The organism is Streptomyces sp. NBC_01214, assembly GCF_026340975.1.
GTDB lineage: Bacteria > Actinomycetota > Actinomycetes > Streptomycetales > Streptomycetaceae > Streptomyces.
In genome coordinates this window covers 800,866-858,536 of the sequence record NZ_JAPEOS010000003.1, presented here as the reverse complement: position 1 = coordinate 858,536, position 57,671 = coordinate 800,866, and the positions used below count along the sequence as shown (strand labels likewise).

General features: G+C 71.0%; 48 protein-coding genes and 1 pseudogene (2 of these 49 only partly in view). 28 read left to right on the top strand and 21 right to left on the bottom strand.

The features are described from left to right. Positions 1–54, bottom strand: partial view of a leucine-rich repeat domain-containing protein gene (locus OG594_RS40235; RefSeq protein WP_266607331.1) — the start only. Its footprint begins 762 nt before the window's first position; 54 of the gene's 816 nt are visible here — the first part of the coding sequence; it begins with the start codon at positions 52–54; its stop codon lies off the left edge, out of view. A gap of 173 nt (positions 55–227) precedes the next feature. After that, entirely contained in the window at positions 228–416 is a 189-nt protein-coding gene (locus OG594_RS40230; RefSeq protein WP_266607330.1) for a hypothetical protein, read from the bottom strand. 62 nt (positions 417–478) lie between these two features. Between OG594_RS40230 and OG594_RS40225 the strand changes: the two genes are divergently transcribed. Next, a protein-coding gene (locus OG594_RS40225; protein ID WP_266607329.1) for an IS5 family transposase occupies positions 479–1,287 on the top strand; the annotation gives its coding sequence in 2 pieces (ribosomal slippage) (positions 479–796 and positions 799–1,287; 807 coding nt in all). 13 nt (positions 1,288–1,300) lie between these two features. Here the strand turns inward: OG594_RS40225 and OG594_RS40220 are convergent. Together OG594_RS40220 and OG594_RS40215 are read right to left on the bottom strand one after the other, a co-directional pair. After that, complete coding sequence (locus OG594_RS40220) at positions 1,301–1,714, bottom strand: hypothetical protein (protein WP_266607328.1); 414 nt, start codon at positions 1,712–1,714, stop codon at positions 1,301–1,303. 112 nt (positions 1,715–1,826) lie between these two features. Next, positions 1,827–3,185, bottom strand: a complete 1,359-nt coding sequence (locus tag OG594_RS40215) for a hypothetical protein (protein WP_266607327.1) — start codon at positions 3,183–3,185, stop codon at positions 1,827–1,829. Positions 3,186–3,269: 84 nt separating this feature from the next. Between OG594_RS40215 and OG594_RS40210 the strand changes: the two genes are divergently transcribed. Continuing rightward, complete coding sequence (locus OG594_RS40210) at positions 3,270–8,009, top strand: caspase family protein (protein ID WP_266607326.1); 4,740 nt, start codon at positions 3,270–3,272, stop codon at positions 8,007–8,009. A gap of 53 nt (positions 8,010–8,062) precedes the next feature. Here the strand turns inward: OG594_RS40210 and OG594_RS40205 are convergent, their stop codons facing one another. Together OG594_RS40205 and OG594_RS40200 are read right to left on the bottom strand one after the other, a co-directional pair. Beyond that, positions 8,063–8,326: a hypothetical protein gene (locus OG594_RS40205; protein ID WP_266607325.1), complete on the bottom strand. Its 264-nt coding sequence runs from the start codon at positions 8,324–8,326 to the stop codon at positions 8,063–8,065. Between the two features lie 47 nt (positions 8,327–8,373). Next, positions 8,374–10,020, bottom strand: coding sequence for a hypothetical protein (locus OG594_RS40200; protein WP_266607324.1), 1,647 nt, complete (start codon positions 10,018–10,020; stop codon positions 8,374–8,376). A gap of 429 nt (positions 10,021–10,449) precedes the next feature. Here OG594_RS40200 and OG594_RS40195 point away from each other — a divergent pair, with 429 nt between their 5' ends. The 3 genes from OG594_RS40195 (at position 10,450) to OG594_RS40185 (ending at position 12,467) form a co-directional block, all read left to right on the top strand. Further along, entirely contained in the window at positions 10,450–10,998 is a 549-nt protein-coding gene (locus tag OG594_RS40195; RefSeq protein WP_266607323.1) for a TetR/AcrR family transcriptional regulator, read from the top strand. A 76-nt stretch (positions 10,999–11,074) separates the two neighbouring features. Beyond that, the gene (gene lgt, locus OG594_RS40190) at positions 11,075–11,980 is read left to right on the top strand and encodes a prolipoprotein diacylglyceryl transferase (RefSeq protein WP_266607322.1); all 906 of its coding nucleotides are present in this window, start codon (positions 11,075–11,077) and stop codon (positions 11,978–11,980) included. Continuing rightward, complete coding sequence (locus OG594_RS40185; protein WP_266607321.1) at positions 11,970–12,467, top strand: hypothetical protein; 498 nt, start codon at positions 11,970–11,972, stop codon at positions 12,465–12,467. Before lgt ends, OG594_RS40185 begins: the two co-directional genes overlap by 11 nt. Positions 12,468–12,492: 25 nt before the next feature. Here the strand turns inward: OG594_RS40185 and ppk2 are convergent, their stop codons facing one another. Further along, complete coding sequence (gene ppk2, locus OG594_RS40180; RefSeq protein WP_266607320.1) at positions 12,493–13,287, bottom strand: polyphosphate kinase 2; 795 nt, start codon at positions 13,285–13,287, stop codon at positions 12,493–12,495. Positions 13,288–13,467: 180 nt separating this feature from the next. Here ppk2 and OG594_RS40175 point away from each other — a divergent pair, with 180 nt between their 5' ends. Continuing rightward, positions 13,468–15,150 (top strand): GAF domain-containing sensor histidine kinase, encoded by a 1,683-nt coding sequence (locus OG594_RS40175; protein WP_266607319.1) that lies wholly within the window; start codon positions 13,468–13,470, stop codon positions 15,148–15,150. A 21-nt stretch (positions 15,151–15,171) separates the two neighbouring features. Here OG594_RS40175 and OG594_RS40170 read toward each other — a convergent pair whose 3' ends face one another. Together OG594_RS40170 and OG594_RS40165 are read right to left on the bottom strand one after the other, a co-directional pair. Next, entirely contained in the window at positions 15,172–15,666 is a 495-nt protein-coding gene (locus OG594_RS40170) for a pyridoxamine 5'-phosphate oxidase family protein (protein WP_266607318.1), read from the bottom strand. A gap of 10 nt (positions 15,667–15,676) precedes the next feature. Further along, complete coding sequence (locus tag OG594_RS40165; protein WP_266607317.1) at positions 15,677–16,003, bottom strand: STAS domain-containing protein; 327 nt, start codon at positions 16,001–16,003, stop codon at positions 15,677–15,679. 263 nt (positions 16,004–16,266) lie between these two features. On the opposite strand from OG594_RS40165, the gene OG594_RS40160 reads away from it, so the two are divergent. Continuing rightward, positions 16,267–16,974, top strand: a complete 708-nt coding sequence (locus OG594_RS40160) for a response regulator transcription factor (RefSeq protein ID WP_266607316.1) — start codon at positions 16,267–16,269, stop codon at positions 16,972–16,974. 161 nt (positions 16,975–17,135) lie between these two features. Here OG594_RS40160 and OG594_RS40155 read toward each other — a convergent pair whose 3' ends face one another. Then, positions 17,136–17,978, bottom strand: coding sequence for a universal stress protein (locus OG594_RS40155; protein WP_266607315.1), 843 nt, complete (start codon positions 17,976–17,978; stop codon positions 17,136–17,138). Positions 17,979–18,220: 242 nt separating this feature from the next. On the opposite strand from OG594_RS40155, the gene OG594_RS40150 reads away from it, so the two are divergent. Further along, the gene (locus tag OG594_RS40150; RefSeq protein ID WP_266607314.1) at positions 18,221–20,590 is read left to right on the top strand and encodes a phosphoketolase; all 2,370 of its coding nucleotides are present in this window, start codon (positions 18,221–18,223) and stop codon (positions 20,588–20,590) included. 133 nt (positions 20,591–20,723) lie between these two features. On the opposite strand, the gene OG594_RS40145 is transcribed toward OG594_RS40150, so the two are convergent. Beyond that, on the bottom strand, positions 20,724–21,872 hold the full coding sequence (locus OG594_RS40145) for a DUF475 domain-containing protein (RefSeq protein WP_266607313.1): 1,149 nt from the start codon (positions 21,870–21,872) through the stop codon (positions 20,724–20,726). Positions 21,873–22,166: 294 nt separating this feature from the next. Between OG594_RS40145 and OG594_RS40140 the strand changes: the two genes are divergently transcribed. Then, positions 22,167–23,153, top strand: a complete 987-nt coding sequence (locus tag OG594_RS40140) for a helix-turn-helix domain-containing protein (RefSeq protein WP_266607312.1) — start codon at positions 22,167–22,169, stop codon at positions 23,151–23,153. Here the strand turns inward: OG594_RS40140 and OG594_RS40135 are convergent. Then, positions 23,150–24,124: an AraC family transcriptional regulator gene (locus OG594_RS40135; protein ID WP_266607311.1), complete on the bottom strand. Its 975-nt coding sequence runs from the start codon at positions 24,122–24,124 to the stop codon at positions 23,150–23,152. The genes OG594_RS40140 and OG594_RS40135 overlap by 4 nt on opposite strands. A gap of 247 nt (positions 24,125–24,371) precedes the next feature. On the opposite strand from OG594_RS40135, the gene OG594_RS40130 reads away from it, so the two are divergent. From OG594_RS40130 to OG594_RS40100, 7 genes are all read left to right on the top strand, one after another. Beyond that, positions 24,372–25,340 carry an alpha/beta hydrolase gene (locus OG594_RS40130; protein ID WP_266607310.1) on the top strand — a complete coding sequence of 323 codons (969 nt, stop codon included), beginning with the start codon at positions 24,372–24,374 and terminating at the stop codon, positions 25,338–25,340. After that, positions 25,333–26,061 (top strand): acetate uptake transporter family protein, encoded by a 729-nt coding sequence (locus OG594_RS40125; protein ID WP_266607309.1) that lies wholly within the window; start codon positions 25,333–25,335, stop codon positions 26,059–26,061. Before OG594_RS40130 ends, OG594_RS40125 begins: the two co-directional genes overlap by 8 nt. 75 nt (positions 26,062–26,136) lie before the next feature. Beyond that, complete coding sequence (locus tag OG594_RS40120; protein WP_266608810.1) at positions 26,137–28,035, top strand: amidohydrolase; 1,899 nt, start codon at positions 26,137–26,139, stop codon at positions 28,033–28,035. 144 nt (positions 28,036–28,179) lie between these two features. Continuing rightward, a complete protein-coding gene (locus OG594_RS40115; RefSeq protein WP_266608809.1) occupies positions 28,180–28,779 on the top strand; it encodes a hydrolase in 600 nt (199 codons plus the stop codon). Between the two features lie 15 nt (positions 28,780–28,794). Further along, positions 28,795–29,307, top strand: coding sequence for a DoxX family protein (locus tag OG594_RS40110; protein ID WP_266607308.1), 513 nt, complete (start codon positions 28,795–28,797; stop codon positions 29,305–29,307). Between the two features lie 50 nt (positions 29,308–29,357). Continuing rightward, positions 29,358–30,203 (top strand): alpha/beta fold hydrolase, encoded by an 846-nt coding sequence (locus tag OG594_RS40105; protein ID WP_266607307.1) that lies wholly within the window; start codon positions 29,358–29,360, stop codon positions 30,201–30,203. Positions 30,204–30,230: 27 nt separating this feature from the next. Next, complete coding sequence (locus OG594_RS40100; protein WP_266607306.1) at positions 30,231–31,103, top strand: alpha/beta hydrolase; 873 nt, start codon at positions 30,231–30,233, stop codon at positions 31,101–31,103. 61 nt (positions 31,104–31,164) lie between these two features. Here the strand turns inward: OG594_RS40100 and OG594_RS40095 are convergent, their stop codons facing one another. After that, on the bottom strand, positions 31,165–31,722 hold the full coding sequence (locus OG594_RS40095; protein ID WP_266607305.1) for a TetR/AcrR family transcriptional regulator: 558 nt from the start codon (positions 31,720–31,722) through the stop codon (positions 31,165–31,167). A gap of 346 nt (positions 31,723–32,068) precedes the next feature. On the opposite strand from OG594_RS40095, the gene OG594_RS40090 reads away from it, so the two are divergent. Beyond that, entirely contained in the window at positions 32,069–33,820 is a 1,752-nt protein-coding gene (locus tag OG594_RS40090; protein WP_266607304.1) for an amidase, read from the top strand. Between the two features lie 384 nt (positions 33,821–34,204). Further along, a pseudogene (locus OG594_RS47435) lies at positions 34,205–34,318 on the top strand (hypothetical protein); the annotation flags it as partial. Here the strand turns inward: OG594_RS47435 and OG594_RS40085 are convergent. The 3 genes from OG594_RS40085 to OG594_RS40070 all read right to left on the bottom strand — a co-directional run bounded on the left by OG594_RS40085 (position 34,276) and on the right by OG594_RS40070 (position 38,960). Then, positions 34,276–35,679 (bottom strand): beta-propeller fold lactonase family protein, encoded by a 1,404-nt coding sequence (locus OG594_RS40085; protein ID WP_266607303.1) that lies wholly within the window; start codon positions 35,677–35,679, stop codon positions 34,276–34,278. The pseudogene OG594_RS47435 and the gene OG594_RS40085 overlap by 43 nt on opposite strands. A 1,134-nt stretch (positions 35,680–36,813) precedes the next feature. Beyond that, entirely contained in the window at positions 36,814–38,235 is a 1,422-nt protein-coding gene (locus OG594_RS40075; RefSeq protein ID WP_266607302.1) for a serine hydrolase, read from the bottom strand. 212 nt (positions 38,236–38,447) lie between these two features. Next, positions 38,448–38,960 (bottom strand): universal stress protein, encoded by a 513-nt coding sequence (locus OG594_RS40070; RefSeq protein ID WP_266607301.1) that lies wholly within the window; start codon positions 38,958–38,960, stop codon positions 38,448–38,450. Positions 38,961–39,242: 282 nt separating this feature from the next. On the opposite strand from OG594_RS40070, the gene OG594_RS40065 reads away from it, so the two are divergent. Then, complete coding sequence (locus OG594_RS40065) at positions 39,243–39,578, top strand: SAV_915 family protein (RefSeq protein ID WP_266607300.1); 336 nt, start codon at positions 39,243–39,245, stop codon at positions 39,576–39,578. Between the two features lie 13 nt (positions 39,579–39,591). Then, positions 39,592–40,932, top strand: coding sequence for a diaminopimelate decarboxylase (gene lysA, locus OG594_RS40060; RefSeq protein ID WP_266607299.1), 1,341 nt, complete (start codon positions 39,592–39,594; stop codon positions 40,930–40,932). A gap of 44 nt (positions 40,933–40,976) precedes the next feature. Here lysA and OG594_RS40055 read toward each other — a convergent pair whose 3' ends face one another. From OG594_RS40055 to OG594_RS40040, 4 genes are all read right to left on the bottom strand, one after another. Next, a complete protein-coding gene (locus tag OG594_RS40055; protein WP_266607298.1) occupies positions 40,977–41,150 on the bottom strand; it encodes a hypothetical protein in 174 nt (57 codons plus the stop codon). Positions 41,151–41,227: 77 nt separating this feature from the next. Continuing rightward, on the bottom strand, positions 41,228–43,165 hold the full coding sequence (locus tag OG594_RS40050; protein ID WP_266607297.1) for an amino acid transporter: 1,938 nt from the start codon (positions 43,163–43,165) through the stop codon (positions 41,228–41,230). Positions 43,166–43,322: 157 nt separating this feature from the next. Continuing rightward, positions 43,323–45,473 carry a potassium-transporting ATPase subunit KdpB gene (kdpB, locus tag OG594_RS40045; protein ID WP_266607296.1) on the bottom strand — a complete coding sequence of 717 codons (2,151 nt, stop codon included), beginning with the start codon at positions 45,471–45,473 and terminating at the stop codon, positions 43,323–43,325. Positions 45,474–45,758: 285 nt separating this feature from the next. Further along, positions 45,759–47,642: an APC family permease gene (locus OG594_RS40040; protein WP_266607295.1), complete on the bottom strand. Its 1,884-nt coding sequence runs from the start codon at positions 47,640–47,642 to the stop codon at positions 45,759–45,761. Between the two features lie 409 nt (positions 47,643–48,051). Between OG594_RS40040 and OG594_RS40035 the strand changes: the two genes are divergently transcribed. The 8 genes from OG594_RS40035 (at position 48,052) to OG594_RS40000 (ending at position 57,425) form a co-directional block, all read left to right on the top strand. Further along, positions 48,052–48,207 carry a hypothetical protein gene (locus tag OG594_RS40035; RefSeq protein ID WP_266607294.1) on the top strand — a complete coding sequence of 52 codons (156 nt, stop codon included), beginning with the start codon at positions 48,052–48,054 and terminating at the stop codon, positions 48,205–48,207. Further along, a complete protein-coding gene (gene kdpF / locus OG594_RS40030) occupies positions 48,204–48,293 on the top strand; it encodes a K(+)-transporting ATPase subunit F (RefSeq protein WP_266607293.1) in 90 nt (29 codons plus the stop codon). The genes OG594_RS40035 and kdpF overlap by 4 nt, the downstream gene beginning before the upstream one ends. A gap of 6 nt (positions 48,294–48,299) precedes the next feature. Beyond that, complete coding sequence (gene kdpA / locus OG594_RS40025) at positions 48,300–49,964, top strand: potassium-transporting ATPase subunit KdpA (RefSeq protein ID WP_266607292.1); 1,665 nt, start codon at positions 48,300–48,302, stop codon at positions 49,962–49,964. After that, positions 49,961–52,066: a potassium-transporting ATPase subunit KdpB gene (kdpB, locus tag OG594_RS40020; protein WP_266607291.1), complete on the top strand. Its 2,106-nt coding sequence runs from the start codon at positions 49,961–49,963 to the stop codon at positions 52,064–52,066. Before kdpA ends, kdpB (OG594_RS40020) begins: the two co-directional genes overlap by 4 nt. A gap of 22 nt (positions 52,067–52,088) precedes the next feature. Further along, a complete protein-coding gene (locus OG594_RS40015) occupies positions 52,089–52,805 on the top strand; it encodes a potassium-transporting ATPase subunit C (protein ID WP_266607290.1) in 717 nt (238 codons plus the stop codon). 97 nt (positions 52,806–52,902) lie between these two features. Continuing rightward, the gene (locus OG594_RS40010; protein ID WP_266607289.1) at positions 52,903–53,592 is read left to right on the top strand and encodes a response regulator; all 690 of its coding nucleotides are present in this window, start codon (positions 52,903–52,905) and stop codon (positions 53,590–53,592) included. A 38-nt stretch (positions 53,593–53,630) separates the two neighbouring features. Beyond that, positions 53,631–56,174, top strand: a complete 2,544-nt coding sequence (locus OG594_RS40005; protein WP_266607288.1) for a sensor histidine kinase KdpD — start codon at positions 53,631–53,633, stop codon at positions 56,172–56,174. Positions 56,175–57,149: 975 nt separating this feature from the next. Further along, complete coding sequence (locus OG594_RS40000) at positions 57,150–57,425, top strand: hypothetical protein (RefSeq protein WP_266607287.1); 276 nt, start codon at positions 57,150–57,152, stop codon at positions 57,423–57,425. A 93-nt stretch (positions 57,426–57,518) separates the two neighbouring features. Here OG594_RS40000 and OG594_RS39995 read toward each other — a convergent pair whose 3' ends face one another. After that, positions 57,519–57,671: the 3' portion of a DUF1648 domain-containing protein gene (locus OG594_RS39995; protein WP_266607286.1), read on the bottom strand. 810 nt of this gene lie beyond the right edge of the window; the window shows 153 of its 963 coding nt (coding positions 811–963); its start codon lies off the right edge, out of view; the stop codon is at positions 57,519–57,521.

The following is a 57,671-nucleotide window of genomic DNA, read 5'->3' as shown; positions in this document are numbered from 1 at the left end:
GACGGCGTCAGCCCAGCGGTTCGAGAACACCTGCGGATTCAATTCCTCACTCATCGGCTCACAGTAGACGTCACAGCTGAGGAGACGTGAGTGCAATATCGGGCATCGCAGTCATCTAGAACTTCGGGCAAAACATCCCGTTGCTCCCGCCTGGACGTCAGTCCGTTTCCACCGAGTCCTGAAATGCACGTTCAACGCGGCCTGTCACGCATCTGGCCCTATTGGCCTCATGCGCGGGGCGGCAGGACTTCGGTGATCTCGGCGATGCCGGCGACGGGTCGGGCTTCGTGCATGAAGATCACGTCACCGGGCTTCAGATGGCGCCACTGCTCGGGCCGCAGGGGAGCCAGGCGAACGTCGGCTGTCTCCCCGGGGCCGAGCTGCTGCTCGTACTCCACCCATAGAGCTCGTAACACGATCTTGATGAGATGTCCTGGTCAGCCGTGACCGGTGTGACGATTCAGCCGTTCGTGGTGGTGTGAGTACTCGGCCGTGGATCGTGGACGACGACTTGTGGGCACTGATCGAGCCGCTGCTGCCGCCCTGGCCGACGAGGTCACCAGGGCCGCGGCCGGTAGCTGACCGGTTGTGTCTGCAAGGCATCCTGTACGTGCTCTGCAACGACATCGCCTGGCAACTCCTACCACCTGAGCTGGGATTCGGGTCCGGGCAGACCTGCTGGCGGCGCCTGGAGCGGTGGCAGCAGGCCGGGGTCTTCGACCAGCTGCATCGGATCCTGCTCGCCGAGTTGAATGCGGCCGGCCGGCTCGACTGGTCCAGGGCCTGCGTGGACGGCTCCCACATCCGTGCGAAAAAGGGGGAGCCGACACCGGTCCGTCGCCGGTCGACCGGCGGAAGACAGGCAGCAAACACCACCTGATCTGCGACGGACGCGGCACTCCGCTCAAAGTCATCACGACTGCGGCGAACGTCAATGACGTCACCCAGACTCTCGCCCTGGTCGACGGCATCCCACCGGTGGCGGGCCGCCCCGGCCGGCCCCGCCGACGTCCCGATGCTCTGCTCGGGGACAAGGGCTACGACTCCAACGCCAACCGTGATGAGCTGCGTAAACGCCGGATCCTGCCCGTCATCTCCCGCAAGGGATCCCCGAACATCAAGGGCATGGGCAAGCTCCGCTACGTCGTGGAACAGACCTTCGCCCTGCTCCACCAGTTCAAACGACTCGCCGTCCGGTGGGAACGGCGCACCGAGCTCCACGACGCGTTTGTCTCCCTCGCTTGCAGCCTCATCTGTTGGCGACGCCTCAACAAGCCCACCTCATGATCGTGTTACGAGCTCATAGCCTTGCGATGTTGAGCTCTCGTTCTCCGTCCGTGGTGCGATTGCCGATGTCCCACATCGGCCTGAGCCGCCCGTCCCCGGAAAATGCGGTGCGACGTCCGCCCTCCTGCGGATCCATCAAACTCAAGGTGGCCCGGACAGTGCCGTGCTGGACTTCCCAGCCCCGCCACTGACACCAACGGTGACTGCGGTCGAGCATCATCTGCCGAGCGGCTTCGGCGAGGAGCTCCCAGAAGTCCACGGACACGGGATGGACGTCCCCGATCTCTTCGAGAACGCCGAGCACCATCTCCCACTCTTGGCGCCTGACGTCCTCGCGAACGTCCCCGACCGTCCGGCCGTTCTCTGCGACGGCGTCCTCGGGCAGCAGATCGACGGCCTGCCGAAGGAGTGTGAACGCATCTTCCATGCCCTGCATTGTTCCTTGCCCCCAGACGCCCCGTTCGCGGGAGCCCCAGCAGGTGGCCCGTGGCCCGCCTTGACGGCCCGGCCCCACCGGTCGCGACGGCCCGTACGCCCTCCTACTGCGGTCCCACCAGCACGATGCTGCTCACCGCGTGCACCCGGCCGGCATTGACGGGGTCGCCCACGGTCACCCGCCACGTTCCCGGGCCGGGTAGGACCAGACGCGTCCCGTAGCGTCCGCTCCCGTGGTTGCGCAGGGTCTTGGGGCCGTAGGAGCGGCCCGTCTCGACGTCCTCGACGGTGGCGGACAGCAGCAGCCGGTCCTCGGCAGCCGTCACGCCCACGGGACACTCCGACCCCTCGGCGATCTCGGGCACGTCGACGGTCAACTCCTGGGCCCCGTCCAGGAACTCACGGGGGTCGCGCGAGGTGAGCAGCGCCTCCAGCTGATTGAGGAGCGCCCGTTCGTTCTGCAGGGCCCCGTGTTTCTGGGCGAAGAAGCGCACGGTGGAGTCGTCCGTGGACTGGGCGGGGAAACAGGAGAAGCGAGGGACCGTGCCGTCACCGAGGTGGTCGGTGCCGTCGACGTCCCGCAGGCCGGCGAGGGCGACGGCGTCGACCCGCGCCGACTGCAAGGTGGGCTGGCGGTAGCCGCCGAACACGTGCAGGTCGTAGCCGCCGGCAGCGACGCGGTCCAGCTCCTCGTGCAGGTGCAGTGCGTCGGCGGCCAGTGCCTCGTTCACGCCGGGCACGCGGACCGACCCGCCCAGGGGGACGCGTCGGCCCTCCGGGTCGACCAGGCACCGCCAGGTCGGCAGGAGCTGGTGCAGCGAGGGCATGGAGCGGGCCAGCCCGGTGAACGGGGCGGACAGGCGGCCCAGGCCCGGCGCCACACCCGTGTGCAGCGAGGTGAGCGCGTTCACCGAACCCCGGTAGGGGGTACCGATGGTGACGAGGCGTCGGGCATGACGGTTGCCGCCCAGCACATCCAGGTAGTAGCGGGCCACCAGGCCGCCCATCGAGTGGGCCACGAACACCGCCCGCGCGGCGGGGTCACCGGTGCGGAGGCGCCAAGCCGCCAGGGCAGCCTCCACCCGGGCGGCGAGCCGGCGCGCGTTCAGCCGGACCGAGAGCCGCCAGTCGTACGGGAAGGGCAGGAGGTTGCCGTTCCGCTCGGACACGCCCAACCGCTTGTCCAGGAAGGCCAGGAGGGGGCCGTATCCGTCGATCGCGGAGACCCCCGGCAACACGTGCAACCCCTTGATCAGGCCGACGGCCTCGACGCCATCCCCGGGGTCGGCGTCCCCGATGTCGCTCGGCAGCGCCAGGTTCCGTAACTCTCCCAGCCTGCCCAGCGCATGCCTTCCGGCCACCGCGAGCGTGTGGTTCCAGACCTCACGCCCGTCCCGGGCCAGGACGCTGCCCATGATGCCGGGTAGGACCACCACCAGATCCGCGACCGGAATTCCCGGCACGATTACCCCCGTTGCCCGATCCGCCGTACGATGCCGCTGGTTGACGGTAGACCACATGCTACCCATCGGCCGCACCCTCGGCCCGTGGCCACGGGGCGTCGGTGCATCGGTACGCATCACCAGCACGGCGACGGGGAGCAGCACAGTGCGGCGGTGCGCGTGACGGACGGCGGCAGCAACGACGACGACAGTTTCGTCCTCATCGGCGTCGGCGACTACCAGGATGCGAGCTGGCGGCGGCTGAGCCACGTACCGGCCAGCGTGGAGCGGCTCTACCGGCTGTTCCGCTCGCTGGGGTACGTCCACGAGCTGCCTGACCTCGCGAGCAGCGGCGACTTCGCCACCATCACCCAGCGGTTACGTGCTTGGGACCGGTCCGGCACGCGGCTGGTGCTGTACTGGACGGGGCACGGCTCGGTCGACGCGGGCGAGCACTTCCTCATAGCCTCCGATTCCCCCGGTACCCGACTGGACGGGCTCAGCGCGATCACCGCGAAGGCGCTGGCCCGCTTCCTGGCGCACCGGGAGTTCGAGGAGGTCCTGATCCTCCTCGACTGCTGTGCCGGCGGAACGGCCGCGTCCCGCATCGCCACGGAGATCTGCGAGGTACTGGACCGCACCAGCAGCGCCGGACCCGAACGGCGGTTCGCGGTGATCGCGTCGACCCGCGGCTACGACAGCGCCGAGGACGGGCTCTTCGCGCAGACGTTGGAGCACGTCGTGCGGCACGGTCCCGAAGACCGGCGCTGGACGGAACACGACGAGACCATCCGCTCCGACGAACTGGCCGACGCGATCACCCGGATCCTGTCGGACCACGATGCCGCGACCGCCTTCCGCGCCCTGGGCGCGCCCGTCCCGGCCCTGCGCAACCCCCTGCACCCGTCGGCATCCGTCCCCGACGAGGACGTGGAGACCAAGCGGCTGCGCCGACTGCGGTCGGCGGACGTGGACCAGCACCTCGTGCTCTCGGCCCGGGGGATCGAGGTGGGTGAGACCGGCTGGTACTTCTGCGGCCGCGAACGGTTGCTGCGGCGTGTCTTCGGCTGGCTGGAGCACAGCGATCGAGGGCTGTTCGCGATCACCGGATCGCCCGGTACGGGCAAGTCCGCCCTGCTCGGCAGGATCGCCACCCTCTCGGTGCCCGCACTGCGTGCCATCGCCGACGACGAGGGCGGACTCAACGACACGCCCAACTCCGCCCTCCCGCCGCTGGGTTCGGTGGATCTGGCCCTGTCCTGCCGGAACAAGACCCTGGACGACTGCCTGCGCGCCGTCGCCGATGTCCTGGGTCTGCCCGTGCCCGATGACGGCCGGCTGACGGCGGCGCAAGTCGTGCGGCAGGTCGGCGAACTGGGCCGACGGGTGACGGTCGTCCTCGACGGGCTGGACGAGGCCAAACCGGCCGAGGCGGTAGCCATCGCCGCCGACCTGCTGCGCCCGCTCGCCGATCTCACCGGCGTACGGGTCCTGGTCGGCACACGGCCGCATCGAGCCGGCGGCGCGGCGGGCAGCGGCGCCGCGGCGGGCACCGGCGGCGCGGCGGGCAGCGGCGCCGCGGCGGACACCGGCGCCGCGGCGGACACCGGCGCCGCGGCGGACACCGGCGCCGCGGCGGACACCGGCGCCGCGGCGGGCAGCGGCGCCGCGGCGGACACCGGGGCGGCCGACACCGACGTCGCCGAAGGCACCGCGGCCGCCGACGGCACGGTGGACGGCAGCGGTACCGGCCCGCTCCTGCGGGCACTCGCCCCGGACGAAACGGCCGTGCTCGACCACGAGCCGGAGACCCGTGCCGACCTCACCGCCTACGCGCGGCGACGGCTGCTGGGAGCCGAGCACTCCCCCTTCCGCGGTCGGGAGGAACGGGCCGCGGCCTGGGCGTCGCGCATCGCCGACGCGAGCGGCGGCATCTTCCTGTACGCCAGGGTCGCCACCCGTGCGGTGCTGGGGGCGCTGGCGCGCTCCGGCGGCGCGGAAGGACGGGCCGATGTCGACCGGTTGCTGGCGGGTGACCTAGCGGCCGTGCTCGACGTGGAGTTCGCGCGGGTCACCGACCCGGATCGGCTACGTGACCTGCTGCGCCCCCTGGCCTGGGCGGAGGGCGCGGGGCTGCCGCGCCGGGACCTCTGGCCGGCGCTGGCCGACGCCCTGTCCGGACGCGGGGAGCCCCACTACACGGACGAGGACATCGCCTGGGTGCTGGAGAACGCCGGGTTCCACGTCGTGGAATCCGGGGAGTCGGGCCAGACCGTGTACCGCCTCTACCACCAGGCACTCATCGACCACTTCCGGGGAACGTCCCCCTGGGACGCGCACGCGCGGATCACCCGGGCGCTGCTGGCGACGTTGCCCGGCCGCGGTCCCGCCGCCTGGCAGTCCGCCCACCCCTACCTGAGCCGGCACCTCACGGCGCACGCGCTCGCGGCGGGCATGCTGCCGGAGGTCATGCGCGACCTGGGCTTCCTCGTCCACGCCGATCCCACGCGCACCGCCGCGGCCGTGCGTACCCTGCCCAAGCGGTTCACGCTGCCGGTGGCCCGCCTCTACCTGCGGGCCGCGCACCGTCTGGTGTCCCTCTCGCCCCCGGACCGGCTGCGCATCCTGCTGATGACGGCGATGTTCGAGGAGTGCGAGCTCGTCAGTTGGTTCCGCGGCCACACCCGTGTCGACGCGGTGCTCGAGGCCGCCTCGACGGCACCGGACGACTTCAGCATCGTCCTGCACGGGCACTCGGGTCCGGTACTCGCCCTGGAGGCCCTCGACTCCGGCGACGGGCGGGAGGTACTCGCTTCCGCGAGCGGTGACGGGACGGTGCGGGTCTGGGATCCGGACACCGGCGAGACACGGATGGTGCTGACCGGCCCGCGCACCACCGTGACGGCACTGACCACGCTCACCGACAAGGAGGGACGCCGGCTGCTGGTCGCGGCGGCCGGACGCGACCTCCACGTATGGGACCTGGACACCGGCGACGCGGTCGCCGTCCTCCAGGGCCACTCGGACACGGTGCTGTGCCTGGCCGCCTTCGACGGGGTCGAGAGCCCGCTCCTGGTCTCCGCGGGCGAGGACCGCTCCGTACGGCTGTGGCGCACCGAGGACTGGAGCGCGACCGTGCTGAGGGGCCATGTGGGACGGGTGACGGCGGTGGCCCCGGTGACGCTGCCCGACGGGCACCGGTACCTGCTGTCCGCGGGCGCCGACTGCACCGTACGCCGCTGGGACGTGGACGGGCCGGACGGGCCGGAGGCCGCCGGTTCCCTGCACGGCCACACCGGCACGGTCTACGCGCTCGCCGCCCTCGGTGCGTCGGGCGAGCGGACGCCGAACGGGGAGACCCCCTACGAGGGGACGTTCGCGGTGTCCGGAGGCGACGACGGCACGGTGCGCGTGTGGGACGTGGGGCGACTCGCCCTGCGGCGGGTGCTCCCCGGGAAGGTGGGCGGGGTACGTGCACTGGCCCCGCTCACCGGGGGCGGGGGCGGGGACCGCACGCTGCTCGCCGTAGCGGGCCTGGCGTCACGGATCACGCTCGTGGATCCGTACACCGGGTCCCCGCAGCGGGTGCTGACGAGCCGTATGTCCGGCCTTCCGGAGGAGGGATACCGGGCGGCCGCGGGAACCCAGGTGGTGCCCGTGGGCTGGGCGGCGCTGCCCTCGCGCGGTCGGGGCCGTCACGCCTTCCCGGCCGGGTCGTACGCGCTCACCTCCCTCCGAGCCGGCCGGGGCAGCGGCAGCGGCCTCCTCGCCTCCGCCGGGTGGGACGGCGCGGTGCGCCTGTGGACCCCCGGTGACAGCGGCTCCCACACCGCGCAGCCGGACTACGACAGCCGTCGTGCGCGCACGATCGCGGCCTTCCGCCGGACCTCGGCCGGCCGGCCCTGGGGACTGGCCGTCGCGGGGGCCGCGGGCGGCGCCTGGCTCACCGACGCGCGGGGCGACAACCTGGCCCGGTTGTTGCCCGAACGGCACCTGGTCGACCACGTCGCCCCGCAGGTACTGCCGGACGGCCGGCTGGTCATCGCCCTCGTGGAGCACCGGGAGTACCGGAAGCACCGGGTGCGCGTCGTCGACGCCGAGACCCGTGAGGAGATCACCACCGGTGGGACCGCGGCGGCACTGGAGCAGCTCCGGGGACCGATCACCTCGCTCCGGTCCGCCTCGGCGCCGGGCTGGACGGCGGCCCTGGTGGTGAACTACGAGGGCGGACCGCCCCGGACCCTGCTGTGGCTCCCGGGCGACCGGACCCACGTCGCCAGTGACCCGGAGGGACTCCCGGTCATGACGGCGGTGCCGTGCGTGCGCCCGCGGGCGGAGGCCCTCCTGGCCTCGGTCACCCCGGGCGGCCTCATCCTGCTGCACGGTGCCTCCGGCTCCTTCACGCAGAGCGTGGGCCGCACGTCGCATCCGCCCGTGCCCGGCGTTCCGCCGGTGGCCCTGAGCACGCCGTCCGGGCACTGGCAGCTCGCCGTGCCCGTGCAGGATCCGGACGGCGCGGCCGGCTCGCGCGACGCCGTGGAACTCTGGGACCTCCAGGGCGGGGAGGGTGCGGGAGCCGGCCGTGCACTTCTCCATGACGGCACACCGCTGACCCACCTGACCCGGCTCGCCCGATCCGATCAGGACCTCGTCGTCGGCGTCGGCGCGGACCGGGCCCTGCGCGTCTGGAACCCGGCCCGACCCGACCGCGAACCGCTCGCCTTGCCGCTGCCGGGCGCCGTCAGCGACCTGACGACGGCCGCCCCCGACGTGGTGTTCGTCCTGGTGGACGAACACTGGTTCGCCTTGCGGTTGACGGGGCTCGGCCCGGTCCTGTCGGGCTGACCCCCGCCCGTGCGTCGCCGCAACTGCCCGGCCCGCCCGCGGTGTCGTCCGGTTCACCCGCCTAGGGCGGCGGGGTCCGTCAGGCTTGCTGGCTGGTCGAGGCCAGGACGATCTCGCGGACGGTGACGTTGCGGGGGCCGGCCGTAGGCGTACGCGACGGCCGCGGCCACCTCGTCCGGGTCCAGCGCGCCGCCCGCCGACTCCTTCCACGCCCCGCCGCTGACCGGGCCGGGCTGCTGCACCGCCCGGGCGTGGTGCCGCACGACCCGCCCGGGTACGCCCGTGCGGCGCAACGCTACGGACGGGGGTGGGGGCACGAGGCGACCCTTGACCGCCCGTCACGCAGCGTGCTGGGCGCGCCTGATCAGGAATCGGCGCGGAACGCCCCGTGGACGCGCAGGTCGCCGTTGATCGCTACCTTCCCGTCGTTCGTGTGCATGATCCAGGCGCCTTCGTTGCGGACCGACAGGTGCGCGCCGGCGTTCACCTTCCCCTGCAAGCGCGACTCGCCTTGAACGCGCAGCATGCCGAGCGTGGTGAGGTCTCCGGTGACGGTGACCGTGCGGTCGGCGTTCACCTCGCCCTCGGCGTCCAGGCGGCCGTGGACGATCAGTCGCGGCGGGCCGTCCTGCGTCTCCAGCACGTTGTCGACGCTCAGCCCGCCCTGGAGGACGAGGCGTTCCTTGACCTTGGCCCGGTCGGTGACCACGTCGTTCAGGTCCGCCGTGGCGGCGGCGACGGTCCCCCACTGCCGGGTCCCGGAGCCCTGGAACACGTTCATCCCGGAGGCCGGGAACTCGATCCATCCGTCGGCGGCCGTGCGACCCTGCACCCACTTGGTGTTGATGCCGTTCAGGTCCGCGAGGTCAGCGGCGACGGTTCCCCAGTCCTGTTTTCCGTCCTTGCGGACGTTCACTCCCGACTGCGGGAACTCGACCCATCCCTTGCCCGCGTCCCGGTCCCCCACCCACCGGGTGTTGATTCCGTTCACGCTGATCTTGTCGGCCGTGACGGTTCCCAAGTCGCTTCCACCGCCGCGGCCGACCCGGATTCCGTCGGACGGGAACCGGATCCACCCGGCGTCGCTCTCGCGTCCCCGGACCCACTCCGCGGTGACGGTGTCGGCGTCGGCCTTGGCGGCGGAGAGGGTGCCGAGGTCGCCCGCGGCATCGCGGATCTGGGCGCCCTGCGCGGTGAAGACGATCCGGCCCTTGTCCGTCGTGCCCTGGACCCACGGGCTGTGGATTCCGGTCGTCGCGGTGACGCCCTCGAACTCGGGGCTGCGCAGGTGGACGGTGGTGGTGAGGAAGTACCCGGGCTGCTGCCCGCCCGGAGAGGTGGCGATCAGGGTGTACGTGGCGTCCCGCTTCGGCTCCTGGCCCGCCGCCGGCGACCACTGCCAGCCGCCCGTGCCCTGCGTCGGCACGACCGTCTCCGGGGGGCCGTCCGGACCTTGGATCCGGTAGGTGAGGGTGTCGGGCCCGTCCCATTGCAGGACGACGTCCTGGCCTCCGGCCACCAGGGACTGCTGCGCACGGAAGTTGCGCGGAACCTTGGGCAGCTGCTTCAGCAGGCTCAAGGTCACGGGGTTCTTCTGCACCCTGGCGCCGTTCGCCGCCCGCTCCGTCACGCGCAGCAGCACCAGTCCCGCTGCGCTGGAGACCGGGAAGCCGTCCAGGACCAGGGCCATGGAGCCGGCCTCCTGGAACAGCGTGTTCGGCCGGGCGGTCACGGTGAGGACACCCGTGTTGTCGTCCCAGGCGACGATCGGCTCCTCCCCCTGCTTCGTCGCGGTGTTCCGCTCGATCCGCGCGGTGATCGTCTTCGGATTCGCCGTCAGATCACCGTCCGCCTGGCCGCAGGGCACGCGCATCTCGATGGAGTACCAGATCACCTCGTCCATGGTCGGGTTGGAGACGACGATGTAGACCGATCCCCGGCGTTCCTCGCCCGCGACCGGCACCTGGAGCGGAGCGGGATCGGTGAGTACTTCGTAGTGCAGAGAAGCCATCGCTGAAGACCCCCTGTGTGCGCTGTCCGACGCTCGCCCCCGACGGGCGCAGCCCCTCCAGCACAGCACCCACCGGACGGTCCGGGACCCCGATCCAGCCCAACCGGCGCGAAACAGACGTGTACTGGCCGAATCGGGAATCTCCCACTTTTCGATGGCGTGGCCCACGACGCGCAGCAGCGGCGGGGGTTCGGGCTCGGGCCGGTCGGAGTCCGACATGGTCCAACCTTGACGGCCAACACCGGTAGCCATACCGTGAGGCCACGCGCGGCTAACACCGTTAGCCGCGGTGATCCGATCGGTCGCAGCGCGAGAGGGCCACAGTGAACACCGGTACAGCCGGCAGCACCCCGTTCGACAGTGACCCGACCCGCCCCCTCCGGGGTACGGGGAAGCCGCCAGTGCTCCCGTCCCCGCGGACGGCCCGCCATGGCTGACCGCGCGCGGCAGATCATGGCCGCCGCGCGGGAACTGCTCGACGCCGAAGGGCCGGATGCGTTGTCGATGCGGCGCATCGCCGAGCGCGTCGGTATCCGGGCGCCTTCCTTGTACAAGCACTTTCCCGACAAGGCCGCCGTCGAGGCCGGACTCCAGGTGCAGGGGATGACCCGGTTGGCAGAGGAGTTGGAGGCGGCTGAAGCCGAGATCGGCGTCGAACCGCCCCTGCTCGTGCTCGCCCGCGCCTACCGCCGGCATGCTCTCGCCAGCCCGCACCTCTACCGCATCACCCACGGTCGACCGCTCGCCCGCACCGCGCTCCCCGAAGGGCTCGAAGACCGTGCGGCGACGCCGCTGGGCCACGCGGTGCACGGCGACATCGACGTCGCACGCGCGTTCTGGGCGTTCGCGCACGGCATGGTCGTGCTCGAACTCGACGGCCGCTTCCCGCCCGGCGCGGACCTGGACGCCGCATGGCGCACCGGCTGCGAGGCGTTCGCCCGAACGATCCGGAACGGGACCGGGGAAGACACCGCATGACCGCCACGGCCAAGGGGCCCGCTCCCGGTACGCCGTGCCTACCCGTCCGCTTGATCGACACCTCTACGGAGTGACCATGGATCTTGCCTACCTCCCCAGTCCTTCGACCGGGGTGCTCCACCTCGGCCCGGTCCCGTTGAGGGCGTACGCCTTCTGCATCATCCTGGGCGTCTTCGTCGCCGTCTGGCTCGGCAACCGGCGCTGGGTCGCGCGGGGCGGGGAGCAGGGCGTCATCGCGGACGTCACCCTCTGGGCGGTACCGTTCGGCATCGCCGGCGGACGCCTCTACCACGTGATCACCAGCCCCGACGCGTACTTCGGCGACCACGGCGAGCCGATCCGAGCCCTGTACGTGTGGGAAGGCGGGCTCGGCATCTGGGGCGCCATCGCCCTGGGCGGTGTCGGCGCGTGGCTCGGCTGCCGCCGCCACCGCATCCCCTTCCCCGCCTACGCGGACGCCGTCGCCCCCGGCATAGCCCTGGCCCAGGCGATCGGCCGCTGGGGCAACTGGTTCAACCAGGAACTCTACGGCCGCCCCACCACGCTCCCCTGGGGCCTGGAGATCGACCGCGCACACCGTCCGTCCACCCTGCTCGACACCGCGACGTACCACCCCACCTTCCTCTACGAGTCCCTCTGGAACATCGGCGTCGCCGCACTGGTCCTCTGGGCGGCCCGCCGGTTCACGCTCGGGCAGGGCAGGACCTTCGCCCTGTACGTCGCCGCCTACACGGTGGGCCGGTTCTGGACCGAGTACCTGCGCATCGACGAGTCCCACACGTTCCTCGGCCTGCGCCTGAACGGTTGGACCTCGGTCGTGGTCTTCCTCGGCGCCCTCACCTGCCTCGTCGTATCGGCCCGCCGCCACCCGGGCATCGAGGAGGTGCCGCAGACGAAGGACGAGGTCGGCCACGAGCCGGCCGGCGAGCCCCGCCCGGGCGTCGCCGTCAAGGCAGGAGGAGCGACGCGCGATGACACGTAGTCGAGGTGCGGATCCCGTTGCACCGGAGTCGGCCGACGAATTGTCCCTGACGGCACAGGAGTACGAGGCGGTGCACGAGGCCGTCCGCACCGTGGCCGGGTCGAGGGGGACCCGGCAGCTCCAGACGCTGAACTCGTTCCTCGAGCAGTGGAACGAGTTGGTGCACGAGGTGGAGGAGGGGTACGGATGGTCGGCTCCGGAACTCTCGAACGATCTGGGATGCCGCACCGCGCTGGCCCGTCTTTGGCCCCTGCTGCCGCCACGGGTCCGTGCCGTCCGTCAGCCTGAACTCGACGAGATCGACGCAAGGTTCCGCTCCGCCACCGTGGGCTGGCCGGGGCACGATGACCAACAAGGACGATGGTGGCTGCGGCGCGTGCCACGACGCCTCGATGCGGAGACCACCCGGCGCAGCGCGCACGGTTGGCCCCTGGGGTGGGAGGTCATGGAGTTCCCGAAGCCGGAAGCGGTGGAGATCACCGACTGAGGAGGGGCGGGAGGTCTGCCGCGCTTCAGTCCTTCCCGAGCGTGGACGCATGGTCGGGAACGGCGTTCTGAAGCTCTTTGGACGGGCGCTGGTAGCCCGTCGAAGGGGGACGGGACGGCAGGGTCAGCGAAGGCAGCGCCACGTCCTCGTAGGGGAGCGAGGAGAGCAGGTGGGCGATCATGTTGAGTCTCGCGCTGCGCTTGTCGTCGCTCTCGACCACGTACCACGGGGAGTCCACCGTGTCCGTGTGGACGAGCATCTCGTCCTTGGCCCGGGAGTACGCCTCCCAGCGCGTGAGGGACTCCAGGTCCATCGGGGAGAGCTTCCACCGGCGCAGCGGGTCCTCGGTGCGGCGGCGGAAGCGTTCCTCCTGCACCGCGTCGCTGACGGAGAACCAGTACTTGCGCAGCAGGATCCCGTCTTCCACGAGCATGTGCTCGAAGACCGGGCACTGGCGCAGGAAGAGCCGGTGTTGCGCGGGCGTGCAAAAGCCCATGACGTGCTCGACCCCGGCGCGGTTGTACCAGCTGCGGTCGAACAGGACGATCTCGCCGGCGGCCGGCAGGTGCTCCACGTAGCGCTGGAAGTACCACTGGGTGCGCTCCCGTTCCGTCGGCTTCGGCAGCGCCGCGATGCGCGCAACGCGGGGGTTGAGGTGTTCCGCGACACGCTTGATCGTGCCGCCCTTGCCCGCTGCGTCGCGGCCCTCGAAGACGACGACGAGGCGAGCGCCTTCCGCACGCACCCACTCCTGAAGCTTGATCAGTTCCGTCTGGAGCCGCAGCAGCTCGTCCTCGTACACCGCCTTCTTCAGACCCATGGCGTCTCCTCCCCGTCGTCGTCCGGCACTGCGATCAAGTGAGTCACGGCGGGCATCCGTGCGCAACAACACCCATCGGGCCCAGGCGTGTCGATACGCTGACCGTGGATCGGGCAACCGAGCGAACCGCCGGAGGGAAAGCGCGTGGGTGTGGGGAATCCGTTGACCCGGGTACCGCGGATGCGACTGGACGAGTTACTGGACGAGCTCCAGGTCCGCATCGACGCGGTGCGCGGCACCCGTGACCGGGTACACAGCCTCTTGGAGGCCGTCGTGTCGGTGGGGCGGGAGCTGGACCTCGCCCAGGTGCTCCGGCGGATCGTGGAGGCCGCCGCGCTGCTCGTCGACGCCGAGTACGGGGCGCTGGGCGTGATCGGCCCCGACGGCCGCACGCTCGCCCAGTTCCTGACCGTGGGACTCACGAACCAGGAGATCGCCGGGATCGGCCCCCTGCCGGCCGGCCACGGCCTGCTCGGGGAGGTCATCCACCACCCGGAGCCCCTGCGCCTGACCGATCTCGGCGCGCACTCCTCGTCCTACGGCTTTCCGGCCCATCACCCGCCCATGCGCACGTTCCTGGGCGTGCCGATCCGGGTCCGCGACGAGGTGTTCGGCAACCTCTACCTGACCGACAAACGGGGCGGTCTCGACTTCGACACCGAGGACGAGACCGTGATCTCGACCCTCTCGGTGGCGGCGGGCGTGGCGATCGACAACGCGCGGCTCTACGAGGGCTCCCAGCGCCAGCAGCGATGGCTGAAGGCCAATGCGGAGATCACCGAGAGCCTGTTGTCCGGCAGTTCGCGCCCGGCGGTGCTGGAACTCATCGCCCGCCGCGCACAAGAGATCACCGCGGCACGCCTCGCGGACATCGCCATGCCCGTGGCCGGTATCGACGGCCTGGTCGTGGAGTTCGCGGCCGGTACGGACGCGAGCGCGCGGCAGGGCCTCGTCGTACCCTTCGCCGGCACGCTCTCGGGGGCGGCGCACCGGGCCGGCAAGCCCGTCACGGCCGTGCTGCCCTCGGCCGACGCACGCTACCCGGCCGAGGCCCAGGCGCAGGACGGATCGGGGCCCGCCGTGGCCGTCCCGTTGGGCACCGCGGGCGGCGAGAGCCGGGGCGTCCTGCTGCTCGCGCGCGCGGCGGGAGAACCGGCGTTCGGCGAGGGCGAGCTGGAGCCCCTCGTGGCCTTCGCCGGTCAGGCCGCGCTCGCCCTGGAACTGGCGGAGCGGCGCCGGGACGCCGAGCAGATAGCCCTGCTGGAGGAGCGCGACCGCATCGCCCGCGACCTGCACGACCTGGCCATCCAGCGGCTCTTCGCCACCGGCATGACCTTGCAGAGCGCCGCCCGGCTCGTCGAGCACGAAGGGGCCGCCGAGCGGGTCGGCCGGGCGGTCGACGACCTGGACGAAACCATCAAGATCATCCGGTCGACGATCTTCGGACTCCGCACCAAGGACCGCGAGAGCGAGCCCGGTCTGCGGGCGCGCGCCGCCCGGGCCGTCGGCGACGCGGCCACCACCCTGCGCCACCCGCCGCGCCTGAGCATGGAGGGCCTGCTCGACACCGACGTACCGCCGCACATAGCCGACCACGTCATGGCTGTGCTGGGTGAACTCCTCAGCAACGCCGCCCGCCACGCGCAGGCCACCCGGGTCGGCGTGACCCTCAAGGCCGGCCGGGACGAGATCATGCTGACCGTCACCGACGACGGGAAGGGCCTGCCGGCCCAGGGACGCAGAAGCGGCTTGCGCAACCTCACCGAGCGGGCGCAGGGCCTGGGCGGGTCCTTCACGCACGAGACGCCCGATGAGGGGGGCACCAGGCTCGTCTGGCGGGCGCCCCTGCGCACCGGGAGCTGAGGACCGGGGCGCCTTGCGGGGTCAGGCCCGGGCCGCCGGCACCAGCCGCGTCGGGTCCGCTTCCAGCCGAAACCCGGTGACGAGGTCGGGGCGGATCCGCAGGGCGCTGGTCATCGGGCGTGCCACCCAGGGGCGTAGCAAGTGCGCGTACCGGTCCACCTCGTCGGTGTCGACCACGGCCCTCGCGTAGCCGGTGATGACGACGCTCCAGCCGAGGTGGGTGACGGGATCGATGTCGTCCGCTTCATAGGCCACCACCACGCCGGGGGCGTCGGCGGGCGCCGCCAGGGAGGCCAGCGCCCCGCCGTCGTGGATCCGGACGATGATGTCCTCGCCCTCGACGAGGTGGTTGACCGGTCGGACGGCGGGCAGCGCGTGCTGCGTGAAGACGATGCGTCCCAGTGACACCGTCGAGAGCAGCCGCAGGGCCTCGGCCCGGTCCAGCTCCCGCATGTGCCGGGCGGCGGTCACGTCACCGATCCGACCGCCGGGTCGCGGTAAGGCTTCTTGATCCATGGTGTGCACCTCACAGGACGACGAACTGCAGGTCTCGGTCGGCAGCGAGCACCCGCATGGACTTCACCACCAGGGGCGGAACGTCGCACAGCAGGAGGCGTGTTCCCTCGGCGCAGCAGCGGCGGTGGAGACGGATGAGGAGGTCGATGCCCGCGCTGTCGCAGAAGGAGAGGCCGCACAGGTCCAGGACGATGTTGCGGTGGCCGGATCCGGCGAGCTCGCGCAGGCGCGGTGCCACTTGCCCGGCCGTGTAGAAGTCGAGCTCTCCGGCCAGGGCGATTCTCACACCGCGGTCGTCGCGGCCCACGGTCTTCAGGTCGATCAAGGCGGTCGTCATGGCTTCCTCCGCGCTGCGTGCGGCTCCGTCGAGTCGCGCCGTTCCCCGTGCGCCCTCAGTTCATCCGGTGCGGCGGGTACGCGGAAAGGCCCGGCAGGCCCTCGGGACAGGGCCGAAGGTCCCTTCTTTCGGAGGCTCCGACCTCCTTGCCTCATGCGGTACGTGGTCGATGAGGGCCGATCGGCCCTGTCCGTTCGGCCGTGGGGGAGGCAGGATTTCGGTGTTCGTGCGTCAAGGACGGACCCAGGCGAAGGAGTTGCGTCATGACCGGCAGCGGTGTCCCCTCCCCCGCGACGGAGCCCATCAGCGTCTTCCTGCTCGACGACCACGAAGTCGTACGCCGGGGAGTGCACGACCTGTTGGACGCCGAGCCCGACCTGACCGTGGTCGGTGAGGCGGGCACGGCGGAACAGGCGCTGGCCCGCGTCCCCGCGCTGCGCCCCCGGGTCGCGATCTTGGACGTACGGCTCCAGGACGGCGACGGGGTGAGCGTGTGCCGGGAGTTGCGCTCGCGGATGCCCGAGCTGGCCTGCCTGATGCTCACGTCGTTCGACGACGAGGAGGCGCTGCTGGACGCCGTGATGGCGGGGGCCTCCGGCTACGTGCTCAAGCAGATCACCGGCACCGACCTCGTGACCGCCGTCCGGACGGTGGCCGCCGGCCAGTCGATGCTCGACCCCGGGGCCACCACGCGTCTGATGGCCCGCATGCGCGGCGACGTGCCCAAGGAGGAGCGGGCCCCGGGGCTTCCCGGCTTCACGGACCGGGAGAAGGAGATCCTCCTCATGGTCAGCGAGGGTCTCACCAACCGGGAGATCGGCGGGCGGCTGTACCTCGCGGAGAAGACCGTCAAGAACATCATCTCGCGGCTCTTCATCAAGCTCGGCGTGGAGAGGCGCGTCCAGGCCGCGGTGATCGCCAGTCACGCGCTGACCCCGCCCGGCCGGCACCCGGCCCCGGCCGCCGAATAGGAGCCGTCCGCGGGAAGGGCCGGGCACGCCGTACGATCGCGTGCCCGGCTCCGCCGTCGGCCCCTCGGCCCGTCGGCCTGTCAGCCCGTCAGCCCGCCGTCGACTTCGGCCCGCCGTCGGCCCGGGGGTCAGCGGTGCGGGACGACGGCGACGGGGCAGGCCTAGTGGTGGAGCACGGCATGGGCCACCGACCCGATCCGCACGCCCACCGCCGACTCGCGGACCCGGCGGCCGACGACGACCAGCCGGGCGTCCGACGCCTCGGACAACAGCACGTGGCCGGCGCTGCCCCGCTCCACGTGCGCGACGACCTCCACCTCGGGGAACCTCAGCCTCCACGGCTCCAGCGCCTGTTCCAGCGCGACCTTCTCGAACGGCTCCAGACCGCCGAACTGTTCGGCGATCCACATCGAACCAGGGCTGTAGCCGTAGACCGGGGGCGGGCCCCAGGCCCGGACCGCGCGGAGCGGGACCTTGCGCGCTGCGGCCGCCTCGAAGGCGAAGCCCAGTACCTCGGCGGACTCCTGCACGCCGCCTTGCTGCCCGACGACGACCTCGCCCTCGTCGCCCCCGCACACCGGCTTGCCGTCGCGGGCCCGGACGGAGACGACGGGGCACTCGGCGGAGGCGATCAGCTGCTGCCCGTAGGAACCCAGCAGGAAGCCTGCCAGCGCGCCGTGCCCGCGGGTGCCGAGCACCAGCATCTCGGCGTCCTTGGCGGCGCGCAGCAGGGCCGGTACGGGAACGTCCGGCACCACTTCCGCGGAGAGCGAGAGCCGCGGGTGTCGGCGCGTGAGCCCGGCCTCCGTCTCCTCCAGGATCTCCTGGGCCCGGCGGGCCTCGGTGCCGCGGTCCTGGACGACCGGGACGGCGAGCGGCTGCCACAGCCAGGCGTGCACCACGTGCACGTGCATGTCGCGGCGCACGGCTTCCCGCGCGGCCCAGTCGGCAGCGGCCCGGCTCTCGGCGGAACCGTCCACTCCGACGACGAGGGTGCGCTTCACAGGTCTGTCCTCCGTACTGATGCGCGAAGCATCGGGGTCGCAGGCTGGAACGGGTGGCGCCGGCCGGGGAGGACCGGGCGCCACCGGAGTCCACTGTCCTCGGGCCGGGCGGGTGCGGATAAGGGCCGATCGTCCCTCGCCGAGGGACGGTCCTCCCCTGCCGGCCGTACCCCGGCAGGGTGCAGGGTGTCGGCATCGGCTCAGTCGACGAACGTCCCGGACCCTCGTACGCAGGAGCGGACATGACCGCGTTGAGCGCGCATTCGATCTCGGAACTGGACGCCCACTGGCGCGCCGCGAACTACCTGGCCGTCGGTCAGATCTACCTCATGGGCAACCCCCTGCTGGCCGAACCGCTCCGGCCGGAGCACATCAAGCCGCGGCTGCTCGGTCACTGGGGCACCTCGCCCGGCCTGAACCTGGTGCACACCCACCTCAACCGCGTCATCGGGGAACGCTCGCTGGAAGCCCTGTGCGTCTGGGGCCCGGGCCACGGCGGACCCGCCGTCCTCGCCAACTCCTGGCTGGAGGGCACGTACAGCGAGACCTACCCGGACGTGGGCCGCGATGCCGACGGCATGGCCAAGCTCTTCCGGCAGTTCTCCTTCCCCGGCGGAGTGCCGAGCCACGTGGCGCCGGAGACCCCCGGTTCCGTGCACGAGGGCGGGGAGCTGGGATACGCCCTCTCCCACGCCTACGGAGCCGCCTTCGACCACCCCGGCCTGCTGGTGGCCTGCGTCATCGGCGACGGCGAGGCGGAGACGGGACCGCTCGCCGCGTCCTGGCATTCGAACAAGTTCCTCGACCCGGTCCACGACGGGGCGGTCCTGCCGATCCTGCACCTGAACGGCTACAAGATCGCCAACCCGACGGTGCTGTCCCGGATCCCCGAGGCCGAGCTCGACGCGCTGCTGCGCGGCTACGGGCACGACCCGCTGTACGTGACCGGCAGCGACCCCGCCCAGGTGCACCGCGCCATGGCCCGCGCGCTGGACCACGCCGTGGACCGCATCGCCGCGATCCAGCAGGAGGCACGGACGGCGGGCACCGAGCCCGGAGGGGAGTACGCACGCTGGCCGGTGATCGTCCTGCGGACGCCCAAGGGCTGGACCGGTCCGGTGTCCGTCGACGGCGACCCGGTCGAGGGCACGTGGCGCGCCCACCAGGTCCCGCTCGCCGGGGTGCGCGAGAACCCGGCACACCTGCGGCAGCTGGAGGACTGGCTGCGCTCGTACCGGCCGGAGGAACTCTTCGACGCCGACGGCCACCCGACGCCGCAGGTCCTGGCCTGCGTTCCGAAGGGCGAGCGCCGCCTCGGCGCCGTGCCGTACGCGAACGGAGGCCGCCTCCTGCGGCCCCTGCCGCTGCCCACGCTCGACCAGCACGCCGTCCCCGTCGACAAGCCCGGCCGCACCCTCCACGAACCGACCCGCGTCCTCGGCCGCTTCCTCACGCAGATCATGCGGGACACGGCTGAGCGACGGGACTTCAGGGTCGTCGGTCCGGACGAGACCGCCTCCAACCGGCTGGACGACCTGTACGAAGCCACCGGCAAGGCCTGGCAGGGCATCACGGAGCCCACGGACCGCAACCTGTCCCGCGACGGCCGGGTCATGGAGATCCTCTCCGAACACGTCTGCCAGGGCTGGCTGGAGGGCTACCTCCTCACCGGCCGCCACGGCCTCTTCTCCACCTACGAGGCCTTCGCCCACATCGTCGACTCCATGGTCGGCCAGCACATCAAGTGGCTGAAGACCGCACGCGAACTGTCCTGGCGCGCTCCGATCGCCTCCCTCAACTACCTGCTCACCTCCCACGTCTGGCGCCAGGACAACAACGGCTTCTCCCACCAGGACCCCGGATTCGTCGACCACGTCCTCAACAAGAGCCCCGAAGTCGTACGGGTCTACCTGCCGCCGGACGCCAACACCCTCCTCGCCGTGGCCGACCACGCCCTGCGCAGCCGCGACCAGGTCAACGTCATCGTCGCCGGCAAACAGCCCTGCTTCAACTGGCTGCCCATCGACGAGGCCCGCACCCACGTGACGCGCGGCGCAGGCATCTGGGAGTGGGCCGGCACCGACCACGGATCCCGCGAACCGGACGTCGTACTCGCCTGCGCCGGCGACGTACCCACCATGGAGGTGCTGGCCGCCGCGGCCCTGCTCCGCGAGCACCTCCCCGCGCTGGCCGTCCGCGTCGTCAACGTCGTCGACATCGCCCGACTCATGCCCCACGAGGAACACCCCCACGGCCTGACGAACCCCGAGTACGACGCCCTCTTCACCACCGACAAGCCGGTGATCTTCGCCTACCACGGCTACCCGTGGCTCATCCACCGCCTCGCCTACCGCCGGACCGGCCACCCCCAGCTGCACGTCCGCGGCTACACGGAGTCCGGCACCACGACCACCCCCTTCGACATGGTCGTGCGCAACGACATGGACCGCTACCGACTCGTCATGGACGTCATCGACCGCGTACCCGGCCTCGCAAGCCGCACCGAGGGACTGCGCCAGGCCATGGTCGACCAGCGCATCCACCATCACGACTGGATCCGCGCACACGGCACCGACCTGCCGCACGTCGCGGACTGGTCCTGGCCGTACTGATCAGCCCGGGGCCAGTGCCCCCGCCCGGCTGCTGCACCGCTCCCCGGTGATGCTCCGCGCGGGCCGCGGATCAATGGCCGAGCACGACCCTTGCGCCTGACGGCGGTTCCGCGGCCCGCACCGGCGGCCCGGCTCAGACGCCGGAGGGGACCCCGGCCTTCTCGTCGGACCCCGCGGCCGGCGCCTCGGCCGCCGCGAGCCTGCGGTTGCGCCGGACCGAGGAGATGAAGGACCAGCCGATCAGGACGACGCCGACGAGGCCGGTGATGACCTCGTGGATCTCGTACTGGATGGTGACGAGCAGGATCACGGCGAGGGCGCCGATGGCGTAGTGCGCGCCGTGCTCCAGGTAGACGTAGTCGTCGAGGGTGCCCTGGCGGACCAGGTAGACCGTCAGCGAACGCACGTACATCGCACCGATGCCGAGGCCGAGCGACATCAGGACGATGTCGTTGGTGATGGCGAAGGCGGCGATGACGCCGTCGAAGGAGAAGGACGCGTCGAGGACTTCGAGGTAGAGGAACAGGAAGAACGCGGCCTTGCCGGCCATCACGACCGCCGGGACCTTCGTGCCGCTCGTCCTGGCCGCTTCCTCGGCCTCGTGCTCGCGCTCCTCCTCTTCCTCGAGCTTGTTCTCGAAGTAGCCGGAGAGACCGCCGACGACCAGGTAGGTGATCAGGCCGAGGACGCCGGAGATCAGGACGGTCTGCGCTTTGTCCGCGTGGACGCCGCCGTACTGGTGCGCGTGGGTGGCGAAGGTCATGGCGGAGACGAGCAGCACGATGAGCGCGATGCAGACGGAGAGCATGTCGATCTTGCCGAGCTTGGCGAGCGGGCGCTCCAGCCACGCGAGCCACTTGAAGTCGCGGTCCTCGAAGATGAAGTCAAGGAAGATCATCAGGAGGAACATGCCGCCGAAGGCGGCGATCGACGGGTGGGCGTCGGTCACCAGCTGCTGGTACTTGTCCTTGTCGTCCAGCGCGAGCCGTACCGCTTCGATCGGACCGATCTCGGCACTGACGGCGACGATGACGACGGGGAAGACCAGGCGCATGCCGAAGACCGCGATCAGGACACCGACGGTGAGGAAGATCTTCTGCCAGAAGGCGTTCATCTTCTTCAGGATCCCGGCGTTGACGACGGCGTTGTCGAAGGACACCGAGATTTCGAGGATGGACAGGATCGCCACGATCCCGAATCCGGCCCACCCCCCGTATAACACCGCCGCGATCAGACCGAGCGCGGTGACCGCGAACGACCAGCCGAACGTTTTCAGAAGCACTGACTACCCCATCGTCTTGGGCGAGGATCCCCCGCGCCGTACCTGGTTTTGCGAACCATTTACCCTGAAGTCTAGGGCGACGCCTCGCAGCGCTGACGAGTACCGGCCAACGGGGCGGGCCGGGTGAAGGCCGAGCCCGACACCGCGGAGTGCTGAAGCCCGTCGGAGAGGAGGCGGGACCGATGCCGCGCGCAACGCCCGGAGCCGCGCCTTGTCTCTGATGCCGACACCCGCTTGACTTCCCCTTCAGGCCGGCCCGTTGAGAGGCGCCAGAGGTGGAGGGGGAACCGACAGATGATGATCGACGCCGCGGTCATGGCGCCGGCAGAGCGGGCGGAGGCGATCCGCGAGGTCATCTGGAGCAGCGTGGTGCGGGTGGAGATCACGCATCAATCGGACCCCCGGCTGATTCGCACGGTGGGTGCGATCAGCGGCGTCGGGCCGCTGAAGGTCTGCTCGGTGCGCGCGAACGCAACGACCATCCGACGTACGCCCGCGCTCACCCACGACGACATGGAGCCGAGCCTGTTCGTCGGGTTGCAGGTCTCCGGGAGCAGCATGGTCGTCCAGGACGGGAGGGAGGCCGTGCTACAGCCCGGCGATCTGGCGCTGTACGACACCACCCGCCCCTACACCCTGTTCAACAAGGACGGTATCCACCAGCACTTCTTCCGCATCCCGCGCACGGAGCTCGCTCTGCCCCCGAAGCTGCTGGACCGCGTGACCGCGGTCCGCTTCGACCGGACGGACCCGCTGGCCGACCTCACCGCCACCTGCCTGCGGCGCATCGCCCGCCACCAGGCGTGCCCCGCGCCCTCCCCCGAACACGGTCTGGACGCGGCGGCCCGACCGGGCATCCAACTGTTGCGCGCCCTCGTCACGGCCCGTCTCGGCGACCAGCACCTCACTTCCGAGCCCTGGCGCGAAACCCTGCACCTGCGCATCCTGGACTACGTCCGCGCCCACTTGGGCGACGACGACCTGACCCCGGCACGCATCGCTGCGCACCACCACGTCTCACGCCGCCAGCTCTACACCACCCTGGCACGCCACGGCGTCTGCCTGAGCGAGTGGATCCGGACGCAGCGACTGGAACGCTGCCGTGACGAACTCGCGGCACCTGCCGCCCGGCACCGTTCGATCGCGGCCATCGCCCGGCACTGGGGCTTCCCGAACGCCGCCCACTTCAGTCGCACCTTCAAACAGGCCTACGACCTCACCCCCAGCGACTGGCGGGCGCTGCACGGCGACCCCGTACGCTCAGCCGGCCTCGCGGGCTAGCTCAAGGGTGGGCGGCGGAGCCGGTGGCGCCGCCACTCGCTCGGGGTGAGCCCGTAGGCAGCGCGGAAGCGCCGGGTGAAATGGCTGGGGCTGGTGAAGCCGCAACGGGTGGCCACGGCGGATACGGGCAGTGCCGCGTGGCGGGGTGAAGCCAGCAGGCGGCACGCCGCCTCCAGTCGCTCGCCGATGAGCCACTGTTCCAAACTGATCCCCGCACGACCGAGCACGACGTAGAGCTGTCTCTTGGATATGGCGTGTTCGACGGCGATGCGCTCTGGGCCGAGGTCGGGGTCGGTGAGGTGGCGGCGCGCGTAGGCCGTGATCCGGGCGACCAGGGAACTGTCCATCGCCGCCCTGACCTGCCGGTCCCGCTCGTCGTGCGCCGCCGACGTCAGGAGGGCGCGCACCAGCTCGGTGGTGGAGTTCGCGAGGGCGGCGGCTCCGGGGTCCGCTTCCAGGCGGCCCGGATCCCGCCAGAACGCTCGCAGGTGCCCCAGGAGCAGGTCGTGCAGGGGGCTGGCCCGAAGCCGGACGGAGGCCCGGACCACGGTGTCGACCGGTACTCCGAGGTACTCCGCGTCCATGGTGATGGCCTGCGAGGCCCCGTATCCGGACCAGCCGTAGGCGCGGGGCGCGAGCTCGTGGAAGACACAGATGTCCTCCGGACCCAGCGTGAACCGATCTCCGGCCCGCTCGGCTCGGTGGACGCCCCTGGTCTGGAGCGAGACCGAGACCACCGGACGGTCCCGGTGCGCGCGCACGTGCCTGGCCGTCCGCCGGACCTCGAACCCCGAGCACCGCATGTCGAAGAGGTCCAACCCGCCCACCCGCCATCCTTCGATCCGGGCGCGCATCCCCGTCTCGTGCTCCTCGTGCGCGATGTCGTTCGGCACGGAGGTGTCCGTCATCGCGTGGTGGAACGCGTCCACCCGGTCGCGCGGTGCGAAGTCCTCCAAGTCCAGCAACAACACGAACTACCCCTCCATCACGGTCGTCTGCATGCGGTGGCCCACATCCTTCCTGGCAGGCCGCCCGCCCACTTGCCCGTGCGTGCGCGTTCCTGTTCTCCGGTGCCCTCCTGTCGGAGCCCTGCGCCGAAGGTCAACTCCCCTGCACGCACAGGCGACCGCACCCCTCACCACCCGTCTAGCTTCGGACTGCGCCGCAGCTCGGTACGGCGTGGGCATACGCCCCTCGATCCGACGAGAGGTCCCCTCCATGACCGACCACACGCCCGTCACGCCCGTACTCGAGGCGGCCGCCGCCGACTTCGCGGAAGCGACCGGGACACCGCCGTTCCTGTTCCAGATCCCGCCCGCCGAGGGCCGCAAGGCCGTCGACGAGGTGCAGTCCGGCCAGGTCGCCAAACCCGACGTGGACGAGGAGTGGGTGATCGTCCCGGGCGGCCCCACCGGCGAGGTCAAGGCGCGCATCGTCCGACCGGCCGGGGTGAGCGGCGCCCTGCCGGTCGTGCTCTACATCCATGGCGCGGGCTGGGTGTTCGGCAACGCGCACACCCATGACCGGCTGGTCCGGGAACTGGCCGTCGGCGCCCGGGCCGCCGTCGTCTTCCCCGAGTACGGGCTGTCGCCCGAACACCGCTACCCCGTCGCCATCGAGCAGAACTGGACGGTGGCCCGCTGGGTCGTCACGGACGGCGCCGGCCACGGTCTGGACGGCACCCGCATCGCCGTGGCCGGCGACTCGGTCGGCGGCAACATGGCCGTGGCGCTGACCCTGATGGCCAAGGAACGCGGCGGGCTCGACCTGCGCCAGCAGGTCCTCTTCTACCCCGTCACCGACGCCGCCTTCGACACCGGCTCCTACCGGCAGTTCGCGGAGGGGTACTTCCTGCGCCGTGACGGAATGCAGTGGTTCTGGGACCAGTACACGACGGACCCGGCGCTGCGGGCGGAGATCACCGCGTCCCCGCTGCGCGCCACCACGGAGCAACTGACCGGTCTGCCGCCGGCCCTGGTGATCACCGCGGAGGCGGACGTCCTGCGGGACGAGGGCGAGGCGTATGCGAACAAGCTGCGTGCCGCGGGCGTGCCCGTCACGGCCGTGCGCTACCAGGGCGTCATCCACGACTTCGTCATGCTCGACGCACTGCGCGGAACCCGGGCGGCAGCGTCCGCGATCGAACTCGCCGTCCGGGTCCTCGAGCGGGCGCTGGCCGATGGCTGAGCCAGAACCGGCGACCGCCGCGGTGCCGGGGCACGGCCCGGTGGGCGGAGGCCGCGCCATGGAGCCCGACCTGCGCCGGATGACGCGCATCAACCTGCGGCCCATCGCCTCTCCCCTGCCGCTGGGCTTCTACTCCGTGGCCATCGCCTCGGTGATCGTCGGCTGCTTCCAGATCGGGCTCTTCGAGGAGGGCGCGCACCGCGCCGTCGGCCTGGCCATCCTGCCTGCCTTCGTCTTGCAACTGCTGGTGAGCTACTTCGCGTTCGGTGCGCGCGACGTGCTGGCGGCGACGCTCATGGCCTGCTTTTCGGGGCTGTGGCTGGTGAACTCCCTGACCCTGGTCGTGGACGCGCCGGGCGGGGCCCGGGTGCTGGGCGTCCTCAACGCCGTCTTCGCCCTCTTCGCCGTATTGATGGCATCCGTCGCGACGCCCAAGCGGGCCCTGTGGCTGGTGCTGTGTGCGGCCGTCCCCCGCTTCGGCGTGGCAGCACTCGCCAACCTCACCGGCGCGGACTGGATGGGCACCGTCTCCGGGGTCCTCGGGCTCGTACTGGCGGCCGTCGCCCTGTACACGGCCTTCGCCCTGATGCTGGAGGACATGCGCGGCGAGCCGGTTCTCCCCATCGGCCGCAGCGGCCCCGCGCATCGCGCCGTCGAGGGCGATCTGACGGTCCAGTTGCGCAACCTCGAACGGCAGGCCGGCGTACGCCGCACCCTCTGACCCTTGGCCTCCTGGCCTCCTGGCCTCCTGCCACTTCCCCTTCCCCTTCCGAAAGCGAGCACCGTGAGCAGCAGCATGCCCGTCGGCGGCATCACCGCCGGGCCCGGACCGGCCGGTCGTCCCCGGGACGGCCAGGCCGCCGAACTCGTCCTGCGCAATGCACGCATCCACACGCAGGACCCCTCCCGGCCCGCCGCGACGGCGCTCGCCGTCCGCGGCGGCCGGATCACGACCCTGGGCGACGACGGTGACGTCGCCCGACTGGTGGGACCGGCCACCCGGGTGGTCGACGCCCTCGGCCGGCGGGTGGTGCCGGGGCTCAACGACTCCCACCTGCACGTCATCCGGGGCGGCTTGAACTACGTCCTGGAACTGCGCTGGGACGGCGTCCCCTCCCTGCGGCAGGCCCTGGCGATGCTGCGCGAGCAGGCCGGCCGCACCCCCAAGGGCCAGTGGATCCGGGTGGTCGGCGGCTGGACCGCCGAGCAGTTCGCCGAACGCCGGATGCCCACCACGGCCGAACTCACCGCGGCCGCCCCCGACACCCCCGTGTTCGTCCTGCACCTCTACCAGTCGGCCCTCCTCAACCGGGCGGCCGTGCGTGCGGCGGGATTCACCCGCGACACCCCCGACCCGAGGGGCGGGCAGATCGTGAGGGACCGGAACGGCGAGCCCGGCGGCCTGCTGCTGGCCGCCCCCAGCGCGCTGATCCTCTACTCCACCCTCGCGAAGGCCCCCGCGCTGGACGAAGCCGACAAGACGGTCTCCACCCGGCACTTCTTGCGCGAGCTGAACCGGTTCGGCCTGACCTCGGCCGTGGACGCGGCCGGCGGCTTCCAGAGCTTCCCCGAGAACTACGCCACCGTCACCGAGCTGGCCCGCGCCGGCGAGCTCAGCGTACGGATCGGCTACCACTTGTTCCCGCAGACCGCCGGCCAGGAGCTGGCGGACCTCGCACGCTGGACCGCGACGGTCCGGCCGGGGGACGGCGACGAGTGGCTACGCCTCAACGGAGCCGGGGAGAACCTGACGTGGGCCGCCGCCGACTTCGAGAACTTCTCCGAGCCCCGCCCCGAACTGGGCTCCTACGAAGTCGAGTTCGAGAAGTCGGTCCGGCTGTTGATGGAGAACGGCTGGGGCTTCCGGCTGCACGCGACGTACGACGAGACCATCAGCCGCGACCTCGCCGTCTTCGAAAGGCTCGCTGCGGACGGACTGTTCCCGGCCGGCAACGGCTGGCTCTTCGACCACGCCGAGACCGTCTCCGCGCGAAACCTGGAGCGGATCGCGGCGCTGGGCGGTGGCATCAGCGTCCAGAACCGGATGTCGTTCCAGGGCACGGCCTTCGCACAGCGCTACGGCGCCGAGGCCGCCGCGCTCGCCCCACCCGTAGCCGACATGCTGCGACACGGTCTGCCCGTCGCGGCGGGCACCGACGCCACGCGCGTCTCCTCGTACAACCCATGGGTGGCCCTGCACTGGCTGGTCACCGGCCGGACGGTCGGCGGCGCGGCCCTGCGGCCGGCCGGGCAACTGGTCTCCCGCGAGCAGGCCCTGGAGCTGTACACCCTCGGCGGGGCGCGGCTCACCGGCGAGGAGGCGGACAAGGGCGTCCTCGCCGAAGACCGGTTCGCGGACTTCGCCGTCCTGTCCCACGACTACTTCGCCGTGGCGGCCGATGACATCCCGCACATCGAGTCCCTGCTGACCGTGGCCGGCGGCCGGATCGTGTACGCCACCGGTGAGTACGAGGGCCTGGACGAGGCCGTCCCGCCGGTCAGCCCGGGGTGGAGCCCGGTCGCGCATTTCGGCGGCTACCGGGCCACACCGCCGCCCTCGATGGCCGGCGCCCGCCAGGCCGATCTGCTGGCGGAGGCAGTCGTCGCCTCCGAGCAGCACCGCCAGTGGAGGGTCGCGCGGGGCTTCACCCCCCAGGAGCCGCCCGCCGTCTTCGATCCCTGCTTCGTCCTCTGATCCGCCCGCGCACCCGGTCCCCCGCCCTTCCCCGTCCCACACACCGTTCGTCTCCGAGAGGAACTCCTCGTGTCCGACTTCAACTTCGACCTCGACTCCGTCACCGCCGCGCCCAGCCGCGACCTGCTCACCCCCGACAACGCGATGGTGCTGTTCGTCGACCACCAGCCTCAGATGTTCTTCGGCGCCGCCAGCTCCGACCGCGTCGCCGTCATCAACGCCACAGTGGGCCTGGCCAAGGCCGCCCGGGTCTTCGACGTACCCGTCGTGCTGTCCACCGTGGCCGCCGAGTCCTTCTCCGGACCGATCCTGCCGCAACTGCGCGAGGTGTTCCCCGAGCACGAGGTCATCGACCGGACTTCCATGAACGCCTGGGAGGACGAGGCCCTGGTCGAGGCGGTCAAGGCCACCGGCCGCCACAAGATGGTGCTCTGCGGTCTGTGGACCGAGGTCTGCCTCGTCCTGCCCGCCCTCTCCGCACTCAACCAGGGGTACGAGGTCTACGTCGTCGCCGACGCCTCGGCCGGCGTCACACCGGCCGCCCACGAGCACGCCCTGCAACGGATGACCGCCGCCGGCGCCGTGCCCGTGACCTGGTTGCAGGTGCTCCTGGAGCTCCAGCGCGACTGGGCGCGCACCGAGACGTACGTCGCCACCACCGACGTGGTGAAGGAGCACGGAGGTGCGTACGGCCTGGGTGTCGTCTACGCCCACTCCATGGTCGACCCGCACGCGGCCGGCTGACCGGACCGTTCGAGCATGGACACCGGACTGTTCCTCCTCCGCCTCTTGGCGGGCCTGCTGATCGCCGCGCACGGCGTGCAGAAGGTCAGCTTCCGCCTCGGCGGCAGCGGACTGGCGGGCGGGGCCGCGGAGTTCCGGCGCGACGGCTTCCGCGGCGGGGCGCTCACCGCCCTCGCCGCGGGGGCCGGGCAGATCGGCTCCGGCCTGCTGCTGGCCGCCGGAGCCCTCACTCCGCTCGGCGCCACCATGGCGATCGGCGTGATGACCGTCGCGCTCACCGTCAAGTGGCCCCACGGCTTGTGGGTGCAGCACGACGGCTACGAGTACCCCCTCGTGCTCATCGGAATCGCCACCGGGATCGCCCTCACGGGCCCCGGCCGCTTCTCCGTCGACCGCGCACTCGGCCTGCCCCACTGGCCCGGCTGGTCGGCCGCGGCCGCGCTGGTGGTCGGGGCGGCCAGCGGCCTCGCCGTACGCGCCCTGCTGCACGACCCGGCCACGCCCCCCGCCCCGCCGGGTTTCCCGTGAACGCACCAGCCCTGCACCTCCCGCCCCTCGTCAAGGGAAGGACACCTACGATGACCGGCCGTCCACTGAGCCGACGCCACACCCTGAAGACCGCTGCGGGCGCCGCGGCAGCACTGACCGTCGCCGCGGCGCCTGCGGCCGCTGCGTCCGCCGCCGAAACCGGATCCGGACCGGGAAACGGCGGTAGGGCCACCGTGGTCCTGGTCCACGGCGCCTTCGCCGACGCCTCCAGCTGGACCCCCGTCACCGAACGGCTCCAGCAATACGGCCACCCGGTGGTGGCCGTGGCCACCCCGCTGCGCGGCCTCGCCCACGACGCCGCCCAGCTGGCCGCCCGGCTCGCCGCCGTCCCCGGACCCGTCGTCCTGGTCGGCCATTCCTACGGCGGTGCGGTCATCACCCAGGCCGCCGCCACCGCGCCCCACGTCAAGGCCTTGGTCTACGTCTCCGCGTTCGTCCCCGACGCCGGAGAGGTCCTCGGCGAGCTCGCAGCACGGTTCCCCGGCTCCCAGCTCGAAGCCTCGCTGGAGCCCGTCCCCGTACCGGGCCCTGACGGCACCACCGGCGTCGACCTCTACATCCGGCCCGACCGCTACCACGAGGTCTTCGCCCAGGACGTTCCGCGTCCCACCACACGGGTACTGGCCGCGGGCCAGCGCCCTCTCAGCGGGTCCGCGTTCACCGACCGGGTGAGCAGCGCGGCGTGGCACACCGTACCGTCGTGGACCCTGATCTCCAGCCGGGACCGGGGCATCGTCCCCGAGCTCCAGCGGTTCCAGGCCTCCCGGGCCCGGTCCCGGACGGTCGAGGTGCCGTCCTCCCACCTGCCGATGTACAGCAGGCCCGACGCCGTCGTCGCGGTGATCCGGTCCGCTGCCCGCACCGTCACCGCCTGATGCCCCACCACCTCTGAGGAGCCACCCGTGTCATCCCCCGGAACCACTCCGTCCTACGCACGTGACCTCGCCCGGGTCGAGGCGGCCAACGCCACCGGCCGCATCCCGGTCGTCTTCATCCACGGCCTGTGGCTGCTGCCCACCAGCTGGGACCGCTGGGTCGCCGTGTTCGAGGAAGCCGGCTTCGCGCCCGTCACCCCCGGCTGGCCCGACGACCCGGAGACCGTCGAGGAGGCCAACGCCCACCCCGAGGTCTTCGCCGGCAAGAGCGTCGGACAGGTCACCGACCACTTCTGCGACCTCATCCGCGCACTCGACCGCAAGCCCGTGGTCGTGGGCCACTCCTTCGGTGGCCTGATCACGCAGATCACCGCCGGGCGCGGCCTCTCCCGAGCATCCGTCGCCATCGATCCGGCGCCCTTCCGCGGTGTGCTGCCGCTGCCCCTGTCCTCCCTGCGGGCCGCGAGCGCGGTCCTCGGCAACCCCGCCAACTACCACCGGGCCGTACCCCTGACCTACGAGCAGTTCCGCTATTCCTTCGCCAATGCGGTCGGCGAGGAGGAAGCCCGCGAGCTGTACGCCGCCTTCGCCGTACCTGCCCCGGGAGAACCCCTCTTCCAGGCGGCTGCGGCGAACGTCAACCCGTGGACCGAGGCCAAGGTCGACACCACCTCCGCCGACCGCGGACCGCTGTTGATCATCTCCGGGGAGAAGGACCACACCGTCCCCTGGGCCATCGCCAACGCCTCCTACAAGAGACAGGCCAGCAACACGCACGCGGTCACGGAGATCACGGAGATTCCCGGCCGCGGCCACTCCCTGACCATCGACCACGGCTGGCGCGAGGTCGCCGACACCGCCCTCGCCTTCGTCCGCCGGTTCGCCGACCCGGCCTCATGACGCGACACGGAGCGGGATGGGCCACCCCCGACGGGGCGCGGACCGGCGGCCGTGCGCGTCGTCATGCCCGACCGGTCGGACGCAGTTCGCGCTCGAGGGCGAACAGGGCGAACGCGTGCGCGGAGGCGTGCTGCCAGCGGGACCGTCCGAACATCACGTCTTCGGAGATCCCGCTCAGCATGGCCACGGCCCGAATGGTGAACTCGGGAAGGTCCACGTCGGCGAACTGTCCCAGGTCCCGGCCCTCACGAACGATGGCTTCCAGGCGCTCGTCCCATCCGTCCAGCAGGGTGGTGAGGAGTTCCCGACCCGCCTCGTCGTGGCGCTGGGCCAGTACCTGCGTCCACAGCGCGTAGCGTTCGTCGCCCTCGTGGCGGGGCAGGTAGAAACGTACGAACAGCGCCAGCTTCTCGGCGGGGGACGCGGCCTCGTCGGCGGCCTGTCGGAACCGGGTCCCGAGGTCCGCCTCGCTCCATGCGAGGACTTCGAGCAGGAGCCGGTCCTTCTTGCCGAAGTGGTAGAGGATGTGGCCGGTGCTCATCCCGGCCCGCGCGGCGATGTCCGACATCCGCACGTTCGCGGTGCCCTTCTCGGCGATGACGCTGATGGCGGCCCTCATCGCCCGTCCCCGCGCCTCGTCCCCGCTGGGCTGACGCTTCCGGTCGACCGGGGGCCCAGCGGCAGGCCGGGAAGCGGCACCGACCCTGGCCCCGGCCTCGGAGCCGGCCTCCGCGCCGGCCTCCGCGCCGGTCACACCTTCCGACGGGGAAGGGTGCTGCGGCCGCGCCGGCCCGGTCTCTGACGTCGCCATGGATTCGCTCACCTCTGTTCCAGTCCGTTCCAGGAGTTTAGATTCCTAATCTAGACTGAAAATCTAGTCAGCGCGATGGGGAGTGCGACGGCCGTCGGTCGCCCCGATGCCCAGCGGCTCGCCCGTCCGACCCGACCACCCTGGAGACACCCGCATGACGCGTGGATTCGATGTTGTGGAGACCTGTATCGCCGACCTGCGCGCGGCGCTGGAGAAGGGTGAGACCACCTCTGTCGAGCTGCTCGACGCCTACCTCGCGCGGATCGAGGCGTACGACCGGCCCGGTACGTCCACCGCTCTGAACGCGATGGTCGTGATGAACCCGGACGCCCGCGCGGACGCGGAGGCCTCCGACGCGCGCCGCGGGCGGGGCGAGACGCTCGGTCCGCTGGACGGCATCCCGTACACCGCGAAGGACAGCTACCTCGCGAAGGGGCTGACGGCCGCGTCCGGCTCCCCCGCGTTCGAGCACCTCGTCGCCCAGCACGACGCCTTCGCCATCGAACGCCTGCGCGCGGGCGGGGCCGTCCTCATCGGCCTGACCAACATGCCGCCGATGGCGAACGGCGGCATGCAGCGGGGTGTGTACGGCCGCGCGGAGAGCCCGTACAACGCCGACTGGCTCACCAGCGCCTACGGCTCCGGCTCCTCCAACGGCTCCGGCACGGCGACGGCGGCGTCGTTCGGCGCGTTCGGCCTCGGCGAGGAGACCTGGTCCTCGGGCCGGGCGCCCGCGTCGAACAATGCCCTGTGCGCCTACACGCCCAGCCGCGGCGTGATCTCGGTCCGCGGCAACTGGCCGCTCGTACCGACCATGGACGTCGTGGTCCTGCACACCCGCACCATGGCCGACCTGCTCGAACTGCTCGACGTCATCGTGGCCGACGACCCGCACGCGCGCGGGGACCTGTGGCGCGCACAGCCGTGGGTGCCGCTGCCCTCCCCCTCGCAGGTACGCCCCGCCTCCTACCCGGCCCTCGCACCCGCCGACGCCGTGGCCGCGTCCGACGCGCTCGCCGGCAAGCGCGTCGGCGTACCCAGGATGTACATCAACGCCGACCCCGACGCCGGAACGAACCCCGCCGGGGGCATCGGCGGCCAGACCGGTCAGCGCATCGACACCCGTCCCTCGGTGATCGCCCTGTGGGAAGCCGCCCGCCGCGACCTGGAGGCCGCCGGCGCCGAGGTCGTCGAGGTCGACTTCCCCGTCGTGTCGAACTACGAGTCCGACCGCCCCGGCGCGCCGTCGCTGCCCACCCGCGGACTGGTCAGCCGCGACTTCCTCACCTTCGAGATCGAAGACCTGTCCGCCTGGGCGTGGGACGACTTCCTGCGGGCCAACGGCGACCCGGCGCTCCCCACCCTGGCCGAGGTCGACAGCACCCGCATCTGGCCCAAGCAGGACGGCGAACTGCCCGACCGCTACGACGGTTTCGACGACACGATCGGCGACTACCCGCGCCTCGTGCGCGAGCGCCCGTACGCGTCCCTCACCGACATGCCGCACCTCGAGCAAGGGCTGCGCGGTCTCGAGGAGACGCGCCGGGTCGACCTGGAGCTGTGGATGGACGGACTGGGCCTGGACTCGGTGGTGTTCCCCGCGGTCGCCGACGTCGGGCCCGCCGACATGGACGTGTCCGTGGCCTCCGCCGACCTCGGCTGGCGCAACGGCGTCTGGGTCGCGAACGGCAACCTGGTCCCCCGCCACCTCGGCATCCCGACCGTGACCGTGCCGATGGGCACCATGACGGACACCGGCATGCCCGTCGGGCTGACCTTCGCGGGCCGTGCCTACGACGACAACGCCCTGCTGGCCCTCGCCGCGGCCTTCGAGCGGACCGGCAGCCGGCGCACGGTGCCGCCGCGTACGCCGCGGCTGTCGGCACAGGTGCCTCCGCACGCGTAGCCGTTCCTTCCGGCAACTCCCGACCGCCGGGCTCTGCCCTCACGTGGCGCGCCCAGGTCGTGGCCGTGCGCCGGGGGAACGAGCCTTGTCCGAGCGGGCCCGTGCTCCTGGGCGGGGGCGGCGACCCCGCAGCGGTACCCGCTGCGGGGTCACGGCTTGCGGCGGTGTCGAGCCGTCCGAGCACCGAGCTCGATGGCGCCCGGGGGCGTGGCGGGCAGCCGGTCACGGTCGGGGGTGGCCAGGCCGCGGGCCTCGTCGGCGCCGCGTGCAGCTTCCGGCCCCCGGCCTTGAGCCGGTCCAGGAGTCCGGCGATCTTCTCGGGCAGCTCGGCGATCCGGGCGACGAGATCGCGTTCGCGGGCCGGTCGGGCGAAGCCCTCGAAGGCTGGTCTGGCAGGGCATCCGCGAGCACAAGGGCTGGATCTGGATCGGCGCCGGCGTCATCGCGCTCGGCCTCTACGGGGTGGTGGCCGCCTTCCAGTCCGACGACGACGCCGGGGTCAAAGCGTCGGCGGTTGTGCGCAGGCCGGACGGCTCCTTGTCCTCCTCCTTCTTGTCGTGGGAGGGGAGACAGGTGGTGGCGGTCGATCCCTGGTAGGTGTCGTCGCCGGTGAACGTGGCGGTGTAGCAGGTGTGCTTGGCCTGCCTGCTGTGGATCGTGCAGGTTGCTTGGCCGTGGGTGTTGGTGGTGCTCGTGCACAGTGTCGTGCCGGCGGTGGTGAAGGTGACGGTTTCGCCTTGCAGGGGCTGGCCTTCGGCCGTCAGCCGGGCGGTCAGCGTGAGGGTTTTGCTGCCCTTGCCCTTCTTCTTGGTCGTCTTGAGCTTCAGCTCGGTCGGCACCGGATCGCCCGGTACCGGGATGTTGCCCACGTTCGTGACCGCCGCCCTGAGAGGGAAGTCGCCGACGGGGACCGTGGCGGTCACCGTGTTGGTGACGGTGTCGATCACCGACACGTTGTCGTTGGTGCCGTTGACGGCGTAGACGTGGGTGCCGTCCGGTGCCATGGCCACCTCGCCGGGCCTGTTGGTGGTGGCGATGGTGGCGGTCACGGTGTTGGTGGTGGTGTCGATCACCGAGACGGTGCTGCTGAAGGCGTTGGCGACGTAGGCACGGGTGCCGTCCGGCGTCACCACCACCCCCTGGGGGTCGTTGCCGGCGATGATGGTCGCGGTCACAGTGTTCGTGGCGATGTCGATCACCGACACAATGTCGCTGAGGTCGACACTGGTGACGTAGGCGCGGGTACCGTCCGGCGTCACCGCCACCCCCCAGGGCCCCTCGCTGACGGGGATGCTGGCGGTCACCGTGTTGGTGGCGGTGTCGATCACCGAGACGGTGTCGCTGAGCCGGTTGGTGACGTAGGCGCGGGTGCTGTCGGGTGTCACCGCCACCGATACGGGTTGGGACCCGACGGGGATGGTGGCGGTCACGGTGTTGGTGACGGTGTCGATCACCGACACGGTCCCGGCCACGGAGTTGAGGACGTAGACGCGGGTACCGTCCGGTGTCACCGCCACCCCGACGGGGAAGTCGCCGACGGGGAGGGTGGCGGTCACCGCGTCGGTGGCGGTGTCGATGACCGAGACGGTGTCGCTGACACTGTTGACGACGTAAACACGGGTTCCGTTCGGAGTCGCCGCCACCCCCTGCGGGCCGTCACCGACGGGGATGGTGGCGGTCACCGTGTTGGTGACGGTGTCGATCACCGAGACGTTGTCGTTGTTGAGGTTGGAGACGTAGACGTAGGTCCCCGGTGGTACCGCCGCTGCCTGGCCGACCGGAAGAGCGACTACGGTCGATGCTGCCATCGCCGCGGACAACAGCAGCCCCAGCACGTACCGGCCGACTCGGCTGCCCACCGTTCCGTCCGCTCTCGCCCGCCCCTGTTCTGGGCCCATGACGACGATCCCTTCGCTCAGAGTTGCTGACGACCGCCTCGCGTCACCGGCGAACACGGGCCGGGCGGACCGTCGCGGCCAGACGATCACCCCTGCGCACGCAGCCGCTACTCGACCCGCCCCAACCGGTGACGCCCCCACCCGGCCGGCCCCACGGGCGGTCGGCCTGTTGCTCACGTGCCCGTCGGTGAAGCCTTCGCGGCACGATGCGGTGATCAGGAGGCAAAAAGCGTGGTCAGGGCTGCGGCAGCCGCCGCGAGGATCGCGACCACCACGACGAGGGCGATGGCGAGTTGGGTCATGGCGGTCTCCGTGGAGCGACGGGCGGTTGCTCGGAACGTCTCGGAAACCGCGTTCGCCGGGGTTCACCACAGCAGAATGAACCCCGGCGAACAGATCAGAACCAGGGGGAGCAATGGGCGACGGTGATCGCGACGCCGCCTTGGCTGGGCTGTGCAAGAAGCTCGCCGAGGGACTGCCCGCACACTGGGCCTGGCTCGCGAGGAACTGCTGACGGAGGTGGCGGCTATGGCACCCGCACGATCCGACGCGCGCCAAAGCCGCCCTGAAGGGCCTGGCCCGGGTTGCTCCGCGGACAGTGGTGTGGCTCAACGAGGCGCAGCACTACCTGGGCGGTCCCCGGCACGGTGAACCGCATCGCGGCTGCCCTGCGCGCCCTGCTCACGCATCCTGACCGCCGGCCGGTCCTCGTTCTGGGCACCCTCTGGCCCGAATACGACGGCCGGTTCTCGGCCTGACCAGGACGCGCTGCGCGCTGCGCAGGCGTTCGCTCGAGAGGGCGACCGGATGCTCGCAGACGCCCTGGACCGGGCGCGGAGTCACGGCCGCGTCACGCAGGACCTGGCCGACCTGCCCGGATCGCCGGAGCTGCTGAGCCGTTACGAGCGCGGCGCGCCTGTGGCGAGGGCTCGCTGGAAGCGGCGATGGATGCCCGCAGGCTCGGTGTCGGGCTCCACCTTCCCCAAGCCTTTCTCCGTGACGCCGCACTCGGCTACCTCGCGGACGACGGTACGGGGGATCCGAAGGGCTCTCTCCCCTCCCTGGGATGCCGGTCCGCGCCCCATGGCTGGCCCGTCACGTGAAGGCGGTGGGCACCTGGTGGAAGATGCGGCCGCCGAGGTCGACGCCGGTGACGGCACCGCTCGCGTCCCGGGAGAAGAAGCCGCGCTGCCCCCGTAGTCCACCGGCGGTGACGATGAACTCGTCGCCGTCGCCGGGCAGCAGGCCCATGGCGGCCGGTTCGTGGTCCGCGGGCATCTCGAAGTCGGCCGCCTCGCGGATCTCCGGCTTGATCGCTGCCGCGATGGTCAGCGCCGTGCCGTCGAGGGCGACCGTGAGCGTCATGACGTCGTTCTCGTAGGCCCCGACGACCTCCGCGGCCCGCACCTCGTCGTACGGCAGCGGCTCCGGGTCCTTGTCCACGACGCCGAGGTAGTGCTCCAGGGCCCAGCGGACGGCCGTCCGGTTGAAGGGGATGCCGTCCGGGCCGGCATTGGCCATGGCGACGACCGCGAAGTTCCGCTCGGGCACGATCACCAGCTCGCAGAACTGGCCGTTGGCCGAACCGCCGTGCTCGATCGTCCGAACACCGTCCACCTCGCGCAGGAACCAGCAGATGCCGAAGCCGTCGCCGAGGTTGCTGCCGCGCAGTTCGACGGTCCGTTCCCGCATCCGGTGCAGCAGCTCGGCCGGCAGGAGCTGCTCGCCGTTCTCCGTTCGGCCGTCGCCGAGCTGGAACCGCGCCCAGGCCAGGACGTCCGCCGCAGAAGAGGCGAGACCTCCTCCGGGGTTGTTGCCCCGGGTGAGCCGCCACTCCTTCGCGACGGCGAGGTTGCCGTCCTCGCCGGGGCCGTGGCCCACGGCGAACCGCCGGGTCATGACGTCGGCGGTGCCGAAGAAGCTGTTGGACAGTCCCAGCGGCCCGAACACGAGCGAGGCGACGGCCTGCTCGTACGTCAGGCCCGTGACGTTCTCCAGGACGCGTCCGAGCAGGTTGTACGCGGCCTGGCTGTACGAGGCGCGGGCACCGGGCTCGCCGATGAACTCCAACTCGGCCATCCTCGCTACGAAGGCGGCCAGGGCGTCGTCCCCGTCACCGGTGTCGACGATGATGTTCCAGCCCAGACCCGAGGTGTGGTTGAGCAGGTTCAGGACGGTGATCTCGGCCGCGGCCGTCTCGTCCGCGAGGACGAGCTCGGGTACGTACCGGCGCACCGGCGCATCGAGTTCGACGCGGCCGTCGGCGACCAGCCGCATCAGCGCCACCGCCGTTAAGGTCTTCGTCGTGGAGCCCACCTGGAACAGCGTGTCCTCGTCGACGGGCAGCGGGTTGTCGAGGCTGGTCACGCCGTGGCTCGCGAAGGTCTCCCGGCCGTCCGCCCACACGCCGACGGTGACGCCGGGGATACCGAACTGCGTGGCGGCCCGCTCGACGAACTCGGCGAGCTCGGTCCGGGCCTTTTCGTCCTGCGGCTTCTGGGTGGCGTCGACGTTCATGGGGTCCTCCTGGTCGGATGTCGTCGGGTGTCGTCGGGTGTCGTCGTTCTCGATGACCACGACGGTGCCCGGGCCCGCTGACAGACCACTGATCGCACGCTGACAGCGGGACGTCCCGCCTGTCAGCCCCCGCCACAGCGCTGGTCAGCCCCCTCGGCGCACCCGCCAGAGCTCCGGGGCGGCGACGGACCGGGGCCGCCGCCTGCTGTTCCTCAGGAAGCCAGCTCGCGCGGGTCCAGCGGGATCCGCCAGGCATTGCGACGGTGCACGGATTCCAGCTCGGCTTGGAGCGGGGACGGCGGAACGGCCAGCACGGGGCAGGCGGCGTGCGCGAGGCAGTAGCGGGCCACCGAGGGCCGGACGAGGCGGCGCAGTGCGGCGCGGGATCCCGTGCCGACCACGAGGAGGCCGTCCGGGTCACGGGCGGTGTCCACGAGAACTGCGCCCGGAGTCCCCCGTACCGTGAGGCCCGCGAGGGGGATCCCGGGTCCCGCGGCGCCGAAGGCGGTGTCGAGGGCCTCGCGGAGTCTTTCGACGGCCGCAGCACGGCATTGGGCCAGGGCAGAGGGCCCGAGGCCGTTGCGGCTCCCGAGTTCGTCGCCCGGTGACTGCCAGGCCAGGACGACCCTCAGTTCCGCATCGTGCAGTCGGGCTTCTGCCGCCGCCCGGTGCAATGCGGTCAGACTCCCCGGGCGGCCCGTGACACCGACCACGACTCTGCGCACAGTTTCCGTCCCCTCGTCCTCGGCGGCTGGTTCACATGAAAGCGCTCCGCGGGGGCTTCGGTGCGGCTGTTGACGGCTCTCTCACGCCGAGGTCCGTGGCCGTGACGGGTTCCTGACGCCGTCCGTCAGCGATCCGTATGGACTGGGCGGGTCGTCGTCAAGGACCCGCCAAGGCAGGGCGGAAGGTGTGGGAGCCCGGGGATAGCTTCGTTGTCGCGCCCCGGACTGCCTCCCCGCACCCGGGGCCTCCACTGCCGCTCGTGGTTCCTCTGGGAGGGCCCCATGTGTTTGTTCCAGTACGAAAACGACCCGGAGCCTGAAGAACGCGTCCCGGCCGGACCCCTCTACGTGCCCGTCCGGCCGGGGATCGCGGAGGTGGTGCTCCGGATGTTCCGCACCCCGCTGGGCGACCGTACCGCCGTCGGATTCACCCGCCCTGACCTGCTGGCCGCGACGCTCGGCGCGGAGCAGCCCTGGATCCGGCTGTCCGAGTCGGCGCTCCGCGCGTTGGCTTCGCCGCTCGGCGCGTGCTCGCTGACGATCGACCCGACCCTCACGGCTCCCGCCGTCACCCCGGTGCCGGCTCGAACGGCCGACGTCGCGGTCCGCGCTCTCTGAGAGGGAAGTCCCGATGACCACTGCCGTACTCTCCGAGGTCGCCACCGGCGCCGACGACCTGTCCATATGGCCCGCGTCCGCGCAGCGGCTCCCGCACGGCGATCCGGCCGTCGCAGGGGTGTCGCTCGCCGAGGTCGCCGAGCGGTTCGAGACCCCGGTCTACGTCCTGGACGAGGGCGAGGTGCGCGGGCGCTGCCGGACCTATCAGGACGCCTTCCCCGACGCCGACGTCCACTACGCCGCGAAGGCCTTCCTCTGCCGCGCGATGGTGCGCTGGGTGGAGGAGGAAGGGCTGGGCCTGGACGTCTGCTCCGCCGGGGAGCTGGAGCTCGCCGTCACCGCCGGGTTCCCGCCCGAACGGATCGTGCTGCACGGCAACGCCAAGTCGCCCCGCGACCTGGAGGCGGCGCTGCGGCTCGGCGTGGGGCGGATCGTCATCGACGGTCCGTCCGAGATCGCGCGGATCGCGGCTGCTGTGGGCCCCGAGGGGCACCAGAAGGTCATGGTGCGGGTGGTGCCGGGCGTCTCGGCGGGCGGCCACGACAAGATCCGCACCGGTACGGACGACCAGAAGTTCGGCCTGTCCCTCACGGACGGGGGCGCGCAGCACGCCATCAGCCGGATCCTGAGCCAGCCGCAGCTCGAACTGACCGGCCTGCACTGCCACATCGGCTCCCAGATCACCGATGTGAAGCCCTACCTGGTGGCCCTGCGCCGCATGGTCGGGTTGATGGCCCGCATCCGTGACGCGCACGGCATCGTCCTGCCCGAACTGGACATGGGTGGCGGCCACGGCATCGCCTACCGGCCCGGCGAGCCCGCCCTCGACCTCACAGCGCTGGCGCGACGGCTGCGCGCCGAGCTCATCGAAGGGTGCGCCGCCGCCCGACTGGTCGTCCCCCGACTCCTCATCGAGCCCGGACGTGCCGTCGCCGGTCCGGCAGGGGTCGCCCTGTACCGGGTGCTCGCCGTCAAGCACACCGGGGAGAAGGTGTTCGTCGCCGTCGACGGCGGCATGAGCGACAACCCCCGCCCCGCCCTGTACGGGGTGCGCTACGCGCCCCGCCTGATCGGTCGGCACTCGACTGCCACTGCCGGCACCTGCACGGCCACGGTCGTCGGACGGCACTGCGAAGCCGGTGACGTCCTCGCAGCCGACGTGGAACTGCCCGGCGACATCCACCCCGGCGACTTGCTCGCCGTACCGGTGGCCGGCGCCTACCAGCTGTCCATGGCCTCCGGCTACAACCTCGTCGGCCGGCCCGCGCTCATCGCGGTCCACGAGGGCACGGCCCGGATCCTGGTCCGGCGCGAGACGCTGGAGGACTTCCGCAGCCGGGACATCGGCGGGTAGGAGCGGCCTCGTCGATCCGGCGGAGCGTTCCGTGGAGTGCCGGTCTAAGGCCGGTAGACGAGTTCGATCAGCATCGCGGCGATGACGCCCCAGACGCCGATCCCGAGCAGCCACAGGGCGTCGAGGGCGGCGCCGGCGGCGATGAGGGTCAGGCCGGCCGCCGCGAGGGCGAGTAGGGTCCGGCGCTTGGCGCGGTCGGGGCGCGAGCGAGTGGTCACGGTAGTGAGAATCCCGCCCGGCTCTCGTCATGGCGAGGGCCGGGCGGGATTCCTGGCAGCGTTTTGACGCGAACGGGTCAGCCCGCGTGGATGTGGGGGCGGCGGGCGCGGTCCGGTTCGGCTTCCCGGATGACCTCGCGGGTGACGGGGGCGACCTCGCCCTGCCCGAAGAGGAAGAAGCGGAAGAAGTTGGCCATCGGGTTGCCCTCGGTCCACTCGAAGTAGATGTGCGGGCGCTGGCCGGTCTCGTCGCGTACGTGGAGCAGGAGCGCGGCCAGGGCGTTGGGGATGCTGGAGCTCTCCAGGGTCAGGACGCGGTAGCGGTCGTGGAGCACTTCGCCGCGTACGCGCATGCCCGATTCGAACTCGGAGGCGTCCAGGACGGTGACCTCGACGAACATGACGTCGTCGCCGGCGGGGATGTCGTTGTCCGCGCGGATCTGTTCCTTCTTCTGCCGGTACTCCTCCAGGTCCCGGTTGTCGGGCTCGTTCGCGATGAACCGGATCGTGCGGTTGGCGGTGTCGCGGATGAACCGCTGGGCCATGTCGTCGAACTCCACGTGCGTGACGCGCAGCTCGAAGACGCGGGCGAGGCGGGAGAGGAGGGAGAGGGCCATGATGCCGGCGATGAAGCAGGCGCCGATCTTCACGCCGTCGGGGCGTTCGACGATGTTGACGGCGGTCGTGTAGATGAAGACGGCGGAGATGATGCCGAAGCCGATGGTCCAGCCGCGTTCTGCCGCCCGGCGGGCGGCGATGGTCACAGCGACCGCGGCCGAGGTGATCAGCACGAGGACACCGGTGGCGTACGCGCCGCCCTGGGCGTCGACGTCGGCGTTGAAGATCCAGGTGACCAGGAACGCGATCAGGGTGAACACGATGACCATCGGGCGCAGGGCTCGGGCCCAGTGCGGGGCCATGCCGTAGCGGGGCAGGTAGCGCGGCATCAGGTTCAGCAGGCCCGCCATGGCGGAGGCGCCGGCGAACCACAGGATCAGGATGGTGGAGATGTCGTAGATCGTGCCGAAGGCGGAACCGAGGTACTCGTGCGCCAGGTAGGCGAGCGCTCGGCCGTTGGCTTCGCCGCCCGGTTCGAACTGGGCGGCCGGGATCAGCAGGGTCGTGATCAGGCTGGAGCAGATCAGGAAGATGCTCATGATCACGGCCGCTGTGGTCAGCAGCTTCTTCGCACCGCGGATCCGGCCCGCCGGCTTCTCCGGGGTGTCGTCCGGATCGCCCTGCACGTGCGGCATGACCGCCACGCCCGTCTCGAACCCCGACAGGCCCAGTGCGAGCTTGGGGAACACGACGAGCGCGATGGCGATCATCATGAACGGGTTTCCGTGTTCGGTGGTCAGCGCGGTCGTCCAGTCCGTGATGACCTGCGGCTGGGTGAACACGTTCCACAGCCCGACCGCCACGACGACGACGTTCAGGCTGAGGTAGGTGGCCACCAGGACCACGGCGACGCCGATGGCCTCGCTGAACCCCTTCAGGAACACCCCGCCCAGCAGCGCGATCAGGATCAGGGTGATCAGTACCTCGTGACCGTGCAGGGTGCTGGTGAGGTGCGGGTTCTCGACCATGTGCGCGGTCGCGTCCGCCGCGGAAAGCGTGATCGTGATGAGGAAGTCGGTCGCCGCGAACCCGAGCAGGGTCAAGACGAACAGCTTCCCCTTCCAAAACGTCAGCAGCCGCTCCAGCATCGCGATCGAGCCCTCGCCGTGCGGGCTCTCCTCCGCGACCCGCCGGTACACGGGCAACGCGCCGAACAGCGTGAGCAGCACGAGCACGATGGTCGCCAACGGCGAGAGCAGTCCCGCCGCGAGGAACGCGATACCGGGCTGGTAACCGAGGGTGGAGAAGTAGTCGAGACCCGTCAGACACATCACCCGCCACCACGGCCGACCGTGCGGCTGAGCCGCCGCCTCCTTGGCAGCGGGCGAACTGTTCTCGGCGGTCAAGCCTTCCAGCATCCACGCGCGCAAGCGTGACGTGCGGGCAGGGGTGGCCATCGCGGGGGTCTCCTGTCGTACGCAAAGAATCAGCCATCGCCATCGACAGCTGAGCAAGCGTACGCAAACTGATCACTCGTGCACGCGAGCGAACAAACCCTGACGCGTCCTTAACGCGTACAGGGCCATCCGCGGCCGGTCGGGGCCTTGACCGATGTCAGCCGAGGCCGGGGACGGTGGAGACCACGAGATCGATGAGCTTGATGCCGACGAAGGGCAGGATCAGGCCGCCGAGGCCGTAGACGCCGAGGTTGCGGCGCAGCAGGTCGTGTGCGGAGGCGGGCTGGTAGCGGACGCCGCGCAGGGCGAGCGGGATGAGGGCGACGATGATCAGCGCATTGAAGATGATCGCCGAGGTGATGGCGGAGGTCGGGCTGCTCAGGCCCATGATGTTGAGGGCTTCGAGCCCCGGGTAGGCCGCGGCGAACATGGCGGGGATGATCGCGAAGTACTTCGCCACGTCATTCGTGATCGAGAACGTGGTCAGGGCGCCGCGCGTGATCAGCAGCTGCTTGCCGATCTCGACGATGTCGATGAGTTTGGTGGGGTTGGAGTCCAGGTCCACCATGTTCCCGGCCTCCTTGGCGGCCGAGGTACCCGTGTTCATGGCCACGCCGACGTCGGCCTGGGCCAGGGCCGGTGCGTCGTTCGTACCGTCACCGGTCATCGCGACCAGCTTGCCGCCCGCCTGTTCCCGCTTGATGAGGGCCATCTTGTCCTCGGGAGTGGCCTCGGCGAGGTACTCGTCGACGCCGGCCTCGACGGCGATGGCGCGGGCCGTCAGCTCGTTGTCGCCGGTCACCATGACCGTACGGATCCCCATCTGCCGCAGCTCCTCGAACCGCTCCCGGATCCCCTCCTTGACCACGTCCTTGAGATGGATGATCCCGAGCACCCTCGGGCCGTCCCAGTCGTGGACCGCCACCAGCAGGGGCGTGCCCCCGGACTGCGACACCGTGGCCGACCACTGCGCCGCTTGCGGCGGTACGGTCCCGCCGCGCGCCACCACCCAGTCGCAAACCTGCGTCACCGCGCCCTTGCGGATGGCGCAACCCGCGCCGTTGTCCCAGCTCAGGTTCACACCGCTCATCCGGGTGCGGGCGCTGAACTCGGTGAACCGCGGATTGCTGAGGTCCTCCGCGGCGGCCGGCTGCAGCCCGTACTGCTGGGCGAGGGCGACGACGGACCTGCCCTCGGGCGTCTCGTCGGCGAGCGAGGACAGCTGGGCGGCGTCCGCCAGCTTGATGTGGTCGACGCCCGGCAGCGGGATGAACGCCGCGGCCTCCCGGTTCCCGTGCGTGATGGTGCCGGTCTTGTCGAGGAGGAGGGTGTTCACGTCTCCGGCCGCCTCCACGGCGCGTCCGCTCATCGCGATGACGTTCCGCTGGACGAGCCGGTCCATGCCCGCGATGCCGATCGCCGACAGGAGAGCGCCGATCGTGGTGGGGATGAGGGTGACCAGGAGGGCGACCAGGACGGTCGTGGACTGTGCGGCGTGCGCGTAGGCGGCCATCGGCTGGATGGCGACGACCACCAGGACGAAGATGACGGTGAGTGCGGCCAGCAGGATGTTCAGCGCGATCTCGTTCGGGGTCTTCTGCCGGGTGGCGCCCTCGACCAGGGCGATCATCCGGTCGATGAAGCTGTTGCCCGGGCGCGAGGTGATCCGTACGACGATCGAGTCGGACAGCACGGTCGTGCCGCCGGTGACACCGGACCGGTCGCCGCCCGATTCCCTGAGGACGGGGGCCGATTCGCCGGTGACGGCCGACTCGTCCACCATCGCGGCCCCGTCGACCACGTCACCGTCCGCCGGGATCTGCTCGCCGGCTTCGACGAGCACGAAGTCGAAGGGCTGGAGCTCGGCCGGCGTGACCACCTCGGTCTCGGCCCGGTTCAGGTTGGCCCCGTACGTCCAGTGGTTCAGCCGTACCGCGACGGTGTCCGTACGCGCCTTGCGCAGCGATTCCGCCTGGGCCCGGCCCCGGCCCTCGGCGACGGCCTCGGCGAGGTTGGCGAACAGGACCGTCAGCCAGAGCCAGACACTGATCACCCAGGTGAAGACGGACGGGTGGACGAGCGCCGAGAGCGTGGTCAGGACGGATCCGACAGCGACGACGAACAGCACCGGTTTCTTGACCAGTTCGCGCGGATGGAGCTTGCCGACGGCCTCCCGTGCGGAGGCGGCGAGGAGCTCGGGGTCCGCCACCTTCACCCGGCCGGAGCGTTTCCGGGACGGTCGGTCGGTCGGGATCCGCGGTGGTGTGCCGAGACCCGGAGGAACGTGCTGCGCGGCGGCGGGAGGCATGAAGCGACCTTCGGGATGGGTGGGGAGGCACGACAGCCCCGGCGGCTCGTGGCCGGGGTGCGGGAGAGGGTGTCGCCGCCGGGGACCGTCTCCATGGACCCCCTCGGCCGTCATGTGAGTGTTCGAGGTCCCCGGCAGCGCAACAGGCAGGAAACTAGCGTCCGTTCTGCACGGAGCACGTACGTGGGCGCAGGAATTGGCACCCTCTTGACGGCGGCGTACGAGACGCGTCAAGCCGTCGTCAGAGGTGCATCAACACACGGCATCAGCACACGTCAGCGTGCGTCAGCGTGCGTCGGTCGTGATGCGGAAGCGCAGCCGGCAGATCACGGCGTCGGTGTCGCGGCGGACGGCGTGGGCGACGACGGAGCCGCGCTGGTTCTGGAGCAGCCGCTGCCACAGGTGGGCCGGCTCGGTCTCCGGAATGAGGACGGTCACCTGGGCATCCGGATGGGTCTGCGCCAGCTTCCGCACGTACGTCGACAGGGGGCGGCCGAGCGAGCGGGTCTCCGAGGAGACCTCGATCAGTTCGACACCGGGCTTCCACAGCTCCCAGTCCCGCCTGAGGGCTTCGGCGGTCCGACGGTCCTCCGGGGCCGGGTGGGTGACGGTCACGGCGAGGACTTCATCGCCGAGTGAGCGAGCGGCGGTGAGGGCCTGGCAGGTCAGACGGGACAGACCGGAGACGGGGACCACGACCACGGAGCGGGAGCGCTGCGGGGGTTGCGGGACCCGGCCGAGCTCCAGACGTTCACCGATCTCGGTGTAGGCGCGGTGGATCTTATCGAAGCCGAGCACGAGCAACGGCAGTGCGACGACGATCAGCCAGGCCCCTTCGGTGAACTTGGTGGCGGTGACGACGACGGCCGAGACCCCGGTCAGCAGGGCGCCGAAGCCGTTGAGGGCCGCCCTCGCCCGCCAGCCGCGCGGCCGTTCCCCGTACCAGTGCCGGACCATGCCGACCTGGCAGATGGTGAAGCCGACGAAGACGCCGATCGCGAAGAGCGGGACGAGGGTGTTGGTGTCGCCGCCGGAGAAGACGAGCAGGGCCGCGGAGACGGCGGCCAGCGCCAGCACACCGTGGCGGTGGACCTGTCGGTCTGCCTTGAGGGCGAAGACGTGCGGCAGGTGGTTGTCGCGGGCCAGCAGGCTCATCAGGACGGGCAGACCACCGAAGGAGGTGTTCGCGGCGAGCGCCAGCAGCACCATGGTGGCGAACTGGACCACGTAGAAGGCCGTGTCGTGCCCGAAGGAGGCGTCGGCGAGTTGGGCGAGGACGGTCACGCCCTCCACGGGCTGGAGGTGGAAGCGGCCGATGAGGATCGACAGGCCGATCAGCATCACGCCCAGGAGCGCGCCGAGGGCGACCTCCGTGCGCTGGGCGCGGCGGGCGGCCGGGGCCCGGAAGGACGGCACGGCGTTGGCGACGGCCTCGACGCCCGTCAGCGCCGAACAGCCGGCCGCGAAGGCCTTCAGCAGCAGGAGCGCGCCCACGGTGGTCGCGCCCTCGCCGAGGGCGGAGGCGTGCCCGGCTGCGGACGCGGTGCTGACGGGACCGTCGCGGAAGAGTCCCACGACGACCATCGCGAGGATCGACCCGACGAACACGGCGGTGGGTACGAGGAACGCCTTGGCGGACTCCACGACCCCGCGCAGGTTCACCGCGGTGACCAGGACCAGGATGCCCAGGCAGATCCACACCCGCTCCCCGTAGAGCTCCGGGAACGCCGAGGTCAGGGCGGCCACACCGGCGGTGACGGACACGGCCACGTTCAGGACGTAGTCCAGGATCAGCGAAGCGGCGGCGACCAGACTCGTACGCCGGCCCAGATGGCGTTTGGCGACGGCGTACGAGCCGCCGCCGTCCGGGAACGCGGCGATCACCTGCCGGTACGAGGCCACCAGCACCGCCAGCAGCGCGGCGATCGCAAGGGTGACGGGAAGGGTGAAGCCCATCCCGTAGGCACCGGCCGCCGCCAGCACCAGCACGATCGACTCCGGCCCGTACGCCACGGACGCCATCGCGTCCAGCGACAGCGCCGCCAGTCCCTGGAGGGCCGTCAGCCGGTGACGGTCCCCTGCCGCGGGCGTCCCGACGCCGGTATCAGGAGGCTCCTCCACGCCCGGGGCCCGTCCTGCCGTGCTCGGCTTTCCCATGTCTATCGACATCTTTCGCTGTTCCTCCGTTGGACAAAGTGAGGACAGCGTCCGGACGCCGTGGCCGGATCGCCAGTGTTCTTGGCGCTCTTCATACGGCTGCCGCTCCAGTCTTCACGCGCCCTTGACGCCTGGGCGGGAAGGCCGTACGAGGTGCGTCAAGACCTCGCGGGGGCGCGCGGCTGCCCCTCCCGGGCGGGCCGGTGACCGAGTACGCCGACCAGCCGGCCGGAGCGACCGGGCCGCGGGTCGTCGGCGGCGGACCACTACAGCCGCTTCCGGCCGCGCAGGCGTGCTCGGCCTGGACCCGGCGGGGCTGTCCCACCTGGCCTGACCGGGCCTTTCCGGTGCTTTCCGTCAGGGCGGCGTTAAGAGTTCCCCTGGGCCCGTATGGACCCCGTCAAGGCGTCTTAACGCCGGGATGAAGACACGGTTATCTCGTCATCGGCCAGCTGGCCGATTCATTTCTTCCCACTTCATCCAGGAGCTCACGATGGCCGATCTGGCCTTCGTCGTCACCACGGTCGCGGTCTTCGCGCTGGTGGCTCTCATCGCCCGAGGGGTGACCAAGCTGTGAACGCCGAAAACATCGTCGGCCTCATCGTGGCCGTCTCCCTGCTCGGATACCTCGTCCTCGCCCTCGTGTACCCGGAGAGGTTCTAGCCACCGATGAGTCCCGTTCTCGCTGGTGTGCTCCAGCTCCTCGCACTGATCGCCGCGCTCGCGCTGGCCTACCGCCCCCTGGGCGACTACATGGCCCGCGTCTACTCCTCCGAGAAGCACTACAAGCCGGAGAAGTGGATCTACAAGGCCATCGGCGCCAACCCGTCGGCCGAGATGCGCTGGCCCGCCTACCTGCGTGCCGTCCTCGCCTTCTCCGCCGTGAGCGTCCTCTTCCTCTACCTGATGCAGCGCGTGCAGGGCAGCCTGCCCGGCTCGCTCGGCTTCTCCTCGATCGACCCGGACCAGGCCTTCAACACCGCCGCCTCGTTCGTGGCGAACACCAACTGGCAGTCGTACTACGGCGAGCAGGCCATGGGCCACGTCGTGCAGACCGGCGGCCTGGCCGTGCAGAACTTCGTCTCCGCGGCCGTGGGCATGGCCGTCGCGGTCGCCCTCGTACGGGGCTTCTCCCGCTCCCGCACGGGTGAGCTCGGCAACTTCTGGTCCGACCTGGTCCGCGGCACCGTCCGCATCCTGCTGCCGATCTCGGTGATCGGCGCGATCGTCCTGGTCGCCTGCGGCGCCATCCAGAACTTCGCCGGCATCCACGAGGTCGGCCAGTTCATGGGCGGCACCCAGCAGTGGAACGGCGGCGCGGTCGCCTCCCAGGAGGTCATCAAGGAACTGGGCACCAACGGTGGCGGATACTTCAACGCCAACTCGGCTCACCCCTTCGAGAACCCCACCCCCTTCTCGAACCTGTTCGAGATCTTCCTGATCCTGCTCATCCCCTTCGCGATGACCCGCACCTTCGGCCGCATGGTCGGCAACCTGCGCCAGGGCTACGCGATCCTCGCCACCATGGGCATCATCTGGGTCGGCTTCACCGCGCTGATGATGTGGACCGAGTTCGCCCACCACGGCCCGGCCTTCGAGGTCACGGGCGGCGCCATGGAGGGCAAGGAGACCCGGTACGGCATCGCCGCCTCCTCGATCTTCTCCGTCGCCACCACACTCACCTCGACCGGCGCGGTCAACTCCTTCCACTCCTCCTACACCGGTCTGGGCGGCGGCATCCAGCTGCTGGGCATGCAGCTCGGCGAGATCGCACCCGGCGGCGTCGGATCCGGCCTCTACGGCATGCTGATCATGGCGATCATCGCCGTGTTCATCGCCGGCCTCATGGTCGGCCGGACCCCCGAGTACCTCGGCAAGAAGATCAGCACCCGCGAAATCAAACTCGCCGCCTGCTACATCCTCATCACCCCCGCCCTGGTGCTCTGCTTCACCGCCGCCGCCATGGCCCTGCCCACCCCGGGCAACTCCATGACCAACTCCGGCGCGCACGGCTTCTCCGAGATCCTCTACGCCTACACCTCCGGCGCCAACAACAACGGCTCCGCCTTCGCCGGCCTGAACGCCGACACCCAGTGGTTCAACAGCACCATCGGCATCGCCATGCTGCTCGGCCGCTTCCTGCCCATGGTCTTCGTCCTCGCGCTCGCCGGCTCGCTCGCCGAGCAGAAGCCCGTCCCCGAAACCGCGGGCACCCTGCGTACCGACAAGCCGCTCTACGCGGGCCTGCTCGTCGGCACGATCCTCATCATCACCGGTCTGACCTACTTCCCGGCCCTGGCGCTGGGTCCGCTCGCCGAAGGGCTCGCATCATGAGCACCGCCACACCGACCCGTGCTCCGCACGACGACCTGCCAACCGGCCACAAGCCGCCCGCTGGCCGCGTTGGTGGGGGGCTGTTCGACCCCAAGGCGCTGCTGAAGTCCTTCCCGGACGCCGTGCGCAAGCTCGACCCCCGCATCATGATCAAGTCGCCGGTCATGTTCGTGGTCCTGGTCGGGTCGGTCGTCACGACCGTCCTGGCGATCGCGGACCCGACGAACTGGTTCGGCTGGGCCATCACCGCCTGGCTGTGGCTGACCACGATCTTCGCCAACCTCGCCGAGGCCGTCGCCGAGGGCCGCGGCAAGGCCCAGGCCGACACCCTGCGCAAGGCCAAGACCGACTCCGTCGCCCGCCGCCTGACCAAGGACGGCACCGGCGAGGAGCAGGTCCCGGGCACCGAGCTCAAGATCGGCGACCTGGTGGTCTGCGAGGCCGGCGACACCATCCCCGGCGACGGTGACGTCGTCGAAGGCGTCGCCTCCGTCGACGAATCCGCCATCACCGGCGAGTCCGCGCCGGTCATCCGCGAATCCGGCGGCGACCGGTCCGCAGTGACCGGCGGCACGAAGGTGCTGTCCGACCGGATCGTCATCAAGATCACGACGAAGCCCGGCGAGACCTTCATCGACCGCATGATCGCCCTCGTCGAGGGCGCGGCCCGGCAGAAGACGCCCAACGAGATCGCCCTGAACATTCTGCTGGCGTCCCTCACGATCGCCTTCCTGCTGGCGGTGGTCACCCTGCAGCCGTTCGCGATCTACGCGGACGCCAAGCAGTCGATGATCGTCCTCACCGCGCTCCTGGTCTGCCTCATCCCCACCACCATCGGCGCCCTGCTCTCCGCCATCGGCATCGCCGGCATGGACCGCCTGGTCCAGCGCAACGTCCTGGCGATGTCGGGCCGGGCCGTCGAGGCCGCCGGTGACGTGTCCACGCTGCTGCTCGACAAGACCGGCACCATCACCCTCGGCAACCGGCAGGCCTCGGAGTTCGTACCCTTCAAGGGCACCACCAAGGCCGAGCTGGCGGACGCCGCCCAGCTGTCGTCCCTCGCGGACGAGACGCCCGAGGGCCGCTCGATCGTGGTCCTCGCGAAGGAGAAGTACGGGCTGCGCGAACGCCACCAGGGCGAGCTCGCCCAGGCCGAGTGGATCGCCTTCACCGCCCAGACCCGCATGTCGGGTGTCGACGTCGACGGCAGGAAGACCCGTAAGGGCGCGGCCGGTTCGGTCATCACCTGGGTGAAGGAGCAGGGCGGTCGGGTCTCCGACGACGCCGACCTCCTCGCCAACCGCATCTCCGAAGCCGGCGGCACCCCGCTCCTGGTCGCCGTCGAGGACGAGAAGGGCGCCCGCGTCCTGGGTGTCATCCACCTCAAGGACGTGGTCAAGGAGGGCATGCGCGAACGCTTCGACGAGCTGCGCCGCATGGGCATCAAGACGGTCATGATCACCGGTGACAACCCGCTGACCGCGAAGGCCATCGCCGAGGAGGCGGGTGTCGACGACTTCCTCGCCGAGGCCACCCCCGAGGACAAGATGGCCCTCATCAAGCGGGAGCAGGCGGGCGGCAAGCTCGTCGCGATGACCGGTGACGGCACGAACGACGCACCGGCCCTCGCCCAGGCCGACGTCGGTGTCGCGATGAACACGGGTACCTCGGCCGCCAAGGAGGCCGGGAACATGGTGGACCTGGACTCCAACCCCACCAAACTCATCGAGATCGTCGAGATCGGCAAGCAGCTCCTCATCACCCGGGGTGCGCTGACCACGTTCTCGATCGCCAACGACGTGGCGAAGTACTTCGCGATCATCCCGGCCATGTTCGCCGTCGTCTACCCGGGCCTCGACAAGCTCAACATCATGGGCCTGTCCTCGCCGAACTCCGCGATCCTCTCCGCCGTCATCTTCAACGCGCTGATCATCATCGCGCTCGTCCCGCTCGCCCTCAAAGGCGTCCAGTACCGGCCCACCAGCGCCGACAAGATGCTCCGCCGAAACCTGGGAATCTACGGACTCGGCGGCCTCATCGCCCCGTTCATCGGCATCAAGATCATCGACATGCTCATCTCCCTCATCCCCGGGCTCGCCTGAATTAGGAACGTGCTGATCCGCCATGAACAACTCTCTAAGCAACACAGCGCGCCTGATCGGCGCGGGTCTGCGGGCCCTGCTGGTTCTGACGGTGATCTGCGGCGTGCTCTACCCGCTGGCCGTCACCGGGATCGCCCAGGCCCTCTTCAACGACAACGCCAACGGCTCCGAGATCAAGGACAAGAGCGGCCAGGTCGTCGGCTCCTCCCTCATCGGACAGACCTACAACCTGCCCAAGCAGAACCCCGACGACCCGGAAGAAGCCGCGAAGCCGGACCTCAAATGGTTCCAGCCGCGTCCCTCCAACGGCCTCGGCTCCAACAGCGTCAACACCCAGTACGCACTGATCCTCTCCGGCGCCACCAACCGCTCCGCCGACAACGGCGCCATCAACGGCCAGTGCACCAAGAACGCCGAAGAGGGCACCCTCTGCGCCCAGGTGATCGCCGCCAAGGAGGCCGTCATCGCCGACAACTCCACCGCGGACCACCAGGTCAAGCCGGAGGACGTACCGGCCGACGCCGTCACCTCCTCCGGCTCCGGCCTCGACCCGGACATCTCCCCCCAATACGCGAAGATCCAGATCAACCGCGTCGCCGAGCAGAACAAGCTCGACGTCAAGCAGGTCGAGAAGCTCGTCGCCGACCACACCACCGGCCGCACCCTCGGCTTCATGGGCGAACCCCGCGTCAACGTCCTCGAGCTCAACACCGCGCTCAAGGCACTGACCAAGAACTGATGTTCCACATCGCACGGACCGGGAGCCGACAGGCGCGGAACGCTCGCGCCCTGTCGGCTCCTCACCGTGCCCGCGACGAAGGAAAGGCTGCACACCGATGACCCGGGTGCTGGTGGTGGAGGACGACCCTCAGCTCGTCCGCGCGCTGAAGATCAATCTCCAGGCGCGCAAGTTCGACGTCGACGAGGCCCCCGACGGCGGCTCGGCCCTGCTGCTCGCAGCCGCCCGCAAGCCGGACGTCATAGTGCTGGACCTCGGCCTGCCCGACATGGACGGCATCGACGTCATCAAGCGCGTCCGCGACTGGAGCCGGGTCCCCATCCTGGTCCTCTCCGCGCGCCACACCTCGGAGGACAAGATCCGGGCGCTGGATGCCGGCGCGGACGACTACGTGACGAAACCGTTCAGCATGGACGAGCTCCTGGCCCGGCTGCGGGCGGCCGCCCGCAGGCAGGAGCCGACGGCTGACTCCCGGGCCGAGAAGGTCACCGTGGTCACGACCGACGAGTTCACCGTCGACCTGGTCGCGAAGAAGGTGCACCGGGGCGAACGCACGGTACGGCTGACCCCGACCGAGTGGCACCTGCTGGAAATCCTCATCACCCACCCGGGCCGGTTGATCACCCAAAGTCGGCTGTTACTGGAGGTCTGGGGACCGACCTACGGGGAGAACACCAACTACCTGCGCGTATACATGGCTCAGCTCCGGCGCAAGCTGGAAGCGGACCCCTCACACCCGCGGCACCTGATCACCGAACCGGGCATGGGCTACCGCTTCGAACCCTGATCACCCGCCCGATCGCCAACAGAGAAGAAAGTCTGAACATGGGACGCGGCAAGCTCCGCATCTACCTCGGTGCGGCACCGGGCGTCGGCAAGACGTACGCCATGCTGTCCGAGGCGCACCGCCGGGTCGAGCGGGGCACCGACTGCGTCGTCGGCTTCGTCGAGCACCACAGCCGTCCGCGCACCGAGGTGATGCTGCACGGACTCGAGCTCATCGAGCGGTGCGAGCTGGAGTACCGCGGCTCCACGTTCACCGAGATGGACGTGGACGCGATCCTCGCCCGGCGCCCCGCCGTGGCGCTGGTGGACGAGCTCGCGCACACCAACGTTCCCGGCTCGCGCAACGCCAAGCGTTGGCAAGACGTCGAAGAGCTCCTCCAGGCCGGCATCGACGTCATCTCCACCGTGAACATCCAGCATCTCGAATCGCTGGGCGACGTCGTCGAGACCATCACCGGCGTACGGCAGCGCGAGACCGTACCCGACGAGGTCGCGCGCCGGGCGGATCAGATCGAGCTCGTCGACATGTCCCCGCAAGCACTGCGCCGCCGCATGGCCCACGGCAACGTCTACAAGCCCGACAAGGTCGACGCGGCCCTCTCGAACTACTTCCGGCCCGGAAACCTGACCGCGCTGCGCGAGTTGGCCCTGCTGTGGGTCGCCGACCGGGTGGACGAGTACCTCCAGGAGTACCGCGGCGAGCACAACATCCGCTCCACCTGGCAGGCGCGCGAGCGGATCGTCGTCGGTCTGACCGGTGGCCCCGAAGGACGTACGCTCATCCGCCGCGCGGCCCGGCTCGCCGAGAAGGGCGCGGGCGGCGAGGTCCTGGCCGTCTACATCGCCGCCAGCGACGGGCTCACCTCCGCCTCGCCCAAGGAACTGGCCGTCCAGCGCACCCTGGTCGAGGACCTCGGCGGCACCTTCCACCACGTCATAGGCGACGACGTCCCCGACGCGCTGCTGGAGTTCGCCCGCGGCTGCAACGCCACGCAGATCGTGCTGGGCGTCAGCCGGCGGCGCTCCTGGCAGTCCGTCTTCAGGCCCGGTGTCAGCGCCACCGTCGCCCGCGAATCGGGCCCGGACCTCGACGTCCACATCGTCACCCACGACGAGGCCGCCAAGGGGCGCGGCCTGCCCGTGGCCCGTGGCGCGCGGCTCGGCCGTTCCCGCATCATCTGGGGCTGGGTCACCGGCATCGCCGGCCCGGCCCTGCTCGCCGTGCTGCTCAGCCAGCTCGTCCCCGAGCTCGGGCTCGCGAACGACATGCTGCTCTTCCTCACCTGCACGGTGGCGGCGGCCCTGCTCGGCGGGCTGCTCCCGGCGCTCGCCTCGGCAGCGTTCGGGTCCCTGCTCCTGAACTACTACTTCACCCCGCCCGTCCACAAACTCACCATCGCCGATCCCAAGAACATCGTCGCCATCGCGATCTTCGTCGGCGTGGCCGTGTCCGTGGCCTCCGTGGTCGACCTGGCCGCCCGGCGCACCCACCAGGCGGCCCGGCTGCGCGCCGAATCCGAGATCCTCTCCTTCCTCGCCGGCAGCGTCCTGCGCGGCGAGAACTCCCTCGACGCCCTCCTGGAGCGGCTCCGCGAAACCTTCGCCATGCAGTCCGTCGTACTCCTGGAGCGCACGAGCGAGGTAGATCCCTGGACGACGGCGGCATCCGTCGGCACCGGCACGGTCGTCCGCCCCGAGGACGCGGACGTGGACCTGCCCATCGGCGAGAACATGGCCCTCGCCCTGACCGGCCGGGTCCTGCCCGCCGAGGACCGGCGCGTGCTCGGCGCCTTCGCGGCCCAGGCGGCCGTCGTACTCGACCGCCAGCGCCTCGTCGACGAGGCGGAGAAGTCCCGTGAACTCGCCGAGGCCAATCGCATCCGTACGGCCCTGCTCGCCGCGGTCAGCCACGACCTGCGGACCCCGCTCGCCGGCATCAAGGCCTCCGTCACCTCGCTGCGCTCCGACGACGTCGAGTGGTCCGAGGAGGACACGGCGGAACTCCTGGAAGGCATCGAGGACGGCGCCGACCGCCTCGCCGCACTGATCGGGAACCTCCTGGACATGTCCCGCCTCAACACCGGCACCGTCGTCCCCCTGATCCGGGAGACCGACCTCGACGAGGTCGTCCCGATGGCGTTGGGCGGCGTACCGGAGGAGAGCGTGGACCTGGACATCCCCGAGACCCTGCCCATGGTCGCCGTCGACCGCGGACTGCTGGAGCGGGCCGTCGCCAACATCGTCGAGAACGCCGTCAAGTACAGCCCCACCGGCCAACCCGTCAACGTCTCCGCCAGCGCCCTTGCGAGCCGCGTCGAGCTGCGCGTCGTCGACCGCGGGCCGGGTGTCCCCGATGAGGCCAAGAACCGCATCTTCGAACCCTTCCAGCGCCACGGCGACGCTCCGCGCGGTGCCGGCGTCGGCCTCGGTCTCGCCGTCGCCCGCGGCTTCACCGAGGCCATCGGAGGCACCCTCACCGCCGAGGACACGCCCGGCGGCGGCCTCACCATGGTCATCACCCTCCCCATAGCGGGGGACGGCCCTCCGGTGTCGCCGGAGCTCCCGACGTCTGCGGTCACCTGACGTCGGAGCGACCGGTGCAGCCGCGCCGACGGTACGAGCGCCCCGGGCGCGGGATGGCGACGGAACCACGCGAGCCGTCCGGCCCCGGTATCCCCATACCGGAGGGCCGGACGGCCCATGTGTCGTGCGACGGGTGACCGACACGCGTTCGTACAGGGCCGTACCCCCACGGTGGGGCCCTGTGCCGCTCCGGACGGCGTTCAGATCACCGCCCATCAGCCGCGTGCCGCCGGTCCGTCGTCCGGCTCCGTCGCCCCACCAGTCTGCGGCTGGCCGACGGCCCTGGGAGCACCCCTTGACGGGTTCCTTCCGCACGGAAGTCGATCTTTGACGCGGTCCTGATGGACGGACGTCAGGAGGCCGTCAAGGAGCCTGCCAGCGCTTGCCCCCGTGTCCCCGATGCGATGGGATCGCACCATGAACAGCGGTCCGCGCCACGACGACCGGCCACCGCACACGGTGCGCCCGGCCCCGCGCGCCGCTCACCTGGCGGTGCGCAGGCACCGTTCCCGATCCGCGGCCGCCCGCCCCCGCCCGTAAGCGGGCGGCCGCGTCCACCCGGTGCCGGCCCCGCCCCGCCACGCCGGGGCCGGCACCGGGCCCCACCCCTCACACGCTTCCGGTCCGACCACCTGGTCGGCGCTCGGACCGGCACGCCCTCACCTGCGGACCGTCCGGGAGCACACCGCTCCCCTGCACGACAACCCGCGCACCCCTGGGGAGCGTTGACGATCGACGTCGCACCGCAGCAACGGCCCGCCCTGATCCGCTGGTTCCCCGGCGGCTGCCCCGGTCTCGGGGCACTTGCCGAGCACGTACTGACCACGGGCACCGGCCGCTGGTGGGCATACCGTCCCGACCGGCCCGACCGGCCCCGCGTCCTCGCCGTCACCTGCGCGGGCCACGTGCTGATGCGCGGTTCCGGCCCGCCCTCGGCTCCGCCTTCGAACGCGTCGTCCCCGTACACCGCGCGGCGTGACCGTGCGGCGGCTGGCGTCCGAGGACGTTCCGGCGCTGGCCGGTCTGCACTCCGAAGACGCCTGGATGCACGCCAGTTGGGGTGGACCCGCAGGGCTCGCCGCCTCCGGCCACGCCTGGGCGGCCTTCGCCGAGCGGCGGATCCGCTCCGGCGCCTGCACCTACTTCCTCGGCAGCGCCTACGAGGACATCGCGGTCGCACGGCGAGCGGGTGCTGCTCGCGCGGCGACCGGCCCAGCAGGCTCCTCGCATGGACGGCCGGCTTCCGGCTGACCCGCGCATACCTTCATCACGCCATCGGCCGCGCCCTGGCGCGCACGGCCCGGGCGACCCCGGCCCCACGTGTGAGCCGGGGTCGCTGACGGCTCAGTGGGTGCGCTGCGCACTCAGGGCGTTGAGCAGGGCGGCCCCGCGTTCGGCGTCGTCCACGCTCACCGCGAACTCGCTTCCCCGCCGGGGGTGGATCACCAGGCACTCGCCGCTGCGGAGCATGACCGTCGTACCCAACCCGCTCAGCCG

Excerpts from the sequence above, each read along its gene's own strand:
- OG594_RS40050 (WP_266607297.1), bottom strand. The coding sequence starts at position 43,165 with ATGGCCACCCCTGCCCGCACGTCACGCTTGCGCGCGTGGATGCTGGAA.
- OG594_RS40125 (WP_266607309.1), top strand. The coding sequence starts at position 25,333 with ATGGCTGAGCCAGAACCGGCGACCGCCGCGGTGCCGGGGCACGGCCCG.
- OG594_RS40140 (WP_266607312.1), top strand. The coding sequence starts at position 22,167 with ATGATGATCGACGCCGCGGTCATGGCGCCGGCAGAGCGGGCGGAGGCG.
- OG594_RS40065 (WP_266607300.1), top strand. The coding sequence starts at position 39,243 with ATGTGTTTGTTCCAGTACGAAAACGACCCGGAGCCTGAAGAACGCGTC.
- OG594_RS40185 (WP_266607321.1), top strand. The coding sequence starts at position 11,970 with ATGACACGTAGTCGAGGTGCGGATCCCGTTGCACCGGAGTCGGCCGAC.
- OG594_RS40200 (WP_266607324.1), bottom strand. The coding sequence starts at position 10,020 with ATGGCTTCTCTGCACTACGAAGTACTCACCGATCCCGCTCCGCTCCAG.
- OG594_RS40150 (WP_266607314.1), top strand. The coding sequence starts at position 18,221 with ATGACCGCGTTGAGCGCGCATTCGATCTCGGAACTGGACGCCCACTGG.
- OG594_RS40120 (WP_266608810.1), top strand. The coding sequence starts at position 26,137 with ATGCCCGTCGGCGGCATCACCGCCGGGCCCGGACCGGCCGGTCGTCCC.
- OG594_RS40110 (WP_266607308.1), top strand. The coding sequence starts at position 28,795 with ATGGACACCGGACTGTTCCTCCTCCGCCTCTTGGCGGGCCTGCTGATC.
- OG594_RS40165 (WP_266607317.1), bottom strand. The coding sequence starts at position 16,003 with ATGACGACCGCCTTGATCGACCTGAAGACCGTGGGCCGCGACGACCGC.
- OG594_RS40090 (WP_266607304.1), top strand. The coding sequence starts at position 32,069 with ATGACGCGTGGATTCGATGTTGTGGAGACCTGTATCGCCGACCTGCGC.
- OG594_RS40220 (WP_266607328.1), bottom strand. The coding sequence starts at position 1,714 with ATGGAAGATGCGTTCACACTCCTTCGGCAGGCCGTCGATCTGCTGCCC.
- OG594_RS40130 (WP_266607310.1), top strand. The coding sequence starts at position 24,372 with ATGACCGACCACACGCCCGTCACGCCCGTACTCGAGGCGGCCGCCGCC.
- OG594_RS40115 (WP_266608809.1), top strand. The coding sequence starts at position 28,180 with ATGGTGCTGTTCGTCGACCACCAGCCTCAGATGTTCTTCGGCGCCGCC.
- OG594_RS40075 (WP_266607302.1), bottom strand. The coding sequence starts at position 38,235 with ATGAACGTCGACGCCACCCAGAAGCCGCAGGACGAAAAGGCCCGGACC.
- OG594_RS40175 (WP_266607319.1), top strand. The coding sequence starts at position 13,468 with ATGCGACTGGACGAGTTACTGGACGAGCTCCAGGTCCGCATCGACGCG.
- OG594_RS40005 (WP_266607288.1), top strand. The coding sequence starts at position 53,631 with ATGGGACGCGGCAAGCTCCGCATCTACCTCGGTGCGGCACCGGGCGTC.
- OG594_RS40095 (WP_266607305.1), bottom strand. The coding sequence starts at position 31,722 with ATGAGGGCCGCCATCAGCGTCATCGCCGAGAAGGGCACCGCGAACGTG.
- OG594_RS40035 (WP_266607294.1), top strand. The coding sequence starts at position 48,052 with ATGAAGACACGGTTATCTCGTCATCGGCCAGCTGGCCGATTCATTTCT.
- OG594_RS40040 (WP_266607295.1), bottom strand. The coding sequence starts at position 47,642 with ATGTCGATAGACATGGGAAAGCCGAGCACGGCAGGACGGGCCCCGGGC.
- OG594_RS40195 (WP_266607323.1), top strand. The coding sequence starts at position 10,450 with ATGGCTGACCGCGCGCGGCAGATCATGGCCGCCGCGCGGGAACTGCTC.
- kdpB (WP_266607291.1), top strand. The coding sequence starts at position 49,961 with ATGAGCACCGCCACACCGACCCGTGCTCCGCACGACGACCTGCCAACC.
- ppk2 (WP_266607320.1), bottom strand. The coding sequence starts at position 13,287 with ATGGGTCTGAAGAAGGCGGTGTACGAGGACGAGCTGCTGCGGCTCCAG.
- kdpB (WP_266607296.1), bottom strand. The coding sequence starts at position 45,473 with ATGCCTCCCGCCGCCGCGCAGCACGTTCCTCCGGGTCTCGGCACACCA.
- lgt (WP_266607322.1), top strand. The coding sequence starts at position 11,075 with ATGGATCTTGCCTACCTCCCCAGTCCTTCGACCGGGGTGCTCCACCTC.
- OG594_RS40105 (WP_266607307.1), top strand. The coding sequence starts at position 29,358 with ATGACCGGCCGTCCACTGAGCCGACGCCACACCCTGAAGACCGCTGCG.
- OG594_RS40160 (WP_266607316.1), top strand. The coding sequence starts at position 16,267 with ATGACCGGCAGCGGTGTCCCCTCCCCCGCGACGGAGCCCATCAGCGTC.
- lysA (WP_266607299.1), top strand. The coding sequence starts at position 39,592 with ATGACCACTGCCGTACTCTCCGAGGTCGCCACCGGCGCCGACGACCTG.
- kdpA (WP_266607292.1), top strand. The coding sequence starts at position 48,300 with ATGAGTCCCGTTCTCGCTGGTGTGCTCCAGCTCCTCGCACTGATCGCC.
- OG594_RS40170 (WP_266607318.1), bottom strand. The coding sequence starts at position 15,666 with ATGGATCAAGAAGCCTTACCGCGACCCGGCGGTCGGATCGGTGACGTG.
- OG594_RS40010 (WP_266607289.1), top strand. The coding sequence starts at position 52,903 with ATGACCCGGGTGCTGGTGGTGGAGGACGACCCTCAGCTCGTCCGCGCG.
- OG594_RS40015 (WP_266607290.1), top strand. The coding sequence starts at position 52,089 with ATGAACAACTCTCTAAGCAACACAGCGCGCCTGATCGGCGCGGGTCTG.